The 57,032-nt window shown below is 47.1% G+C and carries 59 protein-coding genes and 1 other RNA gene (2 of these 60 only partly in view); 27 read left to right on the forward strand and 33 right to left on the reverse strand.

Features of this window, described 5'->3' with window-relative positions:
- Together HPC38_RS02595 and gorA are read left to right on the forward strand one after the other, a co-directional pair.
- Positions 1-239, forward strand: the end of a protein-coding gene (locus tag HPC38_RS02595; protein WP_208119730.1) for a 23S rRNA (adenine(2030)-N(6))-methyltransferase RlmJ. It extends 607 nt beyond the left edge of the window; only the last 239 of its 846 coding nucleotides appear in the window; its start codon lies beyond the left edge, outside the window; its stop codon occupies positions 237-239.
- Between the two features lie 110 nt (positions 240-349).
- Positions 350-1,702: a glutathione-disulfide reductase gene (gene gorA / locus HPC38_RS02600; protein ID WP_208119731.1), complete on the forward strand. Its 1,353-nt coding sequence runs from the start codon at positions 350-352 to the stop codon at positions 1,700-1,702.
- A gap of 38 nt (positions 1,703-1,740) precedes the next feature.
- Here the strand turns inward: gorA and hemB are convergent, their stop codons facing one another.
- The 8 genes from hemB to HPC38_RS02640 all read right to left on the reverse strand — a co-directional run bounded on the left by hemB (position 1,741) and on the right by HPC38_RS02640 (position 8,990).
- Entirely contained in the window at positions 1,741-2,757 is a 1,017-nt protein-coding gene (gene hemB, locus HPC38_RS02605) for a porphobilinogen synthase (protein WP_408021837.1), read from the reverse strand.
- Between the two features lie 58 nt (positions 2,758-2,815).
- Entirely contained in the window at positions 2,816-3,547 is a 732-nt protein-coding gene (tatC, locus tag HPC38_RS02610; protein WP_208119732.1) for a twin-arginine translocase subunit TatC, read from the reverse strand.
- Positions 3,548-3,552: 5 nt separating this feature from the next.
- On the reverse strand, positions 3,553-4,092 hold the full coding sequence (gene tatB, locus HPC38_RS02615) for a Sec-independent protein translocase protein TatB (protein ID WP_208119733.1): 540 nt from the start codon (positions 4,090-4,092) through the stop codon (positions 3,553-3,555).
- 3 nt (positions 4,093-4,095) lie between these two features.
- The gene (gene tatA, locus HPC38_RS02620) at positions 4,096-4,329 is read right to left on the reverse strand and encodes a Sec-independent protein translocase subunit TatA (protein WP_208119734.1); all 234 of its coding nucleotides are present in this window, start codon (positions 4,327-4,329) and stop codon (positions 4,096-4,098) included.
- 108 nt (positions 4,330-4,437) lie between these two features.
- Positions 4,438-6,072, reverse strand: coding sequence for a ubiquinone biosynthesis regulatory protein kinase UbiB (gene ubiB / locus HPC38_RS02625; RefSeq protein ID WP_208119735.1), 1,635 nt, complete (start codon positions 6,070-6,072; stop codon positions 4,438-4,440).
- Positions 6,072-6,716: a ubiquinone biosynthesis accessory factor UbiJ gene (locus HPC38_RS02630; protein WP_208119736.1), complete on the reverse strand. Its 645-nt coding sequence runs from the start codon at positions 6,714-6,716 to the stop codon at positions 6,072-6,074. Before HPC38_RS02630 ends, ubiB begins: the two co-directional genes overlap by 1 nt.
- Before the next feature lie 8 nt (positions 6,717-6,724).
- Positions 6,725-7,501, reverse strand: a complete 777-nt coding sequence (ubiE, locus tag HPC38_RS02635) for a bifunctional demethylmenaquinone methyltransferase/2-methoxy-6-polyprenyl-1,4-benzoquinol methylase UbiE (protein ID WP_408021838.1) — start codon at positions 7,499-7,501, stop codon at positions 6,725-6,727.
- Positions 7,502-7,538: 37 nt separating this feature from the next.
- Complete coding sequence (locus HPC38_RS02640; RefSeq protein WP_208119737.1) at positions 7,539-8,990, reverse strand: aminoacyl-histidine dipeptidase; 1,452 nt, start codon at positions 8,988-8,990, stop codon at positions 7,539-7,541.
- A 177-nt stretch (positions 8,991-9,167) separates the two neighbouring features.
- Here HPC38_RS02640 and gpt point away from each other — a divergent pair, with 177 nt between their 5' ends.
- A complete protein-coding gene (gene gpt, locus HPC38_RS02645) occupies positions 9,168-9,626 on the forward strand; it encodes a xanthine phosphoribosyltransferase (RefSeq protein ID WP_208119738.1) in 459 nt (152 codons plus the stop codon).
- 53 nt (positions 9,627-9,679) lie between these two features.
- Here the strand turns inward: gpt and kdgT are convergent, their stop codons facing one another.
- The 3 genes from kdgT to HPC38_RS02660 are packed head-to-tail and all read right to left on the reverse strand — an operon-like array spanning position 9,680 to position 12,543.
- A complete protein-coding gene (gene kdgT / locus HPC38_RS02650) occupies positions 9,680-10,663 on the reverse strand; it encodes a 2-keto-3-deoxygluconate transporter (protein WP_208119739.1) in 984 nt (327 codons plus the stop codon).
- A gap of 21 nt (positions 10,664-10,684) precedes the next feature.
- Complete coding sequence (gene kduI / locus HPC38_RS02655) at positions 10,685-11,527, reverse strand: 5-dehydro-4-deoxy-D-glucuronate isomerase (protein ID WP_208119740.1); 843 nt, start codon at positions 11,525-11,527, stop codon at positions 10,685-10,687.
- 26 nt (positions 11,528-11,553) lie between these two features.
- Positions 11,554-12,543, reverse strand: coding sequence for a LacI family DNA-binding transcriptional regulator (locus HPC38_RS02660; protein WP_208119741.1), 990 nt, complete (start codon positions 12,541-12,543; stop codon positions 11,554-11,556).
- A gap of 169 nt (positions 12,544-12,712) precedes the next feature.
- Here HPC38_RS02660 and rarD point away from each other — a divergent pair, with 169 nt between their 5' ends.
- The gene (gene rarD, locus HPC38_RS02665; RefSeq protein ID WP_268932817.1) at positions 12,713-13,606 is read left to right on the forward strand and encodes an EamA family transporter RarD; all 894 of its coding nucleotides are present in this window, start codon (positions 12,713-12,715) and stop codon (positions 13,604-13,606) included.
- 49 nt (positions 13,607-13,655) lie between these two features.
- On the opposite strand, the gene icd is transcribed toward rarD, so the two are convergent.
- Positions 13,656-14,894: an NADP-dependent isocitrate dehydrogenase gene (icd, locus tag HPC38_RS02670; protein ID WP_208119743.1), complete on the reverse strand. Its 1,239-nt coding sequence runs from the start codon at positions 14,892-14,894 to the stop codon at positions 13,656-13,658.
- A gap of 127 nt (positions 14,895-15,021) precedes the next feature.
- Between icd and HPC38_RS02675 the strand changes: the two genes are divergently transcribed.
- A complete protein-coding gene (locus tag HPC38_RS02675; RefSeq protein WP_208119744.1) occupies positions 15,022-15,702 on the forward strand; it encodes an rRNA large subunit pseudouridine synthase E in 681 nt (226 codons plus the stop codon).
- A gap of 312 nt (positions 15,703-16,014) precedes the next feature.
- Here the strand turns inward: HPC38_RS02675 and cysK are convergent, their stop codons facing one another.
- Positions 16,015-16,956 (reverse strand): cysteine synthase A, encoded by a 942-nt coding sequence (cysK, locus tag HPC38_RS02680; RefSeq protein ID WP_208120055.1) that lies wholly within the window; start codon positions 16,954-16,956, stop codon positions 16,015-16,017.
- A gap of 189 nt (positions 16,957-17,145) precedes the next feature.
- On the opposite strand from cysK, the gene hutW reads away from it, so the two are divergent.
- Positions 17,146-18,960 (forward strand): heme anaerobic degradation radical SAM methyltransferase ChuW/HutW, encoded by a 1,815-nt coding sequence (gene hutW / locus HPC38_RS02685; RefSeq protein WP_208119745.1) that lies wholly within the window; start codon positions 17,146-17,148, stop codon positions 18,958-18,960.
- Position 18,961: 1 nt separating this feature from the next.
- The gene (locus HPC38_RS02690; RefSeq protein ID WP_208119746.1) at positions 18,962-19,576 is read left to right on the forward strand and encodes an NAD(P)-binding oxidoreductase; all 615 of its coding nucleotides are present in this window, start codon (positions 18,962-18,964) and stop codon (positions 19,574-19,576) included.
- Between the two features lie 28 nt (positions 19,577-19,604).
- Here the strand turns inward: HPC38_RS02690 and cysZ are convergent, their stop codons facing one another.
- On the reverse strand, positions 19,605-20,402 hold the full coding sequence (cysZ, locus tag HPC38_RS02695) for a sulfate transporter CysZ (RefSeq protein WP_208119747.1): 798 nt from the start codon (positions 20,400-20,402) through the stop codon (positions 19,605-19,607).
- A gap of 179 nt (positions 20,403-20,581) precedes the next feature.
- Here cysZ and zipA point away from each other — a divergent pair, with 179 nt between their 5' ends.
- Together zipA and ligA are read left to right on the forward strand one after the other, a co-directional pair.
- Positions 20,582-21,565 (forward strand): cell division protein ZipA, encoded by a 984-nt coding sequence (zipA, locus tag HPC38_RS02700; protein ID WP_208119748.1) that lies wholly within the window; start codon positions 20,582-20,584, stop codon positions 21,563-21,565.
- Positions 21,566-21,606: 41 nt separating this feature from the next.
- Entirely contained in the window at positions 21,607-23,616 is a 2,010-nt protein-coding gene (ligA, locus tag HPC38_RS02705) for an NAD-dependent DNA ligase LigA (RefSeq protein WP_208119749.1), read from the forward strand.
- Here the strand turns inward: ligA and HPC38_RS02710 are convergent.
- From HPC38_RS02710 to HPC38_RS02720, 3 genes are all read right to left on the reverse strand, one after another.
- Positions 23,613-24,176: a 5-formyltetrahydrofolate cyclo-ligase gene (locus HPC38_RS02710; protein ID WP_208119750.1), complete on the reverse strand. Its 564-nt coding sequence runs from the start codon at positions 24,174-24,176 to the stop codon at positions 23,613-23,615. The genes ligA and HPC38_RS02710 overlap by 4 nt on opposite strands.
- Positions 24,177-24,188: 12 nt before the next feature.
- A non-coding RNA gene (gene ssrS, locus HPC38_RS02715) (6S RNA) lies at positions 24,189-24,370 on the reverse strand.
- A gap of 99 nt (positions 24,371-24,469) precedes the next feature.
- Positions 24,470-24,760 carry a cell division protein ZapA gene (locus tag HPC38_RS02720; RefSeq protein WP_208119751.1) on the reverse strand — a complete coding sequence of 97 codons (291 nt, stop codon included), beginning with the start codon at positions 24,758-24,760 and terminating at the stop codon, positions 24,470-24,472.
- A 130-nt stretch (positions 24,761-24,890) separates the two neighbouring features.
- Here HPC38_RS02720 and HPC38_RS02725 point away from each other — a divergent pair, with 130 nt between their 5' ends.
- The 9 genes from HPC38_RS02725 (at position 24,891) to rplS (ending at position 32,730) form a co-directional block, all read left to right on the forward strand.
- Positions 24,891-25,436, forward strand: coding sequence for a UPF0149 family protein (locus HPC38_RS02725; protein WP_208119752.1), 546 nt, complete (start codon positions 24,891-24,893; stop codon positions 25,434-25,436).
- A gap of 9 nt (positions 25,437-25,445) precedes the next feature.
- Positions 25,446-26,801 carry a Xaa-Pro aminopeptidase gene (gene pepP, locus HPC38_RS02730; RefSeq protein ID WP_208119753.1) on the forward strand — a complete coding sequence of 452 codons (1,356 nt, stop codon included), beginning with the start codon at positions 25,446-25,448 and terminating at the stop codon, positions 26,799-26,801.
- Positions 26,782-27,981: a 2-octaprenyl-6-methoxyphenyl hydroxylase gene (ubiH, locus tag HPC38_RS02735; RefSeq protein WP_208119754.1), complete on the forward strand. Its 1,200-nt coding sequence runs from the start codon at positions 26,782-26,784 to the stop codon at positions 27,979-27,981. The genes pepP and ubiH overlap by 20 nt, the downstream gene beginning before the upstream one ends.
- A complete protein-coding gene (locus tag HPC38_RS02740) occupies positions 27,978-29,204 on the forward strand; it encodes an FAD-dependent monooxygenase (protein WP_208119755.1) in 1,227 nt (408 codons plus the stop codon). The genes ubiH and HPC38_RS02740 overlap by 4 nt, the downstream gene beginning before the upstream one ends.
- A 74-nt stretch (positions 29,205-29,278) precedes the next feature.
- Positions 29,279-30,643 carry a sodium-dependent transporter gene (locus tag HPC38_RS02745; protein WP_208119756.1) on the forward strand — a complete coding sequence of 455 codons (1,365 nt, stop codon included), beginning with the start codon at positions 29,279-29,281 and terminating at the stop codon, positions 30,641-30,643.
- Between the two features lie 163 nt (positions 30,644-30,806).
- Positions 30,807-31,055 (forward strand): 30S ribosomal protein S16, encoded by a 249-nt coding sequence (gene rpsP / locus HPC38_RS02750; protein WP_208119757.1) that lies wholly within the window; start codon positions 30,807-30,809, stop codon positions 31,053-31,055.
- Between the two features lie 17 nt (positions 31,056-31,072).
- Positions 31,073-31,597: a ribosome maturation factor RimM gene (rimM, locus tag HPC38_RS02755; RefSeq protein WP_208119758.1), complete on the forward strand. Its 525-nt coding sequence runs from the start codon at positions 31,073-31,075 to the stop codon at positions 31,595-31,597.
- Between the two features lie 16 nt (positions 31,598-31,613).
- Positions 31,614-32,348, forward strand: a complete 735-nt coding sequence (gene trmD, locus HPC38_RS02760) for a tRNA (guanosine(37)-N1)-methyltransferase TrmD (RefSeq protein ID WP_208119759.1) — start codon at positions 31,614-31,616, stop codon at positions 32,346-32,348.
- A 34-nt stretch (positions 32,349-32,382) separates the two neighbouring features.
- Entirely contained in the window at positions 32,383-32,730 is a 348-nt protein-coding gene (rplS, locus tag HPC38_RS02765) for a 50S ribosomal protein L19 (protein ID WP_208118781.1), read from the forward strand.
- A gap of 71 nt (positions 32,731-32,801) precedes the next feature.
- Here rplS and HPC38_RS02770 read toward each other — a convergent pair whose 3' ends face one another.
- The 3 genes from HPC38_RS02770 to HPC38_RS02780 form a co-directional block, all read right to left on the reverse strand.
- Complete coding sequence (locus HPC38_RS02770) at positions 32,802-33,137, reverse strand: hypothetical protein (RefSeq protein ID WP_208119760.1); 336 nt, start codon at positions 33,135-33,137, stop codon at positions 32,802-32,804.
- Positions 33,134-33,670 (reverse strand): hypothetical protein, encoded by a 537-nt coding sequence (locus tag HPC38_RS02775; protein ID WP_208119761.1) that lies wholly within the window; start codon positions 33,668-33,670, stop codon positions 33,134-33,136. The genes HPC38_RS02770 and HPC38_RS02775 overlap by 4 nt, the downstream gene beginning before the upstream one ends.
- Positions 33,671-33,741: 71 nt before the next feature.
- Entirely contained in the window at positions 33,742-34,299 is a 558-nt protein-coding gene (locus tag HPC38_RS02780; protein ID WP_208119762.1) for a DUF4339 domain-containing protein, read from the reverse strand.
- A gap of 164 nt (positions 34,300-34,463) precedes the next feature.
- Here HPC38_RS02780 and HPC38_RS02785 point away from each other — a divergent pair, with 164 nt between their 5' ends.
- A complete protein-coding gene (locus HPC38_RS02785) occupies positions 34,464-34,952 on the forward strand; it encodes a SprT family zinc-dependent metalloprotease (protein WP_208120056.1) in 489 nt (162 codons plus the stop codon).
- Here HPC38_RS02785 and xerC read toward each other — a convergent pair whose 3' ends face one another.
- The 3 genes from xerC to dapF are packed head-to-tail and all read right to left on the reverse strand — an operon-like array spanning position 34,953 to position 37,371.
- Positions 34,953-35,849: a tyrosine recombinase XerC gene (gene xerC / locus HPC38_RS02790; protein WP_208119763.1), complete on the reverse strand. Its 897-nt coding sequence runs from the start codon at positions 35,847-35,849 to the stop codon at positions 34,953-34,955.
- Positions 35,846-36,538 (reverse strand): DUF484 family protein, encoded by a 693-nt coding sequence (locus tag HPC38_RS02795; RefSeq protein WP_208119764.1) that lies wholly within the window; start codon positions 36,536-36,538, stop codon positions 35,846-35,848. The genes xerC and HPC38_RS02795 overlap by 4 nt, the downstream gene beginning before the upstream one ends.
- Before the next feature lie 8 nt (positions 36,539-36,546).
- The gene (dapF, locus tag HPC38_RS02800) at positions 36,547-37,371 is read right to left on the reverse strand and encodes a diaminopimelate epimerase (RefSeq protein WP_208119765.1); all 825 of its coding nucleotides are present in this window, start codon (positions 37,369-37,371) and stop codon (positions 36,547-36,549) included.
- A gap of 131 nt (positions 37,372-37,502) precedes the next feature.
- Between dapF and HPC38_RS02805 the strand changes: the two genes are divergently transcribed.
- A complete protein-coding gene (locus tag HPC38_RS02805; RefSeq protein WP_208120057.1) occupies positions 37,503-38,081 on the forward strand; it encodes a thymidine kinase in 579 nt (192 codons plus the stop codon).
- 160 nt (positions 38,082-38,241) lie between these two features.
- On the opposite strand, the gene pfkA is transcribed toward HPC38_RS02805, so the two are convergent.
- The 5 genes from pfkA to ung form a co-directional block, all read right to left on the reverse strand.
- Positions 38,242-39,207: a 6-phosphofructokinase gene (pfkA, locus tag HPC38_RS02810; protein WP_208119766.1), complete on the reverse strand. Its 966-nt coding sequence runs from the start codon at positions 39,205-39,207 to the stop codon at positions 38,242-38,244.
- A gap of 171 nt (positions 39,208-39,378) precedes the next feature.
- Positions 39,379-40,269: a cation diffusion facilitator family transporter gene (locus tag HPC38_RS02815; RefSeq protein ID WP_208119767.1), complete on the reverse strand. Its 891-nt coding sequence runs from the start codon at positions 40,267-40,269 to the stop codon at positions 39,379-39,381.
- Position 40,270: 1 nt separating this feature from the next.
- Positions 40,271-40,834, reverse strand: a complete 564-nt coding sequence (locus HPC38_RS02820) for a hypothetical protein (RefSeq protein ID WP_208119768.1) — start codon at positions 40,832-40,834, stop codon at positions 40,271-40,273.
- 2 nt (positions 40,835-40,836) lie between these two features.
- Positions 40,837-41,613 (reverse strand): peroxide stress protein YaaA, encoded by a 777-nt coding sequence (gene yaaA / locus HPC38_RS02825; RefSeq protein ID WP_208119769.1) that lies wholly within the window; start codon positions 41,611-41,613, stop codon positions 40,837-40,839.
- Positions 41,614-41,664: 51 nt separating this feature from the next.
- Complete coding sequence (ung, locus tag HPC38_RS02830; protein ID WP_208119770.1) at positions 41,665-42,342, reverse strand: uracil-DNA glycosylase; 678 nt, start codon at positions 42,340-42,342, stop codon at positions 41,665-41,667.
- 290 nt (positions 42,343-42,632) lie between these two features.
- Between ung and grcA the strand changes: the two genes are divergently transcribed.
- From grcA to tadA, 5 genes are all read left to right on the forward strand, one after another.
- Positions 42,633-43,016: an autonomous glycyl radical cofactor GrcA gene (gene grcA, locus HPC38_RS02835; protein ID WP_208119771.1), complete on the forward strand. Its 384-nt coding sequence runs from the start codon at positions 42,633-42,635 to the stop codon at positions 43,014-43,016.
- 245 nt (positions 43,017-43,261) lie between these two features.
- Complete coding sequence (gene pnp / locus HPC38_RS02840) at positions 43,262-45,400, forward strand: polyribonucleotide nucleotidyltransferase (protein ID WP_208119772.1); 2,139 nt, start codon at positions 43,262-43,264, stop codon at positions 45,398-45,400.
- Positions 45,401-45,413: 13 nt separating this feature from the next.
- Positions 45,414-46,355 (forward strand): lipoprotein NlpI, encoded by a 942-nt coding sequence (gene nlpI / locus HPC38_RS02845; protein ID WP_208119773.1) that lies wholly within the window; start codon positions 45,414-45,416, stop codon positions 46,353-46,355.
- 71 nt (positions 46,356-46,426) lie between these two features.
- On the forward strand, positions 46,427-48,217 hold the full coding sequence (locus tag HPC38_RS02850) for a DEAD/DEAH box helicase (RefSeq protein ID WP_208119774.1): 1,791 nt from the start codon (positions 46,427-46,429) through the stop codon (positions 48,215-48,217).
- Between the two features lie 5 nt (positions 48,218-48,222).
- Positions 48,223-48,714 carry a tRNA adenosine(34) deaminase TadA gene (gene tadA, locus HPC38_RS02855; RefSeq protein WP_208119775.1) on the forward strand — a complete coding sequence of 164 codons (492 nt, stop codon included), beginning with the start codon at positions 48,223-48,225 and terminating at the stop codon, positions 48,712-48,714.
- Positions 48,715-48,724: 10 nt separating this feature from the next.
- Here the strand turns inward: tadA and HPC38_RS02860 are convergent, their stop codons facing one another.
- Complete coding sequence (locus HPC38_RS02860) at positions 48,725-49,936, reverse strand: Bcr/CflA family multidrug efflux MFS transporter (protein WP_235977601.1); 1,212 nt, start codon at positions 49,934-49,936, stop codon at positions 48,725-48,727.
- A gap of 20 nt (positions 49,937-49,956) precedes the next feature.
- Positions 49,957-50,655: a 16S rRNA pseudouridine(516) synthase RsuA gene (gene rsuA / locus HPC38_RS02865; RefSeq protein WP_208119776.1), complete on the reverse strand. Its 699-nt coding sequence runs from the start codon at positions 50,653-50,655 to the stop codon at positions 49,957-49,959.
- A 184-nt stretch (positions 50,656-50,839) separates the two neighbouring features.
- Between rsuA and HPC38_RS02870 the strand changes: the two genes are divergently transcribed.
- Both HPC38_RS02870 and sodA read left to right on the forward strand, forming a co-directional pair.
- Positions 50,840-53,110: an NADP-dependent malic enzyme gene (locus HPC38_RS02870; protein ID WP_208119777.1), complete on the forward strand. Its 2,271-nt coding sequence runs from the start codon at positions 50,840-50,842 to the stop codon at positions 53,108-53,110.
- Between the two features lie 132 nt (positions 53,111-53,242).
- Positions 53,243-53,863, forward strand: coding sequence for a superoxide dismutase [Mn] (sodA, locus tag HPC38_RS02875; RefSeq protein WP_208119778.1), 621 nt, complete (start codon positions 53,243-53,245; stop codon positions 53,861-53,863).
- 67 nt (positions 53,864-53,930) lie between these two features.
- On the opposite strand, the gene rfbA is transcribed toward sodA, so the two are convergent.
- The 3 genes in view from rfbA to HPC38_RS02890 are tightly spaced (at most 12 nt apart) and all read right to left on the reverse strand, a layout consistent with a single transcriptional unit that may run on beyond the window.
- Entirely contained in the window at positions 53,931-54,800 is an 870-nt protein-coding gene (gene rfbA, locus HPC38_RS02880; protein ID WP_208119779.1) for a glucose-1-phosphate thymidylyltransferase RfbA, read from the reverse strand.
- 8 nt (positions 54,801-54,808) lie between these two features.
- The gene (gene rffG, locus HPC38_RS02885) at positions 54,809-55,873 is read right to left on the reverse strand and encodes a dTDP-glucose 4,6-dehydratase (RefSeq protein ID WP_208119780.1); all 1,065 of its coding nucleotides are present in this window, start codon (positions 55,871-55,873) and stop codon (positions 54,809-54,811) included.
- Positions 55,874-55,885: 12 nt separating this feature from the next.
- Positions 55,886-57,032, reverse strand: the 3' portion of a protein-coding gene (locus tag HPC38_RS02890; RefSeq protein WP_208119781.1) for a sugar transferase. 140 nt of this gene lie beyond the right edge of the window; only the last 1,147 of its 1,287 coding nucleotides appear in the window; the start codon falls outside the window, past its right edge — the gene reads right to left on this strand; its stop codon occupies positions 55,886-55,888.

Genomic DNA, 57,032 nt, shown 5'->3' on the forward strand with positions numbered 1-57,032 from the left:
ATATCAAGCGCATGGTGCGCGCCCTTGCACAAACAGGGATTAAAAAAATCTTGCAAATTGAACTGGCTGTGCGCCCTGACTCCACCCAGCGCGGCATGACTGCCAGCGGCATGATTGTGGTCAATCCACCTTGGACGCTAGAGGCGCAAATGCGAGAAGCGCTGCCATTTTTAGCACAAACGTTGGTGAACGAAGGCACGGGCAGCTGGCAACTTGAATGGATCGTGGGGGAAAACTAAAAGTGCGGTCAGCAAAGTTTGTAACAATTAAAGCAATCATTAATTTCGAATGGTATTTGCGCCCAAATTTAGGCACAATAGACGAAATTTAAGCAAAGAAAGGATCTGTTATGACAAAACATTATGATTATATTGCTATCGGCGGTGGCAGCGGTGGCATCGCCTCGATCAATCGCGCGGCAAGCTACGGCAAAAAATGCGCCATTATTGAAGCCAAAGAACTCGGCGGCACCTGTGTGAACGTGGGCTGTGTGCCGAAAAAAGTGATGTGGTACGGCGCACAAATCGCCGAAGCAGTCAATCTTTATGCCCAAGACTACGGATTTGATTTGGTCAATAACGGCTTTAGTTTCAAAAAATTAGTCGAAAGCCGCCAAGCGTATATCGGCCGCATTCATCAATCCTATGAGCGCGTGCTCGGCAACAACGAGGTTGATGTGATCAAAGGCTTTGCCAAATTTGTCGATGACCGCACTTTGGAAGTCAATGGCGAAAAAATTACCGCCGATCATATTTTGATCGCAACTGGTGGGCGCCCATCCATGCCAAAAGTGGAAGGCGCGGAGCTGGGCATTGACTCTGACGGCGTGTTTGCGCTGCGCGAGTTGCCAAAACGCGTTGCTGTTGTTGGCGCAGGTTACATCGCAGTCGAATTGGCTGGCGTGTTGCACAATTTAGGCGTGGACACCCATTTATTTGTGCGCAAACACGCGCCATTGCGCAGTTTTGACCCGTTAATCGTTGACACCTTGGTGGAAGTGATCGAAGCCGAAGGCCCAACCCTACACAAAAATTCCACCCCCAAAGCGTTGCGTAAAAATGACGATGGCAGTTTGACGTTGGAATTAGAAGGCGGTGAAAAACACACCGTGGATTGCGTGGTGTGGGCAATCGGCCGTGAGCCAGCAACGGATAATCTCAACCTTGAGGCGGCTGGCGTGAAAACCAATGCGCGTGGCTACATTGAAGTGGATAAATTCCAAAACACCAATGTGAAAGGCATTTACGCGGTGGGCGACAACACAGGCGCCATTGAGCTAACGCCTGTTGCTGTGGCAGCGGGTCGTCGGTTGTCGGAGCGTTTATTTAACAATAAGCCAAACGAGCATTTGGACTACAACCTTGTGCCAACCGTGGTATTCAGCCACCCGCCAATCGGCACCGTGGGTTTAACCGAGCCACAAGCCAAAGCACAGTATGGCGAAGACAATGTGAAAGTTTATACCTCATCATTCACGGCGATGTACACTGCGGTAACCCAACACCGTCAACCGTGCCGCATGAAATTAGTGTGCGCAGGCCCTGATGAAAAAATCGTCGGCTTGCACGGCATTGGCTTTGGCGTTGATGAAATGATTCAAGGCTTTGCTGTGGCAATCAAAATGGGCGCAACCAAAGCTGACTTCGACAACACGGTTGCTATTCACCCAACAGGTTCGGAAGAATTTGTCACCATGCGTTAATGCGTTAAAAAATAAAAGTGCGGTCTAACCGCACTTTTTTATTTCTCTGCCTGTAGCCACTGAGCCACCCTTTTAGCGTAATAGGTTAAAATCCCATCGGCGCCAGCACGCTTAAAGCACAGTAATGATTCCAAAATGCTCTCTTTTTCGCTTAGCCAGCCGTTGTCAATCGCTGCTTGCAGCATGGCATATTCACCTGAAACTTGATAAGCGAATGTCGGCACGCCAAATTGTTGCTTAACGCGATAAACCAAATCTAAATAAGGCAACCCAGGTTTAACCATCACCATATCAGCCCCTTCTTGCAAATCAAGCGCCACTTCACGCAACCCTTCATCGCTATTGGCAGGGTCAAGCTGATACGTTTTTTTATTACCGCCTTTTAAGTTACCACTAGAACCAACCGCATCACGAAACGGCCCATAAAAACACGACGCATATTTAGCTGAATAGGCCATAATTTGTGTATTCACAAAACCATTTGCCTCAAGTGCGGTGCGAATTTCACCAATACGTCCGTCCATCATGTCGCTCGGTGCCACAATATCTGCTCCCGCCTTAGCGTGCGAAAGGGCTTGTTTAACCAAAATTTCGGTGGTGATGTCATTGACCACATAGCCGTCGTCGTCAATAATGCCATCTTGCCCGTGAGTGGTGTAAGGATCGAGCGCCACATCGGTCAACACGCCCAACGTTGGGCAGCTCTCTTTCAACGCTTTCACCGCGCGTTGCACCAGCCCTTGTGGATTATAAGCCTCTTGCGCCATCAGCGATTTTTTATCTTGCTCAATTACAGGAAACAGCGAAATCACAGGTACACCCAGCGCGACTAGCTCTTGCGCCTCAATCAGCAGCTGGTCAAGTGTTAAGCGCTCGACACCTGGCATCGACGGCACCGCTTGGCGCGCGTTCTCCCCTTCCATAATAAACACAGGGTAAATTAAATCATTCACGCTAAGTTGGTTTTCAGCAACTAAACGACGGCTAAAATCATGCCGACGCAAACGGCGCATTCTCCCTTGCGGAAAGGGCGCAAAAGGCATTTGAATATTCATAATCGTTCCTTAAACAATCAAGACGCCTTTTTGGCGCCTTGTTAACATCAAAGTGCGGTTAGTCTTCTTCGCGCGGTTGATAAAAACGCGAACAGTAAACCCCAACTTCAAAGAGTAAAAACATCGGCAACGCCAGCAAGGTTTGCGAGAAAATGTCTGGCGGTGTCAGCAACATGCCAATCACAAAAGCTGCCACTAAAATATATGGGCGTTTTTTGCGTAAATCTTCGGCGGTGGTGATGCCCGTCCAGCATAGCAAAATAATTGCAACTGGCACTTCAAAGCAAATGCCAAAGGCGAGGAAAATAGTCAGCACAAAATCAAGATAGCTGCTGATGTCGGTGGCAATAGTCACGCCTTCGGGGGCGGTGTGGGTCATAAAACCAAACACCAACGGGAACACCACATAATAGGCAAACGCCACCCCCACATAAAATAATAGCGTGCTGGAAAATAACAGCGGATAAACTAGCCGCTTTTCATGCTGATAAAGTGCGGGTGCTACAAACGCCCAGATTTGATATAAAATAAATGGCACCGAGATGAACACGGACACAATCGCGGTGAGTTTCAGTGGCGTGAAAAACGGCGCGGCAACGCCTGTTGCGATCATGCTTGCCCCTTGTGGCATTTGATTTATCAGTGGCAATGCCACAAGGCGATAAATATCATTAGAAAAAAATACCAAGCAGGCAAACACCAGCAACACGCACACGATCGCGCGCAGCAGGCGGTTGCGTAATTCAACCAAGTGGCTAATAAGAGGTTGAGCGTCTTCAACAGATGACATAACAGCTACTCTTTCGCTGGGGTGGTAGGTTTCGGTTCAGGCGGTGGCGCATTGAGCTCATCGGACTCGGCAGGAATATCCATACCATGATAATGCCATGGAACGTTACCCTCACCTTGACTATCCTCTTCAATCTGTGCCTGCTCACTGTCAGCCTCAACGGCTTCGGCGTGGTCGTCGTGCGCTACTCGCTCGGATTCTTCCACACTTTTCACGCGGTCATTAATAGCGTTATTAATCGAATTTTGTTCCTTTTGCAACTGTTGTTGCATGGTATGCGCAGAGGCTTTCAAGTCTTCGATATTTTGAGCCAAATCTGGCGACAGTTCGCTTAAATTCAATTGCTCGGCTTTTTTGATGCTTTCTTGCAGTTCATGCAATTTTAACTCTTGACTGAGTTCATTTTGCACATTCGCCGCTAAGCCGCGCACCGTGCGAATCCAGCTCACCACCGTACGGATCGCCACAGGCAAACGTTGCGGGCCAAGCACAACCAAGCCCACAACAAAAATCAATAAAAGCTCAGAAAAGCCAATATCAAACACAATTTATGCCTGTTCGTTGTCTTTTTGTTTGACGCTTTCAGCACTATTTTGTGTTGGGTTGCTTTCAATGCTTGATTTGAATTGCGCATCTTGTTTGTCGTCGTCTTTCATTGCTTTTTTAAAACCCTTGACCGACTCACCCAAATCAGAGCCTAAATTTTTCAGTTTTTTCGTGCCAAATAACAAAACAATAATCAACACGATAATGGCAAGTTGCCAAATACTAATACCACCCATAAAAACCTCTTGTTTAGTTAAACGTGCCCTTAAGCACTATTCGTAAATAAGCCTGCTAGGTTTATAACCTATCACGCCACAGTAGTCAATTGACAATCAACGCAAACGCTATTTTTTGTATAATCCATAGCCCCAGATCAAAAATGATAACACGATCAAAACCGCACTTAGGCTTTGAGGCAAGTATGAAAATTGCCACAAGGTGGCGACAAACACCACCGCCCCTGCGCCGAAATAAAAAGTGCGGTTTTTCTGCGTGCGACGGTTATCTGCCAAATTTTGATTGAGCAATGCCAGCTGCTTTCCGATGGCTTTTTGTTGCAACAAGGCATTGTAAAGCGCTTCAGGAAATTCAGCAAAATGCTCGCGGAAATAGGGCATTTTGTCTTTCAGATTACGATAAACTGACTTAAAGCCCACTTGATCATCGATCCAATCTTGCAAAAAAGGCTTAGCCGTTTGCCACAAATCCAGCTGTGGATAAATCTGCCGTCCTAATCCCTCAATATACAGCAATGTTTTTTGCAACAACACCAATTGTGGCTGCACTTCCATGTTAAAACGGCGGGCGGTGTTAAATAAATTAAGCAACACATGCCCAAATGAAATCTCACTTAGCGGCTTGGCAAAAATCGGATCACAAACCGTGCGAATCGCTTGCTCAAACTCTTGCACATTCGTATCTTCTGGCACCCAGCCAGAATCCACGTGCAGCTCCGCCACGCGGTGATAATCACGGTTGAAAAACGCCAAAAAGTTCTCCGCCAAATAGCGTTTATCTTCACGGTTAAGCGAGCCAACAATGCCGCAGTCGATCCCAATATATTGCGGATCGTCTAAGTGTTCTGGATTGACAAAAATATTGCCTGGGTGCATATCGGCATGGAAAAAGCTATCGCGGAACACCTGCGTGAAAAACACCTGCACGCCACGTTCTGCCAATAATTTCATATTGGTACCGCGCGCGTGCAACGTATCAATATCAGACACAGGAATGCCGTAAATACGCTCCATCACAATCACATTTTTGTGACAATAATCGCTGTACATTTTGGGCACATACAGCATCGGGCTGTCTTCAAAATTGCGCCTAAGTTGGATCGCATTAGCCATCTCTCGGCGTAAATCCAACTCATCGAAGAGTGTTTTTTCATATTCCTGCACCACTTCCACTGGGCGCAACCGCCTACCTTCACTGGACAGTCGCGGGATCCACGCCGCCAAGCGATACATCAACTTCACATCTGAGCGAATCGATTGCTCAATATTCGGACGGATCACTTTCAACACCACTTCTTCGCCCGCAAAAGGTGTGTTGTCATTAAAACGGGCGGTGTGAACCTGCGCAATGGAGGCAGAAGCCAGTGCGGTTTCATCAAACTCGCAAAACCACGTCTCCAGTGGCGCACCGAGTGCGCGTTCAATTTCTTGGCGTGCTAAAGCGCCTGAAAACGGCTCAACTTGATCTTGCAATAGTGCTAACTCGTTAGCGATGTCAGGTGGGAAAAGATCGCGCCGCGTGGAAAGCATTTGTCCTAATTTGATCCACACAGGGCCAAGGGTTTGCAACGCTAGACGCAAACGCATGCCATAAGGCGCGTTCGGGTGGCGATTCTTGATCCAAAATAGGCTTTTGCGCGCCCAACGCAATGGGCGCGTGTAACGGTTTTCAGGTAAATGTTCATCTAGCCCATAGCGCAAAAGCACATGAATAATATGATAAAAACGGGACTTGCCCCACATCAGCGTAGCTCCTTGAGTTGTTCGCTTAGCTGCGCAATTTTGCCCGCCAATCGCTGCTCGTCTTGCGCAAGTGCGCGTACCTCGGCGGCGAAACTGCTCATCGCAGTGGCTGGCATCGCCACTTGCCACTCTTCACTTAAGCGCTCACCCCAATGTTGTTGAGCAACCGCACTTTGTTGTTTGAAAAACTCCAATGTTTGAGAAACCAAGCGCATGCCTTTGTGCGCCAATACATCACCTACATAAGGAGAAACCAGTTCAGCAGGATCTCGCTCTAGAGCGTTAAAAAGTGCGGTGAAATCTTGCAGCACTTGCAAATCCCCGTGTAGTACAATACGTTTGTCGTTGATCAGCTCACTAAGTTGTGCTTTTTTCGGTGGCGGAAAGAGCACCGAGGGGCGGGTAATGATATGGCAATTCACCTCGCCATCATAGCAATTGAGTACATCAATTCGAGTTTGACTGAACACAAAATAGTGTTGAATGTGTGGCGATTCAAGCTCAACACATAACACCTTATCATACAGCCGTTGTAAGTACTGCTGCACATTGACACTTCGCTTAATTAATTGATTTAACAGTGTTTCTAACACAGCGCTGCCCAATTGGGGTAACATCAGCTGCTCAATGGGAGAAAATGCCACCTGCCCTCCTAAAACTTAAAGCCACGATGCACTGCCACGATGCCAGCGGTCAAATTGAAATATTCCACCTGTTCAAAGCCAGCTTGCACCATCATCCCTTTTAAGGTGTTTTGATCGGGGTGCATGCGAATGGATTCCGCCAAGTAACGGTAACTTTCGCCATCTTTCACCACCACTTCGCCGATTTTTGGCAAGATGTTGAAAGAGTAGAAATTATACAATTTACTTAACGGATCGAGCACGGGTTTTGAAAACTCTAACACCAAAAGCCGCCCACCAGGCTTAAGCACGCGGAACATCGACTCAAGTGCCTTTTGCTTATCGGTCACATTGCGCAGCCCAAAGCTGATGATAATGCAATCAAAGGTGTTGTCTGCAAACGGCAAACATTCTGCATTAGCTTGCACATAATCGACATTGCCCACCACGCCAAGATTGCGCAACTTCTCACGCCCCACTTTGAGCATGGAATCATTAATATCCGCCAGCACCACTTGCCCTTGAGTACCCACCATGCGAGAAAATTTTGCGGTGAAATCGCCTGTTCCACCAGCTAAATCAAGCACCTTTTGCCCTTTTCTCACTCCTGAGCAATCAATCGTAAAGCGCTTCCACACACGATGAATGCCAAAAGAAAGCAAATCATTCATCAGGTCATATTTATCGGCCACCGAGTGAAACACATTCGCCACCAAGGCTTGCTTTTCCTCTTTTGCAACGGTTTTAAAGCCAAAATGGGTAGTACTTTCACTCTCTTGGGGCAAATTTACTTGTTCGTTCATCATGTTTATCCAATCAAAGTGCGGTCAACCGCACTTTAGTTTATTTACTTGGAATATTCGCCAACAGTGACTGCAATAGTGTCCAGTAGGTTTGCACAGCTGGGATATAGACTTTCTCATCAGGTGAGTGAGCATTGCGAATCGTTGGTCCAATAGACACCATATCAATATTAGGATACGGCTTTTTCATCAGCCCACATTCAAGGCCCGCATGAATCACCTTCACCTTCGGCTCATGACCTAAAATGCGCGTATAGTGCTCAATGGTCACTGGCAGAATCGGTGAATGTTCATCAGGCTCCCAGCCTGGGTAATTATGGCTAAATGCCACATCTGCATTGGCCAGCGTGGTAATCGACTCCAGTGTTGAACACACAGCCTGCTTACCGCTTTCATTGAGTGAGCGAATCAAAATCACAATGTGCAGTTGTGATTTTTCCACTTTCAGCACCCCCACGCTCAAAGACGTTTCCACCACATCATCAATCACATCGCTGTTGCGTATCACGCCATTTGGCAAGGCATTCAGAAGATTAATCACGGTATCTGTTTGTGCTTGACTAAACGCACTCGCTGGGCGTTCAATATCTTGCAAAAAGAGCGACAAATTCGGCTCAGAATGCGCAAGTTCATGTTTAAGCAGTTGCTCAAACTCTCTCACGCGTTGGCTGAGCACTCGCTCATCGCCATCAAACACCAGTACCGCACTAGCCTCGCGAGGAATCGCATTACGCACCGAACCACCATTAATATCGGCGAGCTGAAAATCAAAGTGCGGTTGCAATTCAGCCAACGTGCGAGCCAGTTGTTTAATCGCATTAGCGCGCCCTGTGTGAATATCGCCCCCCGAGTGCCCACCACGCAAACCTTTCAACACCAGCAATTTCGCCTGTTTACAGGGATTATCAACCGCACTTAGATCATAACGAATATCTGCATCTATGCCACCTGCGCAACCGACATAAATCTCACCTTCTTCTTCTGTGTCAGTGTTAATTAAAATTTCACTTTCCAGCCAATTCGGTTGCAATCCATGGGCACCTTCCATGCCAGACTCTTCTGTCATTGTCAGCAGCACTTCTAAATCAGGATGAGAAATATCATCGCTGGCAAGCACCGCTAATGTAGAAGCCAAGCCAATACCATTATCCGCGCCTAACGTCGTTCCCTGAGCCGTAACCCAATCCCCTTCTACCACAGGTTTAATACTGTCTTTTTCAAAATCATGATCCGTGCCATTATTTTTTTGTGGCACCATGTCAAGGTGGGCTTGCAGCGCCACTTTTTTGCGGTTTTCCATGCCTTTGGTCGCGCTTTTGCGCATCAAAATATTCCCCACGCTATCACGCTCAACCCAAATATTTTGCGATTTTGCCCAGTTCACAATAAACTCGGCTAATTTTTCCTCATGAAAAGAGGGGTGAGGGATATCACAAACTTGTTGAAACCACTGCCACAAGCGGCTAGGTTGAAGATCTGTCATTTTTTGCATTATATGCTCCTTTAGCAAAATTTGGCGTTAGCAAGCAAAAAAATGTGTTTAAATCACACAAACGTTGAGTTAATCATAGCACAAAATTTAATTTCAGGTTATCCTAACGCATTTTTAAAATCTAGAGTGATTAAACAATCATCGCCAATTTTTTACAGCTAACATAAAGGGTCGATTATGAGTGAAAAATATGTTGTAACCTGGGATATGTTCCAAATGCACGCACGCAAACTTGCTGAACGCCTGCTGCCTGCCTCCCAATGGAAAGGCATTATTGCGGTAAGCCGCGGTGGCTTATTTCCTGCTGCCGTATTGGCTCGTGAATTGGGACTGCGTCACATTGAAACCGCCTGCATTGCGAGCTATGAACACGATCAGCAAAGCGAAATCAAGGTGCTACACGCCGCGCAAGGAGATGGCGACGGCTTTATCGTGGTGGACGATCTCGTTGATACTGGCAACACTGCCCGCGCCCTGCGCGAAATGTATCCCAAAGCGCGCTTCGTGACCGTTTTCGCCAAACCCGCAGGCGCCGATCTCGTCGACGACTACGTTATTGATATTCCACAAAATACCTGGATCGAACAACCTTGGGATATGGGCATCACCTTCGTCCCACCACTGGCTAGAAAATAGGAAGTATAAAAAAACCGCACGTTAAAGTGCGGTTTTTATTATCAACAAATTAGTTATACCTTCAAATTGTGGTTTATTTCGGCGCTTTCTTGTTCGCCAAAGCGTTTGCACCAGAAGGCGGTGATGATTGGTACAACAATTGATGTTACCACAACGGATGTTGCTACAAGTGCGGTTGCAGCGGGTGCAACTGGGGCAAAAGCAGGCACCATACCAGCGATGATCACAGGGTTGGCAACCGCAGCACCCGCGGTGCTTGATGCCGCAAGCCCTGCGCCGCCGTTACCGCCAGCGATAAATTTGTCAGCCAAAATCAGTGGGATACCTGTGACCACAATGACGCCTAAGCCTAAGAACACACCAAGCAAGCCTGTGTCGAGCACAACAGCGAGATTGATGGTGTTACCTAGTGCATAGCCAAAAAATGGAATCATTAACATAGTGCCTTGACTAAAGAAGGCTTTACACTCTTTGTCGAGGTTACCCAATACAAAGCCGATGATAAATGGCAACACAGCACCCACGAATAAATGCGGTTCAAATTGTGCTACACCTGTTGTGCCTAAAATCATCATGGTAACCAATGGGCCAGATTCAATTGACATCAATACAAATGCGCCAGCTTCTTCTTTTGAGCCGTATTGCGCCATAAGGGAGGCATAAAGGCCGCCATTGGTCATATCCATCGCCGTTACGATAGCCAGTGTGGAAAGCCCAGCAAAAAAGCCCGTTTCGATCATGCCACCAGGAATCAGTTTCACACACAACATACCGACCACCCACGCAACTGCAATTTTGGTGACTAACAGTGTACCTGATTTACGAATAACGGTACCCGTGGCGCGCAAGTCGATGCTTGCCCCCATACAGAAGAACCACACAGATAAAATCGGCACTGTGCCATGAATTAATCCGTTAGTGAAAGAGCCAAAATATTTGCCCGCATCTGGTGCAAAAGTATTAGTCAATGCGCCTAATAAAAGTGGAATCAACATTAGCCCGCCTGGGAAACGTTGCACTGCTTGCATAATTTTCATGATAGTGTCCTCAAAAAATAATTAACGTAATTCGGTGATCTTGAGATTATCCATGTCATCAAAGGCTTTATTTTCTCCACCCATCGCCCAAATAAAGCTGTAATTAGCCGTGCCAGCACCACAGTGAATGCTCCAAGATGGACTAATGATCGCCTCTTCGTTTTGCATCACAATATGGCGTGTTTCGGTTGGCTGCCCCATGATGTGGAACACGGCATTGTCTTTTGGCACTTCAAAATAGAAATAAATTTCCATGCGGCGTTCATGAGTATGACATGGCATTGAGTTCCACACGCTGCCAGGTTTAAGTTGAGTCAATCCCATCGAAAGTTGGCAGGTTTCCAGCACATCTGGGTGAATAAATTGATTAATCACACGGTCATTAGCGGTTTCCATTGCTCCCATTGGGCGCTTGTTGGCGTTAGCCATTGGGATAAAGGTGGTTTTACACGGTTTATGCGCAGGAGCAGAAACCATATAGAATTTCGCAGGTTTATCGGCATTTTTGCTACTAAAAGTAACATTTTTTGTGCCCATAGTGATGTATAAACAATCGGTGTACGCCATTTCAAAAGTTTGATCATCGGCTTTAATCACACCTTCTCCGCCTACATTAAAAATCCCAATTTCACGGCGCTCTAAAAAGTAGTGTGTACCGAAAGTGTGCCAGATATCTAAACCTTTTTCTAACGAAACCTCTTCTTTCACAGGCATACATCCCACGGTCACCATGCGATCCACATGACTATATACTGTGGTTAATTCGTCTGCACGGAAAAGGTTCTGCACCAAAAATTCATTTCGCACTTCTTCAGTGGTGTAACGTTTGAAATCATTTGGGTTAACACTGTAACGAGTATCCATATTATTCTCCTATGGTTAAAGCGAGCTCAAAGTGAGCCGCGTTTGATCAATTTGCACTCAAGATACCGCTCAACGCGGCCATCTCGGCCGTGAATTTTTTCAAGTAAACACTGGGCACTGAGCTGCCCCATTGCAAAAGTCGGCTGCTCAAGCACTGTCATACCTAGCCCCGCCAACTCCATCCATGGCCAATTATCCACACCACACAGCCCAACATCTTGTGGTGCGCGTAAATTGTGCTGTTTCATAAACGCACCTATATGCTGCAACACCATGCCGTTAGCTGCCAAAAAGGCCATTCTCTCGCCCTTATGTGCCTCCACAAAGCCTAAGCACTGGGCATGCAACGATGCTTTATGACTAAACTCCAACACAACCGCACTTTTCCCATACCTAGCGTGATAGCCTACAAAAGCGTCACGCACAATGCGCCGCGTTTGGTTAGTGCCAATGGCTAGTGTTACTAGCGCAATGCGGGTGTAGCCTTTGCTTTGCGCCAAATCCAACATATCATTAAGCCCCTGCTTGAGATTAGAGCTAACAATGTCACACTCGGCTGCATGAAGCGGGCGATCAGCAAGCACGATTGGGGTTAAAGTGCGGTTGACCTGTGCGAGGTAATCCACATTTTCGCCCGTGGCGTTAACAATCAACCCTTCAACAGATTTGGCAATCATGGAGTCAATATAACGCCGCTCTTTTTCTGGGCTGTCAGCTGTGCTAGCCAAAATGGCCGTATAGCCATGACGCTCGCACTCATCGGCAATCCCGCTATATAAAATCGATGAGAAAGGGCTTTGAATATCAGACACCAACACACCAATCAAATGGCTTTTTTGCAGCCGTAAATTGCGCGCCATTTGATTGGGCTTGAAGCCTGCACGCGTTATCGCATCCGCAATCTTTTGCCTCGTTTGAGCCGACATACTGTCGTATTTGCCATTGAGATAACGTGAAATCGTGGTTTTGGAAAAGCCAGTTTGCATGGCAATATCCGCAATCGTGATTTTTCTCATCGCTCCTCCTGTGAAATCGATTTACGAAATCGATTAACCTGAACAAATACTAACCGCTTAAAATATGAAACACAATTCTCTTTATAACAAAAATTTGATTTAAAACAAAAAATGGCGATTTTTGTTTTATCCTTTATAATTATGATTTTTAACAATGAATTAAAATGGCATGACAGAGAATCAAAAAGGCGTTTTTACCGCGCTAATGTCAAATATACTCTTCGGCGCACTGTATCTTTATGGCTATGCCATGGCACCGCTGTCTGGCACAGAAACGTTCGCTTGGCGGATGGTCAGCATGGCGGGGGCTTTGTGGCTTTTTTTATTCGCAACTCATGGTTGGTATCAGCTGTTTCGCTTTGCTTATAGTGTCGGTAAGGCTTGGAAAACATGGGCACTGATTTTGCTACCAACTCCCATTATCGCCAGCCAATTTTGGTTATTTATGTGGGCGCCCGTCAATGGCTATGGTGTTGATGTGGCGATGGGCTATTTCCTCTTCCCGATTGCAATGGTGCTCAGTGGGCGCGTATTTCTACAAGAAAATGTGACTCGATTGCAATGGATAGGAGTGTTATTAGCCGCACTCGGCGTGGCGCATGAACTGTGGCAAACTCACGCCTTTTCATGGGTAACGATGTGGATCTTTTTCACCTACCCTATCTACTACATTTTGCGCCGAAAAATGGGCGTGCCAACTTTGATTGGTTTACTGATCGATTTAACGCTGATTCTGCCTTTTGCGTTAGTCTATTTGCAGCAACAGCCTGTAGGCTTTTCCGTGTTGGCTGGGTTGAATAAATATTGGCTGCTTATCCCACTGCTGGGCTTGATGAGTGCTGCAGCCATGCAGCTCAATTTATATGCAAGTTGCACCTTGCCCGTGACCCTGTTTGGTATGTTTAGCTACCTTGAGCCAACTTTACTGTTTATTTTGGCGGTTACCGTATTGGATTCCCCACTGACACTGCAATCGTTAATCACCTACGGATTCATTTGGGCAGGGCTGGGCTTAACTATCATTGATGGCTGGCTAAAAGTGAAACGCGCTAAAATGGCATAAAAAACCGCACTTTTAATGTCAAAGTGCGGTCATCTCATGAGATGATGTCTTACATATTGCTGATAATGTCATCTGCAAATTCAGACGTGGAGCGTAAGGTTGCGCCTTCCATCGCGTTAGCAAAATCCGCTGTCACGGTTTTATTGGCAATGGTCTTAGATACTGCCTTGACAATCAAATCCGCCGCTTCTTGCCAGCCTAGATGACGCAACATCATCTCGCCACTTAAAATCAGCGACCCTGGGTTGCCAATATTTTTGCCTGCGATGTTCGGCGCTGTACCATGGGTTGCCTCAAAAATTGCACATTCGCTGCCAATATTCGCCCCTGGTGCAATCCCAATGCCGCCCACTTGCGCTGCTAACGCATCAGAGATGTAATCACCGTTAAGGTTCAATGTTGCAATCACGTCATACTCGGTTGGGTGTAATAAAATTTCTTGCAAAAAGGCATCGGCAATGCTGTCTTTAATCACAATCTCGCGCCCTGTTTTTGGGTTTTTCAGTGTCATCCATGGGCCGTTGTCAATCAGGGTTGCGCCCATTTCTTTCGCCACTTGGTAGCCCCACTCTTTAAACGCACCTTCGGTGAATTTCATGATATTTCCTTTATGCACCAGCGTGAGGGATTTGCGATCATTGTCGATAACATATTGCAATGCTGCTTTCACCAAGCGCTGTGTGCCCGCTTTCGACACAGGTTTAACGCCAATGCCACAGCTTTCAGTGAAGCGGATTTTTTTGACACCCATTTGCTGCTGCAAAAAGTCGATCACTTTTTTCGCTTCATCGGAGTCTGCCACCCATTCAATGCCTGCGTAGATATCTTCAGAATTTTCACGGAAAATCACCATATCCACCAATTCAGGGTGTTTCACTGGGCTTGGCGTGCCTTCATAATAGCGGATCGGGCGTTGGCAATTATACAAATCCAAACCTTGACGCATCGCAACATTCAATGAGCGTATGCCACCGCCAACGGGGGTCATTAACGGGCCTTTAATCGCCACATGATATTTGCGAATCGCGTCAAGGGTTTCATCAGGCAGCCACACATCGCCCCCAAAACGCGCATTCGCTTTGCCGCCGGCGTAAATTTCTAGCCACTGAATTTGACGCTCGCCAGCGTAGGCTTTTTGCACCGCAGCATCCAGCACTTTTTGCATCGCTGGAGTGACGTCCACACCAATGCCATCGCCTTCAATAAATGGAATAATCGGATTATTCGGCACGCGCAAGCTGCCGTCTTGTTGCAGTTCAATGGCCTGACCTTGTAGACTGTTTGACATAAAAACTCCTTGGGCTTGGTTATAAGAATTGACAAGCAAAAACTCGCCTTTGTTAAACAGGCATAGTATAGTTTTTCAAATAAAAATTCTCTTTGCGAGATCACATTTTAACGAATTTTTAACCTTTATGACAAAAAATATGCTAAGAGTGCGTGGCAAACCGCACTTTTCCCCTAAAAGTGCGGTCAATAAAAAGCCAACGCCGACGCTTGCGCAAACACAGGTGATTTTATTCAACAAGCCTTACAATGTGCTGTGTCAATTTAGCCCTGATGCACGTTATGCCTGCTTGAAAGACTTTATCCCCGTCCCGCACGTCTATGCCGCAGGGCGGCTCGATCGCGACAGTGAAGGGCTGCTGTTGCTCACCAACAATGGCAAACTCCAACATCGCCTCGCCGAACCCAAGTTTAAAATGCCGAAAACCTATTGGGTGCAGGTGGAAGGGGAAATCACTGAAACCGCACTTTGTGCATTGCGCCAAGGCGTTGTGCTCAACGACGGCAAAACGCTGCCCGCGCAAGCGCGCCTGATCCCACAACCTGCAGAGCTATGGGAGCGCACGCCCCCTATCCGTGAGCGCAAAAATAGCCCAACCAGCTGGCTTGCCCTGACCATCACAGAAGGGCGCAACCGCCAAGTACGACGCATGACAGCCCATGTTGGCTTTCCCACCTTGCGATTAATTCGTGCCGAGATTGCAGGATTATCATTGGGCAATTTGGCTAGTGGTGAATACCGCGCTCTCACGACGCAAGAAAAAACCGCACTTTTTGCAACCCTCAAGCTCAGCGATGGCAGACAGTAAAAGTGCAGTCATGAATTTTTAATTGTATTTCAAATAGATACAAATAAACTAAACAATTTAAATAATTATTAAAATTAATTTAATAAAAAACGTGATCTATATCACATTTTTGGTTATAATGATTGCAACGAAACAAGAGAGGTACATTATGGCTAAGAAAGCAAAAACCATTTTTGCACAAATCGCATCATTAGCAGTGGCTTTTACCCTGACTTTAGGTGTGACTGCAATTAGCGTAACGCAATACATTAACTGATTTTAATGTCAAATAAAACCCGCCAACTGGCGGGTTTTTTATTTTCTGTACCAAGGTTAAATCCCTTCAAAAAGTGCGGTACTCAAATAGCGCTCTGAGGCCGATGGCAACACGGCGACAATCACTTTGTCGGCAAATTCTGGCAATTTCGCCAATCGATCTGCCGCCGCCACCGCCGCGCCTGATGAAATGCCTGCCAAAATGCCTTCTTTCGCCATCAATTGGCGTGCTGTTGTAAGTGCGGTTTCACTGTCTACTTGCTCTACACGGTCAATCAGTGCCAAATCCAAGTTTTTCGGAATAAAGCCCGCACCAATGCCTTGAATTTTATGTGGGCCTGGTTTCACCTCTTCACCATTTAATGTTTGCGTGATCACCGGCGACTCTGCTGGCTCTACCGCTACGGATAAAATCGCTTTGCCAAAATCTTGTTTGATGGCGCGGCTAATGCCTGTAATGGTGCCACCTGTTCCGACCCCTGCAACCAATACGTCAATTTTACCCTCGCTGTCTTTCCAAATTTCAGGGCCTGTAGTTTGCTGGTGAATCGCAGGGTTAGCGGGGTTTTCAAATTGTTTCAGCTGCACAAAACGTGAGTCAGAATTGGCAATTTCTTGGGCTTTTTCAATCGCGCCTTTCATGCCTTTGGCTGCCTCTGTCAACACTAAATTCACACCAAGCCCTTTAAGCAAGCGTTTGCGCTCTTCACTCATGCTCTCAGGCATGGTTAAGGTAATCGGATACCCCCGCGCGGCGGCCACATACGCCAGCGCAATACCAGTATTGCCGCTGGTGGCATCCACAATTTCTTTACCCGAGGTTAAAATGCCGTCCTTTTCTGCCTGCCACACCATATTCGCGCCAATGCGGCATTTTACGCTGAAGCTCGGGTTGCGTGATTCAATTTTTACCAGCAGGTTGCCATTGCGACCAAAATGTTTCAAGCGCACCAGCGGTGTGCCACCAATTGTTTGCGAGTTGTCTTCAAAAATCATGATGTTCTCCTTAGTTTGTTCAGTGAGAATACACTGCATACCCGTTTTGCTCAACTGTTTGTGGTTATATCTTATAACTCACAGTTATTAATCAAATAAAATTGAAAATCATTATTATTTGATTTTAATCAAACCGCACTTTGTCCCTTTTTGGTATAACCTGAACCCACGTTTGACGAAATAATGATAATCATGATCAACACATTACATTGGCGCGCACAACAAGCCGCGCCGCACGCATTTCCTGAGCGCCAAGCACTGATGCCCATTTGGGGTGGTGAAGCGGTGGCGCACGCGCAATGGCAAACCCTATGGCAACAAGCCATCGTACACGCCATTGATGGCGATGTGCTGGCGTATATTCACATTCCGTTTTGCGCTAGCCACTGTATATTTTGTGGTTTTTATCGCAACCGCTGGCAAGATGACCAAAGTGCGGTTTATACCGATCGCGTTATCGCACAGCTTCAATTTGAAGCGGCACAACGCCACGATCACGGTCAAATTCGCGCTGTGTATTTTGGTGGTGGCACGCCAAGTGCGCTGCATACGCACGATTTAGTTCGCCTCATTCGAGCCTGTTATGATTATCTGCCCTTAAGTGATGACTGTGAATTTACCATTGAAGGGCGCATCAGTCATTTTGAGGTAGAGAAAGCGCAAGCCTGCATAGACGCTGGCGCCAATCGCATTTCTATCGGGGTGCAAACCTTTCATTCACCGCTGCGCAAACGCCTTGGGCGCAAACACAGTGGCGAGCAAGCCGTTGATTACTTGCACGCCTTAAGTGAATTGAACGCGGTGGTGGTTGCCGACTTAATTTTTGGGCTGCCAAGCCAAAATGATGAAATTTGGGCGCGTGATATTGCCATTGCCGCACAATTGCCCATTGCGGGGCTGGATATTTATGCGTTTAACAATTATGCCCATTTGCCAATTAACCGTTTAATCGAGCATGGCACCCTGCCGCCGCCTGCCAGCTTTGCCCAGCAAAGTGTGCACTACGCCTACGCCGTTGAAACATTGCAAGAACACGGCTGGCAGCAAGTGAGCAACAACCATTTTGCTTACCCCAACCGTGGCGAGCGCAATCGCTACAACACTTTAGTGAAATCCAACTTGCCGTGCTTGGCATTTGGCGCGGGCGCGGGGGGCAATGTTGGGCAATATCGCTATCAGGTGCAAAGTGATTTAACCGCCTATTTAAATAGCCCCGTTGAGCGCGCGCCTTTATCCTATCTCAGCCGTCATGGCGTACACAAAAACTTGTTAGGCAAAGTGCAACACAGTTTAGAACTGGGTTATTTAGATGCGCGCCTTTTTGCCGACAATCCGCCTGCGCAAGCGTTGCTCGCAACGTGGCAACAACAAGGGCTATTAACACGCGATGGCGATCAGATTACGCTTAACACCAGCGGGCGATATTGGTCGCCTACTCTGATTCGTAAATTAATGCTAACTCTGCCTGAGCGCAGTAAGGATAATGCCGTGAAGCAACCGTTAAGTGAAACACAAAAAACCGCACTTTGTGACAATCTCAAAGCCAATCCAGGGCAAATTTTAGAAATGCTGGCGGCCATGAACCAATGCAGCCTTGAAGCGGTGATCGCCTGCTTGCCTGCTGAAATGGTGCTGAAAACCGACGGCGAGCGTTTTGTGGAAATCATGCAAGCCATCGCCAGCTGGGATGAGGAGGTGACATTTATTGTACACACTCCCGATGCTATTGCAGAGGTGACAGATAAGCTGCCTATGGGTAAAATCGCCCGTGGCTTTTATAATTTTGATCAGCGTGCTCAAGGCGCGCTACATGGGCATTTACGCTATGAAAATTGTGCTGCGATTTATCTGCTTGACCGCCCTTTTATGGGCAAACGCACCGTTGCGCTGACCTTTATCAACCGTCAAGGCGAGGCCATGTTTAAAATTTTTGCAGGGCGTGATGAGGCAGGCGAGATTAAAGCCCACCAAATTGAGGCAATGCGAACATTAATGCAAGGAGCGTAGCATGATTGTGGTTTTCGGCGCTAACGGGAAACTCGGTCGCGAAATTTGTACACAGTTTGCAGCGCAGCCTCTCACTGCGGTGGTGCGCAAACGCCCCGTCGATAATTTTTTCACACAATACGCTATTCCCACCGTCTACGCGGATGTGTTAGACAGTGACCAGTGCGAGCAGGTGATCTCCACCCTTAAACCTACGCTGGTGATCTCAACTGTAGGTGGAAAAAACGCCAGCGGCGTGCGCAGCGATGGCATAGGCAATATCAACATTATACGCGCGCTCGAAAAACACGCACCAACGGCGAAAATGGTGTTGATCACCAGTGTTGGATGTGGCGATCAGTGGGCAATGATGAGTGCCCCCTTCCAACGGGCGTTAGGGGAAGCGATCAAAGCGAAAACCGACGCGGAAGTGTATCTACAAAAAAGCGCACTCCATTGGCTGATTGTGCGCCCCAGTGGCTTAACTGACGGCGAAGAAGAACCTGTTGCGCTGCTTAGGCAATTGCCTGAAAAACACAGCGTTTATGTTAGCCGCAAAAGTGTCGCCCGTGGTGTGGCTACGTTGCTCTCACAAGGCAAAAATAACGCCGTATATTCTATTGTCAATGCGTCTTAAAAACGCCACAGTGTGGCGTTTTCACGGATTATAGCTGAAGATGCGTGCGAGGCTTAGTGACCGCACTTTGTGTGTCGTGCGCATTTAAAAGCGCACTGCGGTAATGATCCACCCAAAGTGCGGTTGCGCCACACACGGCGACGGGAATGATAATAAAATTCAAAAATGGTACAAAAGTACACAGAGACACCAGCCCACCAAAAGTGAGATTGAGTGCGCGTTTTTCACTGAGTTGATAGCGCATTTTCATAAAGGCAATTTTGTGATTATCAAAGGGATAATCACAGTATTGAATCGCCGCCATCCACGCGCCATAGAGAAAAAACAGCGGTGGCACAACGGTTTGCCCGAACCCTGGCACAAAACTTAACGCAAACAGTCCTAAAAATTTCGGAAAAGAATAGACAAATTTTTGCCACTCGCGCTTGACAATGCGTGGCGTGTCTTTCACCAAATCGAGCATGCCTGCATCACTGAGTTTTTCGCCCGTGAGCATCATTTCGACCTTTTCCGCCAAAATACCATTGAATGGTGCCGCGATAAAGCCTGCCAGTAGGTTAAAAATAAAAAAGTAAATGACTAAAAGGGTGACTACCGCTAGGGCATAAATCAGATAACTTAACCAATCCAGCCAAGCGGGCACAAAGCTCACCGCCCAATCAGCAAACTGCCCCACCTGCCCCATCATGACCCAAAAAATGGCAACAAGCAGCACAATATTGATCACAATTGGCATCACCACAAAACGGCGCAAGCCTTTTTGAGTAATCAAACGCCAACCTTGCAAAAAGTAGTCGAGTCCTTGTTTGTATTCTAATGTCAACATCGCATTCTCTCTTATGGAAGATGGGCTAACTATAAGGCAGCGCCCGCGAGAATGCAAATTTTGCCAAGTGCGTAGTCCGCACGCAAAAAATGTGATAAGCTAACATCCATATGTGCTGCCACGCATGATAATGCTGCAGCACCGCAAATCCTTGATAGGCGTACATAAATAGGTGCAAAATGGATTTACATATTATTTTAATCGTTTTTATCGTACTGATTGTTGCTGTGTTACTGATTCATGGGCTGTGGTCAAGTCGGCGTGAAAAATCGCAACTGTTCAAATCCGCCAAAACCTTCACCTATGACTCACGCGTGCAAAACAACGATATTTTAGATATTGATAGTGCCCCTGCTGATCATCAACAACCAGCGCCAAGTACTGAAACGCCCGCGCAAAGTGCGGTCAGCGAAGCGCCGATGAGCGTAGCACAAGAGGTGGAAAAAATCCGTATCACCTTGCCCGATCAGCCACAAACCGCCAGCCAAACAGCAACTGAACCGAAAGCAAGCCTATCACGCTCAAGTTTGCTGTATAAAAGTGTGGCAGAAATTGAGCAACAAGCTGATAGTGAATATGGCATCACCATTACCGCCCCAGAAGATCGCGCAGCATTGGCGGAGCGCGCAGCGAAATTGCCTAAAATTGATGATTTGCAAACGCAAGAAGCCCCTATCACGCTGCAAGAGCCAACGAAACCGAAAGCCCCTGAAAGTGCGCCTAAACCCCAAAGCGCACCGAATAATGCCGAGAAAAAAACCGCTCCGAGCGACACCATTATTTTTTATGTAGTGCCGAAAGCAAGCGCATTTAAAGGCTTGGAAATTGTGCAATCGCTCGAAAGCCTTGGCTTTAGTTTTGGTGAAGGGCAATTATTTCATCGCCATTTTCAACTGCAAGACACTACAAGCCCGATTTTATTTAGCGCCGCGAATATGTATAAACCAGGCATTTTTGATATGGCAAACATCGCGGATTTCACCTCGCAAGGGTTGATTGTGTTTATGACGCTGCCAACCCACGGCAATGATCTCGCCAATTTCCGCTTGTTGTTGCACAGTGTGAAAACGCTCTCCGACGACCTCAATGGGGAGGTGCTCGACGTGCATCGCACCCCATTCAATGAACAATCCAAAGCGGCCTACCTCGCCATGTTGCAATAACTTAGACCGCACTTTAAAGTGCGGTTTTTTATGGAAGATTTATGAGCATTGAAGACCAACTGGCCACCTTGCGCCAAACCTTACGCCAGTATGAATATGAATACCATGTGCTAGACGCACCCAGCGTGCCCGATAGCGAATATGACAAATTAATGAACCAGCTCAAAGTGCTGGAAGCCAAGCACCCTACGCTTATCACCGCTGACTCGCCAACCCAGCGCGTGGGCGCAAAGCCACTGGCAGGGTTTCAACAAATTCGCCACGAACTGCCTATGCTCTCGTTGGATAATGCCTTTTCCGATGACGAGTTTTTCGCCTTTGTCAACCGCGTGCAAGAGCGACTTGGCTCAGACCGCACTTTGACCTTTTGCTGCGAGCCTAAACTTGACGGCCTTGCGGTGAGCATTTTGTATGAAAACGGCAAACTGGTGCAAGCCGCCACCCGTGGTGATGGCACCACTGGTGAAGATATTACCGCCAACATCCGAACTATTCGCAGCATTCCGCTTCAACTGCTCGGCACACAGATTCCGCCACGTTTAGAAGTGCGTGGCGAGGTTTTTATGCCCCACAAAGGTTTTGAACAACTCAACGAGCACGCATTACAACACGGTCAAAAGCCTTTTGCTAACCCTCGCAACGCCGCTGCGGGGTCTTTGCGCCAGCTTGATCCGAAAATCACTCGCCAGCGCCACTTACATTTCAATGCTTATGGCATCGGTGTCTTTGACGGCGTTATGCTACCTGACACTCACTACGCGCGCCTGCAATGGCTAAAACATTTGGGCATTCCTGTTAATACCGAAATTCGCCTATGCACTGGCACACAAGCAGTGCTTGATTTTTATCACGCCATCGGCGAAAAACGCGAACACTTAGGCTATGACATTGACGGCACAGTGTTGAAAATCAACGAAATTGCCCTGCAAGAACAACTCGGCTTTGTTGCCCGCGCGCCACGCTGGGCCATTGCCTATAAATTCCCCGCACAAGAGCAATTAACCACCCTAAACGATGTGGAATTTCAAGTCGGCCGCACGGGCGCTATTACCCCTGTTGCAAAACTTGAGCCTGTGTTTGTGGCGGGTGTCACCGTCAGCAATGCAACCTTGCACAATGGCGATGAGATTGCTCGCCTTGGACTCGCGATTGGCGATACGGTGATTGTGCGCCGTGCAGGTGATGTCATCCCACAAATTACGGGCATTGTGCCTGAAAATCGACCTTCAAACGCACGCGCTATTATTTTCCCAAGCCACTGCCCTGTGTGTGGCTCTGCCATTGTGCGCATTGACGGTGAAGCGGTGGCACGTTGTACTGGTGGGTTGATTTGTGACGCCCAGCGCAAAGAGGCCTTAAAACATTTTGTTTCACGCAAAGCGATGGACATTGACGGCGTTGGCGTAAAATTAATCGAACAATTAATGACAAAAGAACTTATCCACACGCCAGCGGATCTATTTAAATTAGATAAAACCACATTAATGCGCCTTGAGCGCATGGGGGAAAAATCCGCGCAAAATGCGCTTGATAGCCTTGAGAAAGCAAAATCGACCACTCTGCCACGCTTTATTTTTGCACTCGGCATTCGGGATGTGGGCGAAGCAACCGCACTGAATCTTGCCAATCACTTTAAAACCCTTGATGCCATTCGCACAGCCGACGAAGAGCAGCTAAAAGCGGTGCCTGATATTGGTGATGTGGTCGCCAAACGCATTGTGTTATTCTGGCAAGAAGAACACAATGTTGCGGTGGTGGAAGATTTGCTTGCCCAAGGCATTCACTGGCCCGCCATGGCCGAGAAAACCGTGAGCGATAATCCATTCAATGGCAAAAGTGCGGTTTTAACGGGCACCCTTAGCCAAATGACGCGCGATCAAGCCAAAGCCTTACTGCAAAGTCTGGGCGCGAAAGTCAGCGGCAGCATTTCAGCCAAAACGGACTACCTAATCGCAGGGGAAAAAGCGGGTTCTAAATTAACTAAAGCAGAAAACTTAGGCGTAACCATTTTAACCGAAGCCGAATTTCTTGCGTTAATTGATGAGAATTAAACCACAATAATCTGAGCTAGTGGCACATCCCACGCCTCAACGGGAAGAGCATCCACCTGCTGGCAGCGGTGTGCGATGCCCACAGGTAAAAAGCCTTTAGTCTGCCAATTATGCAAAGTGCGGTCATAAAAACCCCCGCCCATGCCAAGCCGATTGCCTTGGCGGTCGAAAGCGACCAATGGCGTGAATAACACGTCTAATTCATCTAACTGAACTAATGCCTGCTCATCAAAGGCGGGTTCTAAAATCCCAAAACGATTGGTAACCAACCGACTTTTGTGAGTGAGCTTCAAAAACTGTAGATGCCCTTTTCGCTGCTCATCAAGGCGCGGCAAGCAGACAGTGATATTGCATTTGAGCAGTGCATTAATCAAAAGTGCGGTCGGCACCTCACCATCAAAATCGAGGTAAAGCGCCACCGTGTGCGCGTTGTGCTGTTGGATAAACGCAAGGGCACGCTCACACAAAGCCTGCTCAGCTTGAATTTGCTCAAGAATGGATAAAGAAAGACGGCGCTGTCGCATATCACGACGCAGTTGTTGACGTTGTTGTTTTTTCATGCACACAATCTAAGAAAACCCGAGATGCCGTTGTGAATGTTCGGTCCTTGAACCCATCGGTTCAAGGGAATCGGTCGTACCGCTTTTAGGCTTCTCAGCAAGCTGAGCATGCTCACCAGCGATGAGAGACAGACTCTAAGGTTTGTAAGTATCGGCTCAGGGACTTAATCCACTGACGTACACCCCAGGTGTTGTTCACTATACTAACGAAGTTAGCCTAAATGTCTAGTCTTATGCAAGTGTTATTGACCGAATTGATTAATTTCACATCAAAAAGTGACGAGATAGTGATCTCAATCAATTTTTGCCAGTGCTTGGTTTAAGTTCTCATCAAATTGCTCAAGTTTGGAGAAAATCACTTGTTGCTCGGCATTTTTTTGTTTTTCTTGATCAAGCTCAAAGCTTAAATTCAATGCCACGATCGACAGCACGCGATCAAGCTGCAAAATACCCGTGCGCTCTTTAAACTCAGAGACTCTCGCCTCCAAACATTGTGCAGCTTCACGCAGTGCTGCCTGTTTGTCTTGCGGGCAGTTGAGACGTAAAACTTGACCAAAAAGATGCAACTCAATATTTTCCGACATAGAGGCTCCGTCGCTTGCAAATAACTCAATTGCTTTTTATTATGCCACAGAGTTGCAGATTTTAGGCAATTTTTTTTGGCCCTTTGCTCTGACAATGGTACACTAAGGCTTTAACAGAAAAGGGGAAATTATGCTCACCGATAAAGACTATCTCAGCCTTGAGCAACAATTAAACCGTCATAAACTTGACGTCAATCCAGCCGAATTACATGGTTTTTTAACGGGTTTGGCTTGTGGCAATATGCAAAATCGTATGGAACCTTTACTGCTGCAAATGTATGGTAATGGTAAGACAATGCCTTCTTTTGTGATGGATGCTGTCAAGCGTATGCAAACAGAAATCCACGCACAATTGGCGTTGCAATCACCTGAGGCATTTAGACTCTATCTTGATTCTCGCAGTCCATTTGCATACGCACATTCGGCATTTCGTTGGGCAGCCACCTTTATTCTTGGATTAGGCTTTGCACAACATGATTTAGAAAAGCACGGCGCAGATGTACAATCTGCTTTAAAAGATCTGCTACAAATTGCTGCAACAGAAATTGTTCCCGAAGAAGACGACCCACAAGAAGTGCAAGAAATCATGGATAACACCGTGAAATATATGCAAGAACTGGTGGTGTTTTTCTATAACTTTTACCACCCTGACAATACAAATCGGGTGGTGCACTAAGGCTTAATTATGGACTTAAGTTATAAATCAGCCATTGATGTGACTGAGTTTCATCAGCGCCGAGAAACCCTCGGCGCGCAACTACAAAACAACAGCGCACTGCTACTCTTTAGCAATCAAGAGCAACGTCGCAACAGTTCTAACACCTATCCTTTCCGACAAGACAGTTATTTTTGGTATCTCACGGGCTTCAACGAGCCTGATAGTGCTTTATTAATCCAAAATAAAGCCAGTAGTATTATCAGCACGCTCTTTTTGCGCCCGTCAGATCCCTTGCTGGAAACATGGAATGGGCGCCGTCTCGGCGTAGAAAATGCGCCCGCTAAGCTTCAGCTAGACGCTGCATTTTCTATTGACGATATTGCCACTGAGCTGCCTAAACTGCTTTCAGGTGCAACCGCACTTTATCATGCGCCCGATTTGCAACCTTGGGGCGATCAGATTGAACAAACCGCACTTTGCTATCTGCGCGAGCATACTCGTCAAGGCTTTAACGTACCGAATACGTTAATTGACTGGCGTCCACTGCTTGATGAAATGCGTTTGTTTAAATCGCCAGCAGAAATTGCACTCATACAGCAGGCTGGGCAAATCAGTGCGCTAGGGCACATACGAGCCATGAAAACTGCGCGTGCTAATCGCTTTGAATATGAACTTGAAAGTGAACTGCTGCACGAATTTAACCGCTTTGGCGCACGTTTTCCGTCTTACAATAGCATCGTTGCCAGCGGTGAAAATGCGTGTATTTTGCACTATACCGAAAACGAAAGCCTATTGCGTGATGGCGATTTAGTCATGATTGATGCAGGCGCCGAATTTGCCATGTATGCTGGCGACATCAGCCGAACATTCCCCGTAAATGGTCGTTTCACGCCTGAACAGCGTGCCATTTACGACATCGTGCTGCGCGCGGAAAAGCGTGCGATCGAACTTTATGTGCCAGGCAATAGCATTAAACAAGCCAATCTCGAGGTGCTGCGCATTATGCTCTCAGGCTTAGTAGAACTGGGCATTTTGCAAGGTGATGTTGAGCAATTAATCAAAGAAAAAGCCTACTTGCCGTTTTATATGCACGGGCTTGGGCATTGGCTGGGGCTAGACGTGCATGATGTAGGCGATTATGGCTGTGAGCGTGACCGCACTTTTGAACCCAATATGGTGCTCACCGTCGAGCCAGGGCTGTATTTGAGTGAAAAACTGGATATTCCTGAGCGCTATAAAGGCATTGGGGTACGCATTGAAGATAATATTTTAATCACCGAAACAGGCAATAAAATTTTAACGGCCGCTGTGCCAAAAGAGCCAGAAGATATTGAGCGCCTGATGCAATCTAGTGAGCCATCCCATGCGCCAACAACACTATGATGTGATCATCATCGGTGGCGCAATGAGTGGCGCCACCCTCGCATTAATGCTGGCACAGGCAAATTTACGTGTAGCAGTGGTGGAACAACATCTACCTAAAACCCATCATGATGGCGGCTTTGATGCTCGTTGCATTGCGCTTTCGCACGGCTCAATGCAGCTGCTAAACACGGTGCGGGGCAAACAAGGTTCTCTGCTGAGTGCATTGCGCGATGCGCTTACAACGATTGAGCAGATTCATATTTCTGATCGCGGCCACAGTGGCATTGTCAACATCGACGCGACCAAACTCAATTTGCATGCGCTGGGTGCTGTGGTGGCATTAGCGCATATGGGAAAGGTATTAATGGCGTTTATCGCACAACAGCCACACATTGACTACCTCGCCCCAGCAAGCGTTGCACAAATTGACTACCTCAGCGATCATGTGCGCGTGTCCCTCACAACAGGGGAAACCCTGCACGCCACGCTGCTGGTCGCCGCTGACGGCACCCAATCGCACACCGCGCGCGCTGCAGGCATCGGGCTTGAAACGTTGACTGACTACGGTCAAAGTGCGGTTATCGCCAATGTCAAAACTGAACGCCCACATCAGCACACCGCCTTTGAGCGTTTCACCGCCCATGGCCCTGTGGCGCTGTTACCTATGACTGACAACGTGATGTCGTTAGTATGGTGTGAACACACACCGCGTGCGCAGCAATTATTAACGGCTGACGAACCGCACTTTTTATCCGAGCTGCAACGCGCCTTTGGCTGGCGGCTGGGCAAATTCGAGCAGGTTAGCCACCGCTTTTGTTACCCTTTAAAACTACAAAAAGCGTACATGCTGCACGCACATCGCTTAGTGCTGGTGGGCAATGCGGCACAAACACTGCACCCCATTGCGGGGCAAGGCTTTAACTTAGGACTGCGCGACATCGCCACACTGGCACAAATGCTCACACAAGCGCACGCACAAGAGCACGACATCGGCACCAGCGCATTATTGAGTGAATATGCGCGCGCACGCGAAGCCGACAAAACACGCATCATGGGCTTAACCGACAGTTTGGTGAGCATTTTTGCCAATCCACTGCTGCCGTTCGCACTCGGGCGCAATTTGGGGCTAGGCTGGTTGGCATGCCACCGCACTTTACGTCAACACGTTATCAAACCAACATTAGGGTGGGCGTTATGAATAATGTCGATATTATCATTGTAGGCGGTGGCATGGTGGGGTTAGCCTTAGCGGCGTGTCTTGAGCAAAGTGCGGTCAACATTGCTATCATTGAGCCGCATCCGCCCAAAACACCGTGTGATGATGTGAGTTGTCGTGTCAGCGCCTTGAACCTCGCTAGCCAAAAAATGCTGCACCACCTTGGGCTGTGGCATGCCATTCGTGATCATCGCAGTTGTAGCTATCAACGCATGGCGGTATGGGAGAAAGACAGCTTTGCCAAAATTCAGTTCGACTGCCACGATTTTGGGCTAGACCAACTTGGGCATATTGTTGAAAACGATCTCATTCGCCACCATTTGTGGCAAAAAGTTCAGCAGCAACACAATGTCACCTTTTTCTCGCATCCGCTGAAAAATTTGCATATCAGCGATCAAGGCGCGGTAGCAAGTTTTGATAATGGCGAAATTTTACTGGCTAAATTGGTGGTCGGTGCCGACGGCGCAAATTCGTGGGTGCGCAAACAGTGCGATATGCCGCTGAATTTCCGTGACTATCAACATCATGCCTTAGTTTGCAATATTCGCACTGAACAACCTCACGCACATTGTGCGCGGCAACTGTTCAGCCATGATAGCATCCTTGCGCTGCTGCCGCTGCACGAACCGCACTTATGTTCTATCGTGTGGTCGCAGCCGCCTGATGTGGCAGCCGAACACTTGGCATTAAGCGAGGCTGAATTCAACAAAGCCTTAACGGTGGCAAGTGATGCCTGTCTGGGGCTATGTGATGTGGTCAGTGAACGGCGCACCATTGCGCTCACTGCACGCTTTGCCCGCAGTTTTGTGGCCAACCGCGTGGCGCTCATCGGCGATGCAGCGCACACCATTCACCCATTAGCTGGGCTTGGCGTGAATCTTGGCTTTATGGACGCAGTGGCGCTCGCACAGGAAATTGACGTGAATTTAAAGGCGCAGCGTGATATTGGTCAACACGCCCATCTGCGCCATTTTGAACGCTGGCGTAAAGCGGAGGCTGCCCAACTGCTGCTGGCAATGCAAGGCTTTAAATCGTTATTCAATCAAACCAATCCCGTGTTGCAACTGCTTCGCGGCGTAGGCATGAATGCAACCGATCGCCTGCCGATGGTCAAACAACAATTAATGCAGCACGCCTTAGGGCTGGTGGGGGATTTGCCCGACATGATTCGCCAGATGCCAGTGGATGCGCTGCTTTTTGACTAACCGCACTTCGGTTTTATTTTGGGTTTTACTTTTGTTTTAACGCCCTGCAATCAGGGCGCGTTTGAGATAACACAATGACAACACAACAACAACGACAAACGTGGTCAAGCAAATTGACGTATATTTTAACCGTGGCGGGAGCTACGGTGGGTTTTGGGGCAACGTGGCGCTTTCCTTATTTAGTCGGGCAAAATGGCGGTGGTGCCTATGTTTTTTTATTTTGTATTGCTATGATTGTGATCGGCATCCCCATGATCTTAGTGGAAAATGTGATTGGGCGACGCATTCGTGTTAATGCCATTGATGCCTTTTCTGGCACGACCAATGGGAAACGCATACCGCACTTTTGGCGGATTGTCGGCTTTATGGGCATGGCGGGCGCTTTTTGTATCATGGCGTATTACATGGTGCTTGGGGGCTGGGTGATTAACTACATCGTTAGCCTGATTGACGGACAGCTCGATCTCTCCGCCCCCGTGAGCGCGGCGCAAACCAGCGCCTTTTTTGAACAAAGTATCACTCAAAGCCCGTGGGCAATTACGCTTTATACCTTTTTGTTTGTGCTTATCAACTATATTATTTTAGTCAAAGGCGTGATTGACGGGATCGAAAAATCGGTGAAATACCTCATGCCACTGCTGTTTATCTTTTTGCTTTGTATGGTAGTGCGCAACATCACGCTGCCTGGTGCGTGGGAGGGCATCCGTTTTTACCTTGAACCCGATTTTTCCAAAATTACACCAAAATTGTTTGTCTTTGTGCTCGGGCAAGTCTTTTTCGCCTTAAGCCTTGGCTTTGGGGTGATCATCACGCTGTCAAGCTATCTCGATAAAGGCGAAAACTTGGTGCAAACGGCGGTCATCACTGGGATTGTGAACACATTGATTGCCGTGCTGGCGGGCTTTATGATTTTCCCTTCCCTGTTTACGTTTGGGGTTGCGCCCAACTCTGGCCCGACACTGGTGTTTCAAAGTTTGCCAATCGTGTTTTCCAATATGTGGGCAAGCACTTTTTTCGCCGTGATTTTCTTCTCTTTGTTGCTCATTGCGGCGCTCACCACCTCATTGACGATTTATGAAGTCATGATCACCGCCTTGCAGGAAAAAACCAAAATCAACCGCCGCTTAGCCATTTTATTTGTGCTTGGCGGGGTATTTATTGCAGGCAATATCCCATCTATTTTAAGCTACGGCCCGTGGGAGAATGTGCGCATTTTGGGCAACAACATCTTCGATGCCTTTGATTACCTCAGCGGCAATATCCTGTTTATGCTCACCGCCCTAGGCTGTGCGCTGTTTGTCGGCTTTGTGATTGGCAACGAGGCCAAAGCCGAGCTGCGCCTGCCCGCCAATTCTCGCTTTGCCAGGATATGGTTTCAATACGTCAAATTCATTGTTCCACTGGTCATTTTACTGATTTTTATCAGTAATCTACTCTAAAAATAAAAGTGCGGTTTGACCGCACTTTGCCCCTTTAAAACTTGCAATTTTGCCTAAAAAGAGTAAAATCTGACAGCTTTTCGTATCTTTCTCAGTGCGAAATGCGTGTTGCCCTTACCTTCGAAATAAGGGTTTTTATTTTACTATCAACTTAGAGGACGCTATGGTAACCATTCGTTTATCTCGTGGCGGAGCAAAAAAACGCCCATTTTATCAAGTAGTTGTAGCGGATAGCCGCTGCCCACGTGACGGCCGTTTTATCGAGCGTGTTGGATTTTTCAATCCATTAGCAGCGGGTAAAGCAGAACGTTTGCGTATCGATCTTGAGCGCATCAATGCGTGGCAAGAAAAAGGTGCGACCGTGTCAGAACGTGTTGCAACCTTGATTAAAGAAGCTCAAAAAGCAGCTTAATCGAATAGAGCGTGGCAATGAATAAGCAAAACATCACCACCGTAGGCAAGCTTGGTTCAACTTACGGTATCCGTGGATGGCTGCGCCTTTATTCGTCCACCGAACATATTGAAAGCATTTTTGACTACCAACCTTGGCATTTGTTAATCCAAGGCACATGGCAACCTACAGAGCTGGAAAGCTGGCGCTATCATAAAAACGATCTGATTGTGAAACTCAAAGGCATTGACGATCGTGAAGCGGCACAACGTTTGACTAATGCGCAAATTGGTGTTGACGCAGATAACTTTCCTCCATTGGAAGAAGGTTACTACTGGCACGATTTGATCGGCTGTCAAATGATCAACCTGCAAGGCTATCAGCTTGGCACCGTGACTGCAATGATGGAAACTGGTTCCAACGATGTTTTTGTAGTAAAAGCCAATGTAAATGATGCTTTCGACAAACAAGAGCGGTTAATCCCGTATCTTGAACAAACAGTAGTTAAAAGAGTCGATCTCACCACCAAAACGATTGAGGTGGATTGGGACGCTGGTTTCTAACCTCAGGCTGTGAGCGATGTGGATTGGAATTATTACGTTATTTCCAGAGATGTTTCACGCAATCACAGATTATGGCGTAACAGGCCGAGCAGTTAAACACAATTTGCTTGAGGTGCATTGTTGGAATCCGCGGGATTTTACCTTTGACAAACATTCCACCGTGGACGATCGCCCCTACGGCGGTGGCCCTGGAATGTTGATGATGGTACAACCCCTGCGTGATGCCATTCATGCAGCCAAACAAGTCGCTGGTGAGGGTGTGAAAGTGATTTACCTCTCACCACAAGGGCGCAAACTCGACCAACGTGGCGTTGAGCAGCTGTCCCAAAATCAGAAAATGATTTTGGTGTGCGGGCGCTACGAAGGCATTGATGAACGCGTGATTGACGCGGAAATCGATGAAGAGTGGTCGATTGGGGACTATGTCCTCACAGGTGGCGAACTGCCTGCGATGACATTAATTGATGCCGTTGCCCGATTCGTGCCTGGTGTGCTAGGCAAACAAGCCTCGCGAGAAGAAGATTCTTTCGCACAAGGCTTGCTCGATTGCCCACACTACACCCGCCCTGAAGTGCTAGACGGTGTAGCCGTGCCCGAAGTGTTATTGTCGGGAAACCATGCGGAAATTCGCAAATGGCGATTAAAACAGTCATTGCACCGCACGTTAACCCGTCGCCCTGAGCTATTAGAAAGCCTAGCTCTGACTGACGAACAAAGCGTGCTGCTCGAGCAAATCAAGCAGCAAAAGTAAGATTCAGTTACATCTAGGAATAAAGGTATTTATTATGAGTAACATTATTAAACAACTTGAAGAAGAACAATTGAAAAAAGACGTGCCGAGCTTCCGTCCAGGTGACACTTTGGAAGTGAAGGTATGGGTAGTTGAAGGTAGTAAAAGACGTTTGCAAGCGTTCGAAGGCGTGGTTATCGCAGTTCGCAACCGCGGCTTGCATTCAGCATTTACCCTGCGCAAAATCTCTAACGGTGTAGGCGTTGAGCGTACATTCCAAACGCACTCCCCTGTTATTGACAGCATCAGCGTGAAACGTAAAGGTGCGGTTCGTCAAGCCAAACTTTACTACTTACGTGAACGTAGCGGTAAATCAGCCCGTATTAAAGAGCGCTTGAACTAATAACCGCACTTTATACAATAAAAAAGGCCTGGGGAAACCAAGCCTTTTTTATGATTTTAATATAAATTTCATTAGAAAATTTTATCATACTTCACTAATACTGAGCCGACAGAATTAACTCGAAATGTGATATCATACTTACCATTCAATTCTTCATTACTAAGCTCCAAATAAGCTGAGCAAGTAAGTAAATTTCTTGCATGCTCAACCTCACGAACTTGAGACACATCAATGACTTCACCTAATGAAAAACCAATGCCAACAATAGGTATTTCACTAAAAATCAGTTCGGCTGAACACTTTGTTGGCACAGAATACAACGTCAATGATCGACTTTCCTCAGCTAAAGACGCGCCTGAAAAAATCACATTACCTATTAAAATAAAAACGATTTTTCTCAACTTCATTCTCTCATCCTTTTACACTCTTTAAAACCTGATGCATTCTCCTGTGCGCTTCTAAGGCTAGGTTTGAAGATTGCTGATAATTTATTGTCTAAGTAAACCTCAAAATAACTTGCATTCTTAATAGCATCCGAGAATCGATACCAATCATTAAGTTCTCTGATGAACAGTTCTGAGCCGCTTTTATCGTCTGATGACGTCATCAGACTAGGAATAAAGTATTGTTGACCATCAATCACAATAATCATCATTTTATCTACTGACACCTCATTTTCTTCATGACTAGCTCCATCTATCTTGTTTTTGATAAAACCAAGCACGCCCCTGTTTTTTTGATATAAACTGACGGACGACAAATGTTGATCTTCAGAAAAGCCTAAATCACACGTTACAACAAATCTATCGCCTACATCGTTAGTCAGGGTATATTCATAAACTCCCATATTTCCACCAAAAATCCAATAATTAGGTAAAACATCATCAGAAAATGACGGTAAAGACACAAAAAAGGAGAGTAAAATACACAATCTTTTCATTAAAGTCACCATTATTAAACTATCAAAGAAAGAAGGAATGAAAAACATTCCTTCAAATTTAAACTATTGTACTATGCTGCCGAAATAATTAATGACAATACAAAACATACTATCCAAACAATAAAATATGCCAAATTATGTTTTAGTGCATTCGCCCTTTGGTACAAGTAAACTGGTACTAACCATACCCAGAAACTAAATTTAGTTGTATCCACTCCAGCCTTCTCTAATTTTTTCTCATCAAAGATGCCTAGACCAATATTTAAAACCAGAGTAATCCACCAATATTTCATGTCATAAAAACCTTGCAATACGCAATAATCATTTCCTCGACATGTAAATCCTAATGCAAGAGCACGAATTACATCCGATAGAATAGGTGCAAATGCAAGTATCCAGACAATAGCATTGCTTACACTTTTACCTGTCAATGGTGGGGGTGCTAAATCAAATATATAGTCCTTTAATTCGGACGCTTCTATTTTTATCCAATCAGGATAACCTTTTTTCCACACCATGACCCCATAGCTAATTTGGTTATGCTGAATAAAATTCACCATTTCATCTTGGCTAAAAGGCCCCTTTCTTTCACCCTTAATTTCGTAGAACCACATTACTTCACTATCCATAAATATCTCCAAAATAATTTAAAAACCACTTGACATCGATTTTAAAAAATCGCTTAATTTTACAGCACAGCACAGCACAAGCACTTTGCAACTCTTTTTTCTATTCCTTCTTCGCTTATTATCGTGCCACTTTACAACTCAGTGCAAAACCGTATCATAGCGCCATGAATATGCGAATTTTATCCATTCAAATCCAACGGCGGTTGCGAGCGTGTTTAAATCTTGCGCAGGCACATTTCCACCGCACTTTTCCTATGCCGAGTGTGCTCTATAATGTCCGTGGGCTTAAGGCGGGCGTGGCTTATCTGCAACAAAATGAGATCCGCCTTAACCGCACTTTATTAGAGCAAAACCCTGAGGAATTTATCCGCGAAACAGTGCCACACGAGTTGGCACATTTGATTGTTTATCAACACTATGGTCGGCGAGCTAAACCCCACGGGCAGGAGTGGCGGTTTGTGATGGAAGAAGTGTTTAAACTACCAGCGAACGTGTGCCACGAGTATGACACTACATCGGTGCGTGGCAAAACAGTCGAGTATCAATGTGATTGCCAAATTCACCAGCTAGGTATACGCAAACATCATCGTATACAATCACAAAGTGCGGTCTATCGCTGTCGTAAGTGTAAAAGTGTGTTGCGCGAAATGTGATTATTTTTTGCGCTTCGCTCGTGGGTGGGCGCTATCATAGACTTTGGCGAGATGTTGAAAATCCAAATGGGTATAAATTTGTGTTGTGGAAAGGTTGGCATGCCCCAAAAGCTCTTGCACGGCACGCAAGTCTGCGCTGGATTCTAGCATATGGGTGGCGAAAGAATGGCGTAATTTATGTGGGTTCAAATGCGCTTTAATCCCTTGTCGTTTGCCCCACAGTTCCATGCGCTGCTGAATCGCACGATGGCTGATGCGCTTGCCACGCTGACTGACAAATAATGCGTCGTCCTCAGGGTTAAACAGCGCACGCACAGCCAGCCAGTTTTTGATGGCATGCGCAGCATAGCGCCCATAGGGCAAAATGCGCTCTTTATTGCCTTTTCCAATCACCCGCAGTTCACGTGCACGCCCTGAGACATCTTGCACATTAAGTTGCTGTAATTCATTTAAACGCAGCCCCGCGCTATACATTAGCTCCATCATAGCAAGATCGCGCAGATCGATAGGTTCTTGGCTATCACTTTGCAACAACTGGCTGACTTGTTCTGCATCCATATTTTTTGGCAAATGCTTAGGCTGTTTCGGTGCTGAAACACTGGCAGCAGGGTTGGAATGCAGCACGCCTTGCGCCACCAAATATTTCATAAATCCGCGCAGGCTAGAAAGGCGCAGTGCTAGACTTTTGGCATTCAAGCCTTGCTGATGGCTTTTCGCCAGCACAAATCGCACCACTGCGCTATCCACCTGTTGCCAATCTTGGATGTCATAGTCCACCAGCAGGGCAATGATCTGTTCGAGCTGGCGGGTATAATTTTCCAGCGTGTGAGCGCTCAAGCCGCGCTCGATGCGAAGAAAATCCAAATACCCTTTTAACGGTACATACAAAGGCGTCATGAGATACGCTCAATCAGCCAATAATTCAGTTGACGCTCAATCACATTCGCCAATTGCTGCAAAAAGGTAGTATCTTGCGCAGGGTGAAAATGGCGCTCATCTCGGGCGGAAAACACCAGCACCGCAGTATAAGGCTTTTTCGATTTGCGCTTGCCCAATAAGCAAAACGCCACTGAACCGAGTGGAAAATCCTCTGGTAAGAACATTAAGGTTTTTTCACGGTGGGTCAACTTGCCGAGGTAATGTCGCTTTAAACCAAAGCGTTCTAGGCGGATAATTTCAAATGCGCTGCGATCGAGCCAATTTTCATTGGGAATATGCTCACTGCTCTCCCAACTGTCGCGAAAAATCAGCACCGTACCTTTAAGCAGCCCAAGTGCGGTTGTCCACTCTTGCAGTGTCGCCATGCCTTGGCTAAACGTTTTGCTTTTACTTAACCGCTCTTGCAGTGGCAGCAAACTGAAAAACATACGTTCATTGTGCTCGGCAATGGTACGAATGGTCGTGAGTTCATGCGCTTGCACAGCAAGCTGCTCACGTTGGCGTTGTAATGTTGCCTCCACCAATGAGAGCACACCTTTTTCGTAATGGTGAATTTCGAGGCTATCAAGCAGCGCCTGATGGCGTTGAAAAAATTGAGGGTGGGCTTTTAAATAGGCCACCACCGCACTTTCACTTATGTCATCCATATTTTAACTCACAATCGAATATAACCATCATACACATGCACAGCGTCGCCCCGCATATAAAGCGGCTGACCTTCGCCACGCCAGTCAATCCATAATTTACCGCCTGGCAGCTGTACCTCCACGCTTTCATCAAGTGCGCCTTGCATAATGCCCACTGCCACTGCCGCACAAGCACCACTGCCACAGGCTTGCGTTTCGCCTGCGCCACGTTCAAATACACGCAATTTGACCGCACTTCGGCTAATAATTTGCATAAAGCCAATATTGGCACGCTCAGGAAAACGCTCATGACATTCCAACAAGGCACCTAAGCGCGTCACAGGTGCAGTATCAACATTATCCACGGTTAATACACAATGGGGATTACCCATCGACACAACCCCGCAAAGTGCGGTTTCAAATTCCGTGCGCAAAATATAATTTTTCTCAAATTTATTGGCGATAAAAGGCACTTTGGCTGGCTCCCAAATCGGTTGCCCCATATTAACGCGAATTTGCTGATCATCACCAATAGTCAGCGTCATTTTGCCTTTTTGTGTACTAACTTTAATCTCTTTTTTATGGGTTAACCCCTTAAGCTGCACAAAACGCGCAAAACAACGAGCGCCATTGCCACACTGCGCCACTTCGCTGCCATCAGCATTGAAAATACGGTAGTGAAAATCCACATCAGGATCGTAGGGTGGCTCCACCAACAGCAGCTGATCAAACCCCACCCCACGGTGACGGTCGGCCAGCTGGCGAATAATGGCTTGCGTCAAATAGACATTTTGCGTCACGCCATCAAGCACCATAAAATCATTGCCCAAGCCGTGCATTTTTGAAAACTGCATTTTCTATCCTTTATTAAAATCTTATAGTGGCATTATAGAGTTAAGCGCCGCGCTTGTCTAAACAATCCAATAATTGGCGAACACTTTGCGCTGTGGTAGCATAAGACAAATTGCAATTACACTCTCTGATTATGGCTAAGCTCTATTTTTATTACTCATCCATGAACGCTGGCAAATCCACCACTTTGCTGCAATCTTCATACAACTACCGTGAGCGCAATATGCACACGCTGATCTACACCGCCGCGATTGATGACCGCTTTGGCCAAGCCAAGGTGACCTCGCGCATTGGCATCAGCGAGCAGGCACACACATTTAAGGCGGATACCAATCTCTTCGCTCACATCAGTAAACAACATCACCACCAGCCGTTGAATTGCATTTTGGTAGACGAAGCACAATTTTTGACAAAACAACAAGTTTATCAGCTCAGCGATGTAGTGGATAAGCTCAATATTCCCGTGCTCTGCTACGGACTGCGCACCGATTTTCAAGGTGAACTTTTTGAAGGCAGCCAATATCTGTTGGCGTGGGCAGATCAATTAGAAGAGCTGAAAACCATCTGCTTTTGTGGGCGCAAAGCCAATTTTGTGCTGCGAATAAATGCGCAAGGCGAGGTGGTCAAAGCGGGCGCACAGATTGAGATCGGCGGCAATGATCGCTACCTTTCCGTATGCCGGCGCCATTTTAAAGAGGCGATGGAACGCTAAAAAACCGCACTTTTATGCAAAGTGCGGTTTGATAGATAAAAAATCGTGGTACATGGCGGATACCACGGCACGCCATAACGTATGACGTGGCTCACTAAGGAAAAAGTTGAGCGACGCGCCACACAACACTAAAGGCGCACAGTGTCGAAAAAACGTCAAATTAATACAATTTACGCGAGGTTTCAAACCAGTCGGCTTTAAACGGCCGACGCATATTTTTAATTGCATCAATGATGTCGTGGTGCACCAGTTTTTCGTTTTGAATGCCCACACAGCGACCACCAAAGCCTTGTTTAAGCAATTCAACCGCATAAACGCCCATGCGTGAGGCCAAAATGCGGTCAAACGCACACGGTGAGCCACCGCGTTGAATGTGCCCTAAAATGGTGGCGCGCGCTTCGAGCTTCACGCGCTCTTCGATTTCTTCCGCCAATTCGGTCACATCACAAATGTGCTCGGTGATGGCGATAATTGCGTGGCGTTTGCCGCGCTCAAAGCCGTATTCCACTTTTTTTATCAACGCTTCACGCTCAAATGGGCGCTCAGGCACCACAATGAACTCACACCCCCCAGCAATCGCGGCGGCCAAGGTCAAATCGCCACAGTAGCGCCCCATGATTTCAATGATGGAAACTCGTTGGTGTGAACTTGAAGTGTCACGCAGGCGGTCAATAGCGTCAAGTACAATCTCAAGTGCGGTTTGAAAACCGATAGTATAATCCGTGCCCGCCACGTCATTATCGATAGTGCCTGGAATACCAATGCACGGGAAATTGTGCTCTTCGGTGAGCAATTTTGCGCCCATATAAGAACCATCCCCACCGATCACCACTAACGCATCAATGCCATGAGCACGTAAAATCTCAACACACTGGGCGCGCACTTCAGGTTTTTTGAAATCAGGAAAACGAGCTGAGCCTAAAAATGTACCCCCACGCCCGATAACATCAGACACGGAATAACGTTCAAGTTTTTTGATTTTGTTTTGCGACAAGCCTAGATAGCCATCGTAAATGCCATAAACTTCCATGCCTTCATACAGTGCTGCACGCACCACACCACGGATCGCGGCATTCATACCTGGGGCGTCACCACCACTGGTTAATACTGCAATTTTCTTTACCATTGTCATACCCTATAATTTTAGAAAAATTGAAAAATATTTTGTGTGCAAGATTACACTATTCTCGCTTTACGCTCTAGTAAAAATGCTATTTTCATCACATTTTTTGATTTAGCCCAATTTGCTTTCTTATCGTTGTCTCAAAAGCACTTAAACTGCACTTTTTACTTTCATTCATACTTGCATTTCCTGTTGCACAAAGCTGGTGGGTTCTTGGTGAATAATGATGTCCGACATCGGAAATGTTGCCAGCAGGCGCTGCTCCAGTGCATCGGTGATTTGATGCGCGCGCCACAAAGGCAAATTATCATCCAGTTCCAAATGCAGTTGGATAAATCGAACAGCACCTGATCGGCGGGTGCGCAGATCGTGAATACCAATAATATCCCGCTGCTCACGCGCGATTGTCCAAATTTGAGCCACTTCTTCATCGGGCAAGGCGCGGTCAAGCAGCAATTGCACCGCATCAAACAACACTTTGCCCGCGCTGATAAAGATATACAATGCGATCAATAAGGCAAATAAGCCATCGGCATAAGTCAAGCCATAACCACTTAATACCAAAGAAAGCAGCACTGCCACATTCATTAATAAGTCGGTTTGATAATGCAGTTTATCGGCTTTAATTGCGGGGCTTTGGGTTTGTGTAATCACATAACGTTGGTAATACACCAATGCCAATGTAAAACCAATGGAGATAATTGTAACCACCGTACCGAGCCACACTGAAACAACGGGTTGAGGATTTATCAGACGCTCTATGCCTTGCAGCAACAAAAAGATCGCAGAACCCGAGATAAATGCACCTTGCATCAAGCTGGCTAGAGATTCGGCTTTACCGTGCCCAAAGGAGTGATTGTCATCAGCGGGCATGAGTGAAAAGCGTAAAATCAGCATACTGGTGAACGAAGCAATAAGATCCAGTAGCGAGTCAGCAATAGAGGCCAGCATACTCACCGAACCTGTTATCCACCACGCCACACCTTTGATTACAATTAATAAAAGTGCGGTCGCCACCGCCAACATCGAGGCGCGACGCACGAGTATGCCATAACGCTCCGACATCTTAACGGCACGCCCACGTTAATGGCTGGCGTTGCAATTGGTCCATTGCCATACGCGCCTGCGGGATAATCTCCCGTTCAAGCTGACTGGCTGATGTTGGCGCCACGGCATAGCTGTATTGCAGTTCCAGATAACCGCACTTTGCAATATTTTTGCCTTTGGTCAGTTCCACCCCATAGTTACGATACTGCGCGCTCGGGCGGTAGATCACAGTGGAATAGAGGTGATGATCAGCAATGTGCAAATCCGCCCAAGTATGGCTGCGTTGGTAACTGTGCTGACGCAGTGCAAGGCGCTGTTGCAAGCTCATCGTACGGCGATTTTGATCGAAAAAAAGACTCACTTTTTCTTTCAACACACCGTTGGCTGTTGTCGTGTAGCGGTATTTTTGCATTTCGATTAAATCCACTGTTTTGCCACGCACAAAGGTTTTCCCCATGACATGTACTGCGGAAGGCGGCACAAAGCGTTGACTGTTAGGGTTCTGCCCAATGGGAGCTTTAGGGGGCACGGTGGTGGTACACGCAGTTAATAAAAGTGCGGTTAAAAGCAGTAAATAGCGCATAATTACTCCTGTTCACGACGACTGAAAATCCACTCATCACGGCTCGATTGTGCCTCGTCAAAACCATAGCCACCCAAATCAAAGCCTTTCAGCGCTTCAGGGGTTGTGATGCGGTTTTGAATCAAGTAACGACACATCATCCCACGCGCTTTTTTGGCATAAAAACTGATGACTTTGTATTTGCCGTTTTTGTAGTCTAAAAATACAGGTTTGATAATTCGCGCATTGAGTTTTTCAGGGCGTACCACTTTATAATATTCATCAGAGGCAAGGTTAATCAGCACATCATCGCCTTGCTTTTCCAGCGCTTTTTCAAGCTCTTGGGTGACGATATCACCCCAAAATTCGTATAAATTGGCACCACGATCGTTTTTCAATTTTGTCCCCATTTCAAGACGGTATGGCTGCATTAAATCCAGTGGCTTAAGCACGCCGTAGAGGCCTGAGAGCATACGCAGGTGCTTTTGGGCAAAACGGATTTCATCGTGTGTGAGGCTTTGCGCATCAAGGCCGGTGTACACATCGCCCTTGAAGGCAAACAGCGCGGCACGGGCGTTTTTTTCGTTGTGATCTTTTTGCCATTCACTAAAGCGCGCGGCGTTGAGGCCAGCGAGTTTGTCGCTGATTTTCATCAGTGAGCCAATCTCCGCAGGCGTTAGTGAGCGACATACTTTCATGAGTTGAGCGCTGTCATCTAACAACGCAGGTTGGGTAAAGTGCAATGACGGCACCTCGGATTGGTAGTCCAGCGTTTTGGCTGGCGAAATAATAGCTAACATAACAGCTCCTTTATGATTGTAGCGGAGTATATCAAAAGTGCGGTCGATGCACTATTCATTGACCTCAAGTGGTAATTGCCAATCAATCGGGGCAATGCCATGCTCACTTAAATAGCGATTGGCTTTGGAAAAATGCCCACAGCCTAAAAAGCCACGATGTGCTGATAGTGGCGACGGGTGCGGTGCACTGAGCACGCAGTGGCGCGCACGATCGATGAATTTACCTTTCTTTTGCGCATGAGACCCCCAAAGCATAAACACTAAATGTTCGCGCTCTTGTTCCAGCTTAGCGATAACATGATCAGTGAATGTTTCCCAACCGTAATCGGCATGCGAATTCGCCTTGCCCTGCTCCACTGTCAGCACGGTGTTGAGCAACAAAACGCCTTGTGTTGTCCACGCTTTCAAATAGCCGTGCGACGGCGTGGTGAAGCCCTCAATGTCGGCACTGAGTTCTTTATAAATATTCACCAGCGACGGTGGCGTGCGCACCTGTGGGCGCACTGAAAACGCCAACCCATGCGCTTGTCCTGGCCCATGATAAGGATCTTGCCCTAAAATTACCGCTTTTACCGCACCAAATTCAGTCAGGCGAAAAGCATTAAAAATGGCCTCATGTGGTGGATAAATCACCTTGCCTTGCGCAATTTCCGCATTGACTTTTTGCATAATGGTCTGAAAATACGGCTGGCGTTTTTCATCTGCCAGCACATCTGCCCAACGTTTCATAATTTACCTCTTTTTTTCGCCATTATAACCAAAAGTGCGGTCAAAATCCTGCTTCAAACAAGCTGAAATTGACCTTGTTTGTTTATACAATGTTAAAATTAATTAACGAATAAGTTAATCATAGAATTTGACTTGCTTAATATTTTTGATACACATCAATTTTACCTTGTGCAGCTGAAAATAATAACTTGATCTAGGCAAATTTAATTTAAATTTATTTGAAAAATTCAAACGATTTGATAAAATCTTAGCCAGTTAACCAAGTCCCAACAATTAAATTGGAGTTTATTATGATTAAAGGTATTCAAATTACTCAAGCAGCTAACGATGATCTGCTGAATTCTTTCTGGTTATTAGACAGTGATAAAGGTGAAGCCCGTTGCCTGTGTGCAAAAGGTGGTTTTGAAGAAGACCAAGTGGTTGCTGTTAGCGAACTTGGCAAAATCGAATATCGTGAATTGCCAGTTAACGTTGCCCCAACTGTAAAAGTAGAAGGTGGCCAACACTTGAACGTGAACGTACTTCGTCGTGAAACATTAGAAGACGCAGTAAAACACCCTGAAAAATATCCACAATTGACCATCCGTGTTTCTGGCTATGCTGTGCGTTTCAACTCATTGACACCAGAACAACAACGTGATGTTATTACTCGTACTTTCACAGAAAGCCTATAATTTTAAACTGCTCTAACTGAGCTTTTTAAACCTAACCGCACTTTAGAGCAAAGTGCGGTTTTTCATCTTTTAACCGCACTTTTATAAAATCATTCGCAATTATATCGCCAAGCTGTATAATAGGACTACTTTTGCCTTCGAAATGCGTGCGGCTATCAAAAGCCATTTTGCTAAGATGCCTTTTGCTAGTCGCAATGAGCAAGGCGAAAGTCTATGATTAACACTTTCAACATAAGGATCTTATTGTGACCCCTATCGTAAAACAATTTCAATATGGTAAACACACCGTAACATTAGAAACTGGCGCCATGGCGCGCCAAGCCACAGCCGCTGTGATGGCGAGCATGGACGACACCAGCGTTTTTGTCACCGTGGTGGCGAAAAAAGAGGTGCGTGAAGGGCAAGATTTCTTCCCTCTCACAGTTAACTATCAAGAACGCACCTATGCCGCAGGGCGTATTCCTGGTGGCTTTTTCAAACGTGAAGGCCGCCCATCTGAAGGCGAAACCTTAATTGCGCGTTTAATTGACCGCCCAATTCGCCCACTCTTCCCTGAAGGCTTTTTCAACGAAATTCAAATCATCGCCACCGTTGTGTCTGTTAATCCACAAGTGAGCCCTGATATCGTAGCAATGATCGGCGCTAGCGCCGCACTGACACTTTCTGGCGTGCCATTTAACGGTCCAATTGGTGCAGCGCGTGTGGGCTTTATTAACGATCAATTCGTACTTAATCCAACCCAAGAAGAACTTAAACAAAGCCGTTTAGATTTGGTGGTTGCGGGTACAGACAAAGCCGTATTAATGGTGGAATCAGAAGCAGACATTTTAAGTGAAGAGCAAATGTTGGCGGCAGTTGTCTTTGGGCATGAACAACAACAAGTGGTTGTGGAAAACATCAAAGCCTTTGCACAAGAAGCGGGCAAACCACGTTGGGAGTGGGCTGCGCCTGCACAAAACGAAAGCTTAGTTTCACGCATTAAAGAACTGGCTGAAAGTCGCTTGGGTGAAGCCTATCGCATCACTGAAAAACAAGCACGCTATGAAGCCGTTGACCAAATCAAAGCCGACACAGTGGCGGCAATTATGGACGGCAACGAAGACGACAGCATTAACGAAAACAAAATCACTGACATCATCCACGAATTGGAAAGCCAAATTGTACGCAGCCGCATTCTAGCCGGCGAGCCACGCATTGACGGTCGTAGCGTGGATACGGTACGCGCACTCGACATTTGCACTGGCGTATTGCCACGCACCCACGGTTCTGCCGTGTTCACCCGTGGTGAAACCCAAGCGTTAGCGGTGGCAACATTAGGCACCGAGCGTGATGCGCAAATCATTGACGACATCACTGGCGAACGCACTGATCACTTCTTGTTCCATTATAACTTCCCGCCGTATTCTGTGGGCGAAACTGGCATGATCGGCTCACCAAAACGCCGTGAAATTGGACATGGTCGCCTTGCTAAACGCGGTGTCGCGGCAGTTATGCCAAGCATCAACGAATTTCCATACACTGTGCGTGTGGTATCTGAAATTACCGAATCTAATGGCTCATCATCAATGGCCTCCGTGTGTGGTGCTTCCCTTGCGTTGATGGATGCAGGTGTGCCAATTAAATCCGCTGTGGCGGGGATCGCCATGGGCTTGGTGAAATCCGATGACAAATTTGTGGTGCTTTCCGATATTCTCGGTGATGAAGACCACTTAGGCGACATGGACTTTAAAGTGGCTGGCACCAAAGAAGGGGTTACCGCACTTCAGATGGACATTAAAATTGAAGGCATCACCGCTGAAATTATGCAAATTGCGTTGAATCAAGCCAAAGGTGCACGTTTACACATTTTAGACACTATGCAACAAGCCATCAGTGCACCGCGCAAAGAAATCTCTGATTTTGCACCACGCATACACACCTTAAAAATCGATCCTAAGAAAATTAAAGACGTGATCGGTAAAGGTGGCGCTACGATCCGTGCCTTAACAGAAGAAACTGGCACTTCAATCGACATCGCCGACGATGGCACAGTGAAAATTGCCGCCACCGACAACAATGCCGCAAAAGATGTGATGAGTCGTATTGAAGAAATCGTCGCTGATGTTGAAGTGGGCGGTATCTATAACGGTAAAGTCACTCGCATTGCGGATTTTGGTGCATTTGTTGCAATTGTTGGCAACAAAGAAGGCTTAGTGCATATTTCACAAATTGCCGAAGAGCGCGTGGAAAAAGTGACAGATTACTTAAGCGTTGGTCAAGAAGTGCCAGTAAAAGTGGTTGAAATCGACCGTCAAGGCCGTATTCGTTTGACCATGCGTGACCTCGACGGCAGTAAAAAAGCACAAGACCAACAGGCTCAAGAAGATGAAGTAGTGCAAGAATAACCGCACTTTGACGATGAAAAGCACAACGCTGTATGCAACATTTCACTTAGGCAAGCAGGCTATTGCCCTTGCCTTTGTGTTGTTGTTGCTTGGCTGTGTCAATTCATCACAGAGGTCAACTTTCAGCCTGGCACACACACCGCTGGCGGAACAAAATCCAATACAGCATTTTGACCAAGAGGTGATGGTCGCTCGTCTTGGACAAATGTTGAATCTCACGCCGAAATTGAGTAAACGTGAACGCGCTGATATGCACTTTGAGCGCGGTGTGCTTTACGACAGTTTAGGCTTATGGGCGCTGGCGCGTTATGATTTTGCGCAAGCGTTAGTGCTCGTGCCCAAGATGCCTGCGGTGTATAACTATTTGGGGCTGTATTTGTTGCTTGATGGCGACTTTGACAGCGCGGTGGATGCTTTCAACTCGGTGTTACACCTTGACCCAAGCTATGACTATGCCTATCTTAACCGAGGCTTAACTTTTTATTATGCGGGACGATATGCGCTTGCACAGCGCGATTTTCTTGCATTTTATAATGCGGATCCAAGTGATCCATACCGCACTTTATGGTTGTATTTGAATGAATTAAAATACAACCCGAATAATGCAACGGCTAATTTAGCAGTGCGTGCACCTAAATTATCCGATGCTTTTTGGGGTACACATATTGTGCACTATTATTTAGGTACAATAAGCTATGAGCAGCTGCTGACCAACATGGCAAAGTTTGCTCAGCCTTATTCTCCGCAATATGCTGAAATGCTGACGGAAACCTATTTTTATCTCGCAAAACAACAACTCAATTTGGGAAAAGTGCCGCAAGCTCGAGCTTTATTTAAGCTCGCTATTGCAAACCAAGTGTTTAACTTCGTTGAGTACCGTTTTGCATTATTTGAACTCTCTCGTTTAAATGACGAAGCAAATTCAAATAAAAACGTTGTCACCGATATACACTAGTTTTACACTTGATTATCACGACATAAGATTAATTTTGCGCAATTAATGCGCTTTTCACTATTGAGTAACAAATGACAGAACAAACAACAATTACATTTAATGATTTAGGATTACCAGAAACGCTGTTGCGTGCTGTAACAGATATGGGATTTACTGCTCCTTCACCCATTCAACAAGCCTGTATCCCACTTTTATTAAACGGGAACGACGTACTTGGTATGGCACAAACAGGGAGCGGGAAAACAGCTGCTTTTGCATTACCCCTTCTAGCACAGCTAGATCCAAATCAACAAAGCCCTCAAATTTTGGTCATGGCACCAACTCGTGAGCTGGCAATTCAAGTGGCTGACGCCTGTGAACAATTTTGCAAATATCTTAATGGTATTCGCAATGTTACGCTTTATGGGGGGCAACGTTACGATATTCAACTACGTGCTCTTCGCCAAGGTGCGCAAGTGGTAGTGGGCACCCCTGGGCGAATTCTAGATCACCTGCGCCGTGGCACACTGGATTTGAGTGGCCTGCGTTTTATGGTGCTCGATGAAGCCGACGAAATGCTACGCATGGGCTTTATTGACGATGTAGAAGAAGTGATGAGCAAGTTGCCTGAACAGCATCAAACCGCACTTTTCTCTGCCACTATGCCAGCGCCGATTCGCCGTATCACGCACCGTTTCATGCACGATCCTAAAGAAATAAAAATTCAATCAAGCCCACAAACCTTGCCAGACATCACACAGGTGTGCTGGTATGTGCATGGCGTACGTAAAAACGAGGCTTTACTGCGATTTTTGGAAGTGGAAACTTTTGATGCGGCGATTATCTTTACACGCACCAAAACTGCCACCCTCGACATCGCTGCCCTGCTTGAACGCCACGGTTACAGTTGTGCAGCACTCAATGGCGACATGACTCAACAGCTACGCGAACAAGCCCTTGATCGCCTGCGCAACGGCTCGCTGAATATTTTAATTGCCACTGATGTAGCGGCGCGCGGTTTAGATGTGGATCGCATTAGCCTTGTGGTCAACTACGATATTCCGCTGGATGCAGAATCTTACGTTCACCGTATTGGCCGCACGGGGCGTGCAGGGCGCGCAGGACGGGCTCTGCTATTTGTAGAACCACGCGAGCGCAGTTTGTTGCGCAACATTGAACAGCTAACTAAAAAACGCATCGATGAGGTCGAGCTGCCAAACCACCTGCAGCTTGAGCAATGCCGGCGTGAAAAGTTCAAACAAACTATTTTAACCCAGCTTGATCACGCCAACCTTGAACAATACCGCACTTTACTGCTGGACATGTTCCCCGAGATTGAACCCGTTGATCTCGCCAGTGCCATGATGATGCAACTTCAAGGCAAGCAAAAATTAATTTTACCACCCGATGCACCAATGGAAAAACGCCGTGAACGCCGTGAAAACCCACGTTCTGCTGAGCGTGGCGGGCGACGTGAGCGCGATGATCGTGGTGGCCGACGTGAGCGCGGCAACGATATCCCGATGGATCGCTACCGCATTGAAGTTGGCCGCGGTGACGGTGTAGAGGTGAAGCATATCGTTGGCGCCATTGCCAATGAAGGCGACATCGACAGCCGCTATATCGGGCATATCAAGCTCTACGACAGCCACTCCACCGTGGAATTGCCACAAAATATGCCACAGGATCTTTTACGCTTGTTTAATAAAACCCGCGTACTCAATAAACCGATGCAAATGTCATTTGTTGAAGCGGTGAAAGGCGATGGGCGCGATGAACGCCCTCGTGGTAAAGGCGGCAAATTTGGCGGCAAAGGGCGCGCCGACAACCGTGGTGATAAGCCACAATTCCAGAAAAAACGCCGTGAACGCCGTGACAGATAAGAGTGATGTTGGACGATAACGCATGGATGACTCACGCCCTGCGCTTGGCCGATGTGGCCGAGCAGCACGGCGAGGTACCTGTGGGCGCGGTGCTAGTCAGCCGCGAGGGTGACGTGCTCGGAGAGGGATTCAACAGTGTGATTCGTCTCAACGACCCCAGCGCCCATGCAGAAATCCAAGCCATTCGCCAAGCTGCCGAGCGTGTAGGCAATTATCGCCTGCTCGGCAGCACACTGTATGTCACGCTTGAACCTTGTACCATGTGCGCAGGAGCGATTGTGCATAGCCGTATCAAACGTTTAGTCTTCGGTGCATATGACCCCAAAACAGGCGCAGTTGGCTCTCGCTTTCATTATTTTAATGATTTTGTGATGAACCACACGGTGGAAGTCAGCGCTGGCGTACAGGCAGAAAAGTGCGGTGCGAAGCTCTCGGCCTTTTTCCAACGCCGCCGCGCCGAAATCAAAGCGCAAAAACAGCAAAGTGCGGTTGAATAACCACCGCACTTTACATTTTCGTTTTATAACTTAAAAAGAAATGGCTCAGCGCTGCGCACAAAACACAGCAGAAGATGGCGATCATCATCGGCCGCCCACTGGTAACGGGCACAAGCGCAATCAATATCCCCGCAATCGACCCCATGCCGAAACGAATGGTGCCTGCAAGGGAATTTGCGGTGCCTGCCACATGCGGGAAGCGATCAAGAATAGCGGCCATTGCATTGGAGCTAATCATGGAAATCATACCAATATAACAGGCGATGCCAATGGCCATTGACCAAAATCCAAGATCAAAAAGTGCGGTTACAAACAGCCAACAGCCTGCGATAAACTGCAAGGTGAGCCCAAAGCGCAGCATATTCTCCGCACCAAAGCGGCCCACCACGCGGGAGTTGATCATGGTAAATGTGATGAGCACCAGCATATTCAAAATAAAAAAGTAACCAAAATGCTCAGGTGCCACGCCGTAGATGTCGATATACACAATCGAACCAGAGGTCAAAAAACAGAACATGCCCGCAAAAGAAAAGCCCGTACACAACACATAACCCACGACTGCGCGTACACGCACCAGTGAAGCAAAGTTACGCAACACAATGCGCAAACTCAACGGCACTCGCTTCTCTTTTGGATGTGACTCAGGAATCTTCCACGCTACCAGTACGCAGCTCAGCAAACCCGCGACCATCAATACATAAAAAATGGCATGCCAATGGAAAAATTTCGCGATATAGCCGCCTAAAAAGGGTGCAAGCAAGGGGGCAATCATGGAAATCAGCATCACCAGCGACATCATCTTAGCAAATTCATTTTTAGAAAACAGATCCCGCAGTAATGCTCCCAACACCACCGCGGGTGCCGCCCCGAAAAAGCCTTGAATAAAGCGAAGCGCTAAGAAATTGTGAATTTCACTGATATGCGTGAGCCAAAGTGCGGTCAGGGCAAAGACAAATGTGCCGATAATAATGGCAGGCTTGCGCCCAATGCTGTCTGCCAACGGCCCCCAAATTAGCTGGCCAGTGGCAAAGCCAATGGTAAAGAGTGCTAGCGTGTTTTGCACTTTTTCAGCATTGACGTGGAGATCGCGCGCGATATCTAAAAACGCGGGCAGGTACATATCCACCGCCAGCGGGGTGAGCATGGCCATTGTGCCTAAAATAATGATAAATATCGGGCTTTTGCCCATATCAGCCAACGACTGAGGTGTCATTTGATTCATTGAGTATCCTTATCTTGTTATTATTCTTGAAAACGTTGTAATTCCTCAGGAGTGAGTGAGCGAAATTCGCCCTCTGCCAACTGCTCATCTAACACTAGCGTACCAATGCGCCAGCGATGCAAGCCGATCACTTTGTTACCCAGTGCGGCAAACATCCGTTTCACTTGATGATAACGCCCTTCGCTAATCGTTAAGTTAAGCGTGTAATCATCGATGATTTCACAATGTGCAGGCTTAGTTAGCGTTTTCTCACCACGCAGCAAAATGCCCTTCGCGAGGCGCTGCTCATAGTCAGGCTCAATCGGATCGGCAAGGCTGACCAAATAGGTTTTAGCACAATCATGTTTGGGTGATGTGATGCGGTGCGACCATTGACCATCATCGGTCAACAAGACCAAGCCTGTTGTATCCATATCCAAGCGCCCTGCGCAATGCAAGGTGGTTCGCAAGGGGTGATCAAAAAATTGATAAACGGTTGGATAATCTGCTCCATCGTGGGAACAGACATAACCTGAAGGTTTGTTCAGCATAATATACTGCCCTTGTTGCACCCAATGCAACTGTTTTTTTTCATACGTGATGCAATCTTGCTCGCCAATTTGCGCCGCACCCGATTTACACATCTCGCCATTAACTTCCACCGAGCCTGCACGCAACACTTTCGTCACTTGCGAGCGACTCAACCCTGTCTGCTTGGATAAAAATTTATCTAACCGCACTTTTACTGTCCTTTTTTGCTCAAAAACCCATTGTAACCTGTTATGAACGAACATAAAGCGCAAATTTTTTGTGTGCTGCTTCACAGAGTTCTATCTCCGTCCTTAAAAGTGCGGTGCAAAGGGGTATAATTGAGTCATTCGCTATGCAATCGGCTGGCATCCAGCCACATTAAAGGAGCTTATAATGGATAAACAACTTCGCCAAGCGGCACTTGATTTTCACGAATTCCCTGTTCCAGGCAAAATTGAAGTTACTCCAACTAAATCACTGGCTACCCAACGCGATTTGGCACTGGCTTACTCTCCTGGTGTAGCCATTCCCTGTTTAGAAATTAAAGACGATCCCTTGGCGGCGTACAAATACACCGCACGTGGCAATTTAGTAGCTGTAATTTCTAACGGTACCGCTGTCTTAGGATTGGGCAATATTGGCGCACTAGCTGGCAAACCTGTGATGGAAGGCAAAGGCGTGTTGTTTAAAAAATTCGCAGGCGTTGATGTGTTCGATATTGAAATTGACGAACGCGATCCTGATAAACTTATCGACATCATCTCCTCCCTTGAGCCAACCTTTGGCGGGATTAACCTTGAAGACATTAAAGCACCAGAGTGTTTTTATATTGAGAAAAAACTGCGCGAGAAAATGAATATTCCTGTCTTCCACGATGATCAACACGGCACCGCCATTATCTGTGCTGCCGCCGTGCTCAACGGCTTGCGCGTAGTCAATAAAGAATTTGCGGATGTGAAACTCGTCGTCTCAGGCGCGGGCGCCTCAGCCATTGCATGCTTAAACTTACTCCTTGCATTAGGCATGAAAAAAGAACACATTACCGTGTGTGACTCCAAAGGCGTGATCTACAAACAGCGCCAAGACTATGATCGCATGGACGAAACCAAAAAATTCTACGCCATTGACGACAATGGCAACCGCACTTTGGCCGACGCCATTCCAAATGCCGACATTTTCTTGGGCTGCTCGGCGGCTGGCGCGCTCACTCAAGAGATGGTCAAAACCATGGCGAAAAGCCCAATTATTCTCGCGCTCGCCAACCCTGACCCTGAAATTTTGCCGCCTGAAGCCAAAGCTGTGCGCCCTGATGCGATTGTCTGCACAGGCCGCTCTGACTTCCCAAATCAAGTGAATAATGTCTTGTGTTTCCCATTTATCTTCCGTGGGGCGTTGGATGTGGGCGCAACCGCCATTAATGAAGAGATGAAACTTGCCGCCGTGAAAGCCATTGCTGAGCTTGCGCACGCAGAGCAAAACGAAGTGGTTAGCAGCGCCTATGGCGACCAAGATCTTGCCTTTGGGCCTGAATACCTCATTCCAAAACCATTCGACCCACGCCTGATTATTAAAATTGCCCCTGCGGTGGCCAAAGCCGCTATGGACTCTGGCGTGGCGCAACGCCCAATTGATGATTTCAACCTATACATTGAACGCTTAACCCAATTTGTTTACAAAACCAATCTATTTATGAAACCGATTTTTGCGCAAGCACGCTTGGCGAAAAAACGGATTCTCTTCGCCGACGGTGAAGAGCCTCGTGTGTTGCACGCCGTGCAAGAAATTGCCACCCTTGGCATCGCAACACCAGTATTGATTGGTCGCCCAAGTGTCATTGAGCAACGCATTCAAAAATTGGGGTTACACCTCAGCGCAGGTGAAGACTTTGAGCTGGTCAATATCGAACAAGACGACCGCTATCAACAATGCTGGCAAAAATATTACGAACTCAACAAACGTAACGGAGTGACTCCTGCGCTGGCGAAATACGAAATCCGCAGCAACCCAACTGCCATTGCTGCAACCTTGCTTGCACTCGGACAGGCGGATGGGCTGATTTGTGGTTTAGTCGGTTCCTACAACAACCATCTTAAAACGCTGGTCAATATCGTCGGCTTGCAAGACGGCGTGCATGTGCCCGCCACCGTTAACAGCCTGGTGATGCCAATGGGGAATGTGTTTATCACGGACACCTTCGTGAACCAAAACCCAACAGCCGAAGAGCTGGCCGACATCACCTTGATGGCGGCAGAAGAAGTGGCGCGCTTTGGCATCAAGCCGCAAGTGGCGCTGATTTCTAACTCCAACTACGGCTCTAACAACAACCCAAGTGCGGTGAAAATGCGCGAGGTGTTGCAACTGGTGAAGGACCGCGATCCAGAGCTGGTGATTGATGGCGAAATGCACGGCGACATTGCCCTCAACGAAAAACTGCGCCAAGAAATTATGCCAGATAGCCCACTACAAGGGCCAGCTAATTTGCTGGTAATGCCAAACATGGAAGCTGCCCGCATCAGCTACAACCTCTTGCGCGCCGCTACTACGGCAATTACCGTCGGCCCAATGCTGATGGGCTTGAAAGCGCCAGCGCATATTTTGACCGCCACCTCCTCCGTGCGGCGGATCATCAACATGGTGGCGCTCACCGCAGTAAAAGCAAAATAACCGCACTTTTGCTATCCCAAAGCGTGCTTTGTGCACGCTTTTTTAATAACTTGTTAAAATAATGATCTTGATCAAAAAATTTGCTACAATAACCCACATTATCTAGCAACCAAAACCAAGAAGGAAATGATTATGGCTTATACTCTACCAGAACTGGGCTACGCATTTGACGCCCTTGAACCGCACTTTGACAAAGAAACCATGGAAATTCACTACTCCAAACACCACCAAGCGTATGTCAACAACGCTAACGCGGTGTTGGAAACATTGCCTGAGTGGGCCGACAAATGCCCAATCGAGCTGGTTTCAAACTTAGACAAAATCCCTGCCGACAAACGCACTGCCCTGCGCAACAACGCCGGCGGCCACGTTAACCACTCTATGTTCTGGAAAGGCTTGAAACTCAACACCACTTTGCAAGGCAAATTAAAAGATGCTATCGAACGCGACTTCGGCTCTGTGGACGCTTTCAAAGCAGAATTTGAAAAAGCCGCCGCAACCCGTTTTGGTTCAGGCTGGGCATGGCTTGTGTTAAAAGATGGCAAATTGGCCGTAGTGTCCACTGCTAACCAAGACAATCCCTACATGGGCAAAGAGATTGCTGGCTGCGAAGGCTACCCAATTTTAGGCCTCGATGTGTGGGAACACGCCTACTACTTAAAATACCAAAACCGTCGCCCAGACTATATCAAAGCCTTCTGGAACGTAGTCAACTGGGACGAAGCCGCCAAACGTTTTGAAGAAAACGCATAATCGCACCACTTAAACGACAAAAGCCACTGAAAAGTGGCTTTTTTGTTGGTTAAAATGCAAAGTGCGGTTAGTGCTGCCCTAGTACACGCAACAAATACTGCCCATATTCATTTTTGCTCAAGGCGGTAGCGAGTTGGTGGACTTTTTCAGTGCTTAGCCAACCGTTGCGCCAAGCGATTTCTTCAAGGCAGGCGACTTGTAGGCCTTGCACGTTTTGAATGGTGTGTACAAACGAGGCGGCCTCGTTGAGGCTTTCATGCGTGCCCGTATCCAGCCAGGCAAAGCCACGACCCAGTAGTTGCACGTTCAGCGCGCCAGCATCAAGATACATCTGGTTAATCGAGGTGATTTCCAGCTCTCCGCGCGCAGAGGGTTCCACTTTTTTGGCAAAATCCACCACGCGGTTGTCATAAAAATAAAGCCCTGTGACCGCCCAGTTGGACTTTGGTTTTTCGGGTTTTTCCTCAATTGACCGCACTTTATAGTTTGCATCAAAATCCACCACGCCAAAACGCTCAGGATCTTTCACTTGATAGGCAAACACAGTTGCGCCTGCTTTGCGGTTCACCGCTTTTTGCAGCAGTGGTGTAAATGATTGTCCGAAAAAGATATTATCCCCCAGCACCAAGCAGCAGCTATCACCCGCAAGAAATTCTTCGCCAATGATAAACGCCTGCGCCAGCCCCTCAGGCTTAGGCTGCACGGCATAGCTGAGCTGAATGCCAAAATCACTGCCGTCACCCAACAGGCGCTTGAAGCTGTCATTATCTTCAGGGGTGGTGATGATCAAAATCTCGCGGATGCCTGAAAGCATCAGCACTGAGAGAGGGTAATAAATCATCGGTTTGTCGTAAACTGGCAGCAGCTGCTTCGACACGCCGCGAGTAATCGGGTAAAGGCGAGTGCCAGAGCCACCAGCCAAAATGATGCCTTTCATATTAGCTCCTAGTTTGCTGTACCAAGGCGCTCACGGCTGTAAGAACCGTCTTGCACGCGTTGCCACCACGTTGGGTTGTCGAGATACCACCGCACCGTTTTGCGAATGCCGCTTTCAAAGGTTTCTTGCGGCTGCCAGCCGAGCTCGCGCGCAATTTTGCTGGCATCAATGGCATAACGCAAATCGTGCCCTGGGCGATCTTTCACAAAGGTGATTAAATCACGGTATTGCGCCACGCCTTGTGGCTTGTTTGGCGCAAGTTCTTCGAGCAGTTGGCAGATGGTTTGCACCACTGTGAGGTTAGTTTTTTCGTTATGCCCGCCGATATTGTAGGTTTCACCTATCTTACCCTGCGTGACTACGGTATAAAGCGCACGAGCGTGATCTTCCACAAACAGCCAATCACGAATTTGTTGACCATCGCCATAAACGGGCAACGACTTGCCCTCCAGCGCATTTAAAATCATCAGTGGAATCAATTTCTCAGGAAAGTGATAAGGCCCATAATTATTTGAACAATTGGTTACCAGCGTTGGCAGGCCAAAAGTGCGGTGCCACGCACGCACGAGGTGATCACTCGAGGCTTTCGAAGCAGAATACGGGCTGCTAGGTGCATAAGGCGTGGTTTCAGTGAAAAGTGCGGTTGTACTATCCAAATCGCCATAAACCTCATCGGTAGAGATATGATGAAAACGAAACCGCACTTTGCGCTCGTCACTCAGCCCCTGCCAATAGGCACGGCTAGCCTCTAAAAGCGTATAAGTGCCGACAATGTTGGTTTCAATAAATGCCGCTGGGCCATCGATAGAGCGGTCCACATGGCTTTCAGCCGCTAGGTGCATCACACAATCGGGCTGATGCTCAGCGAACACTCGATCTAACGCTTGGCGATCGCAAATGTCCACTTGTTCAAACGCATAACGCGCATTGCTCGCCACCGCTGCCAACGATTCAAGGTTGCCCGCGTAGGTCAACTTATCGACATTCACCACCGCATCTTGGGTGTGTTCAATCACATGCCGCACTACCGCCGAGCCAATAAACCCCGCACCACCTGTTATGAGAATTTTCATAAAATACCTTTATTAACGTGCACCAAAACCCGTCAACATGGTTTTAAGTGTTTTAAATACTATCAGCAAATCCAGCCAAAAGGAAAAATGTTTAATATAATAAAAATCGTGCTCAATTTTAACCTTAGTATCGTTAACGTCTGCGGCATAGCCGTGAACCACCTGCGCCCAGCCAGAAATGCCAGGCTTGACAATATGGCGATAACTGTAAAACGGAATACTTTTTTCAAACTCATCAACAAACACTTTTTGCTCAGGCCGAGGGCCGATAAGGCTCATGTCACCTTTGAGCACGTTGAAAAATTGCGGCAGCTCATCAATGCGCGTTTTGCGGATAAACTTGCCAATGCGGGTTACACGCATATCGTTTGAGGAGGCAAACTGCGCACCAGATTTTTCGGAGTCTTTACACATGCTGCGAAATTTGTAAATCTTAAACTCCTTGCCTCCTTGACCAACGCGCTTTTGAATAAAAAGCGCACCGCCTTCACTCTCAGCCTTAATCAAAAGTGCGGTCACTAGCATAATCGGCAACGTGATAGGCAGTGTGATCACCACAAGCGCGATATCAATCAGGCGTTTAATAGTGGAATAAATTGGTGATGGCAGCAATGAGCCAAGCTCATTTTCATACATATGGCGGATTTTCACACGCCCCGTTAGGGACTCTTCCAATTGGCGGAAATTGTAAACAGGTATACCATTAAGTGAGCATTGCGCTAAAAATTTCTGCCAAGGCGCATCAAGCTCAGGGCTGTGCAAATCAACCGTGATGGCATCAATACGTTGGAGCAAATCAGGGGTGTTCAACTTAATCCAGCGGACATTGGCTCTGATGTGCGCGATATCCATACGACCATAGGGCACATAGGCAATTTTGGGCTGAATCCACCGCTTACCAATGAAATACCCCGCAAACGCAAACAGCAAACTCAAGCTGACACTAAAAAGTAGTAGCTTAATAGAATAATCCAACCGCAGTACAGAAAGAATCAGCAACATCACGGCATAACACGAAGCCACGGTTGAGAAGATAAAGCTGCTGGATTTATCTCCTGGAAAGCGCATTAAAATGCGTAAACTCAAGCCGATAAACACAATCGCCAAAAAGTTGGCCAGCAAACTTGTACTCTGCACCACAGACGGGTGAACAAAACAG

It is taken from the genome of Spirabiliibacterium pneumoniae (genome assembly GCF_014884995.1).
In the GTDB taxonomy this organism is placed as follows: domain Bacteria; phylum Pseudomonadota; class Gammaproteobacteria; order Enterobacterales; family Pasteurellaceae; genus Spirabiliibacterium; species Spirabiliibacterium pneumoniae.

What these genes read in the sequence shown, in the direction of transcription:
- gorA (WP_208119731.1), top strand. Translation starts at nt 350, where the DNA reads ATGACAAAACATTATGATTATATTGCTATCGGCGGTGGCAGCGGTGGC.
- hemB (WP_408021837.1), bottom strand. Translation starts at nt 2,757, where the DNA reads ATGAATATTCAAATGCCTTTTGCGCCCTTTCCGCAAGGGAGAATGCGC.
- tatC (WP_208119732.1), bottom strand. Translation starts at nt 3,547, where the DNA reads ATGTCATCTGTTGAAGACGCTCAACCTCTTATTAGCCACTTGGTTGAA.
- tatA (WP_208119734.1), bottom strand. Translation starts at nt 4,329, where the DNA reads ATGGGTGGTATTAGTATTTGGCAACTTGCCATTATCGTGTTGATTATT.
- ubiB (WP_208119735.1), bottom strand. Translation starts at nt 6,072, where the DNA reads ATGTGGGGCAAGTCCCGTTTTTATCATATTATTCATGTGCTTTTGCGC.
- ubiE (WP_408021838.1), bottom strand. Translation starts at nt 7,501, where the DNA reads ATGATGAACGAACAAGTAAATTTGCCCCAAGAGAGTGAAAGTACTACC.
- HPC38_RS02640 (WP_208119737.1), bottom strand. Translation starts at nt 8,990, where the DNA reads ATGCAAAAAATGACAGATCTTCAACCTAGCCGCTTGTGGCAGTGGTTT.
- gpt (WP_208119738.1), top strand. Translation starts at nt 9,168, where the DNA reads ATGAGTGAAAAATATGTTGTAACCTGGGATATGTTCCAAATGCACGCA.
- kdgT (WP_208119739.1), bottom strand. Translation starts at nt 10,663, where the DNA reads ATGAAAATTATGCAAGCAGTGCAACGTTTCCCAGGCGGGCTAATGTTG.
- kduI (WP_208119740.1), bottom strand. Translation starts at nt 11,527, where the DNA reads ATGGATACTCGTTACAGTGTTAACCCAAATGATTTCAAACGTTACACC.
- HPC38_RS02660 (WP_208119741.1), bottom strand. Translation starts at nt 12,543, where the DNA reads ATGAGAAAAATCACGATTGCGGATATTGCCATGCAAACTGGCTTTTCC.
- rarD (WP_268932817.1), top strand. Translation starts at nt 12,713, where the DNA reads ATGACAGAGAATCAAAAAGGCGTTTTTACCGCGCTAATGTCAAATATA.
- icd (WP_208119743.1), bottom strand. Translation starts at nt 14,894, where the DNA reads ATGTCAAACAGTCTACAAGGTCAGGCCATTGAACTGCAACAAGACGGC.
- HPC38_RS02675 (WP_208119744.1), top strand. Translation starts at nt 15,022, where the DNA reads ATGACAAAAAATATGCTAAGAGTGCGTGGCAAACCGCACTTTTCCCCT.
- hutW (WP_208119745.1), top strand. Translation starts at nt 17,146, where the DNA reads ATGATCAACACATTACATTGGCGCGCACAACAAGCCGCGCCGCACGCA.
- HPC38_RS02690 (WP_208119746.1), top strand. Translation starts at nt 18,962, where the DNA reads ATGATTGTGGTTTTCGGCGCTAACGGGAAACTCGGTCGCGAAATTTGT.
- cysZ (WP_208119747.1), bottom strand. Translation starts at nt 20,402, where the DNA reads ATGTTGACATTAGAATACAAACAAGGACTCGACTACTTTTTGCAAGGT.
- zipA (WP_208119748.1), top strand. Translation starts at nt 20,582, where the DNA reads ATGGATTTACATATTATTTTAATCGTTTTTATCGTACTGATTGTTGCT.
- ligA (WP_208119749.1), top strand. Translation starts at nt 21,607, where the DNA reads ATGAGCATTGAAGACCAACTGGCCACCTTGCGCCAAACCTTACGCCAG.
- HPC38_RS02710 (WP_208119750.1), bottom strand. Translation starts at nt 24,176, where the DNA reads ATGAAAAAACAACAACGTCAACAACTGCGTCGTGATATGCGACAGCGC.
- HPC38_RS02720 (WP_208119751.1), bottom strand. Translation starts at nt 24,760, where the DNA reads ATGTCGGAAAATATTGAGTTGCATCTTTTTGGTCAAGTTTTACGTCTC.
- HPC38_RS02725 (WP_208119752.1), top strand. Translation starts at nt 24,891, where the DNA reads ATGCTCACCGATAAAGACTATCTCAGCCTTGAGCAACAATTAAACCGT.
- pepP (WP_208119753.1), top strand. Translation starts at nt 25,446, where the DNA reads ATGGACTTAAGTTATAAATCAGCCATTGATGTGACTGAGTTTCATCAG.
- ubiH (WP_208119754.1), top strand. Translation starts at nt 26,782, where the DNA reads ATGCGCCAACAACACTATGATGTGATCATCATCGGTGGCGCAATGAGT.
- HPC38_RS02740 (WP_208119755.1), top strand. Translation starts at nt 27,978, where the DNA reads ATGAATAATGTCGATATTATCATTGTAGGCGGTGGCATGGTGGGGTTA.
- HPC38_RS02745 (WP_208119756.1), top strand. Translation starts at nt 29,279, where the DNA reads ATGACAACACAACAACAACGACAAACGTGGTCAAGCAAATTGACGTAT.
- rpsP (WP_208119757.1), top strand. Translation starts at nt 30,807, where the DNA reads ATGGTAACCATTCGTTTATCTCGTGGCGGAGCAAAAAAACGCCCATTT.
- rimM (WP_208119758.1), top strand. Translation starts at nt 31,073, where the DNA reads ATGAATAAGCAAAACATCACCACCGTAGGCAAGCTTGGTTCAACTTAC.
- trmD (WP_208119759.1), top strand. Translation starts at nt 31,614, where the DNA reads ATGTGGATTGGAATTATTACGTTATTTCCAGAGATGTTTCACGCAATC.
- rplS (WP_208118781.1), top strand. Translation starts at nt 32,383, where the DNA reads ATGAGTAACATTATTAAACAACTTGAAGAAGAACAATTGAAAAAAGAC.
- HPC38_RS02770 (WP_208119760.1), bottom strand. Translation starts at nt 33,137, where the DNA reads ATGAAGTTGAGAAAAATCGTTTTTATTTTAATAGGTAATGTGATTTTT.
- HPC38_RS02775 (WP_208119761.1), bottom strand. Translation starts at nt 33,670, where the DNA reads ATGAAAAGATTGTGTATTTTACTCTCCTTTTTTGTGTCTTTACCGTCA.
- HPC38_RS02780 (WP_208119762.1), bottom strand. Translation starts at nt 34,299, where the DNA reads ATGGATAGTGAAGTAATGTGGTTCTACGAAATTAAGGGTGAAAGAAAG.
- HPC38_RS02785 (WP_208120056.1), top strand. Translation starts at nt 34,464, where the DNA reads ATGAATATGCGAATTTTATCCATTCAAATCCAACGGCGGTTGCGAGCG.
- xerC (WP_208119763.1), bottom strand. Translation starts at nt 35,849, where the DNA reads ATGACGCCTTTGTATGTACCGTTAAAAGGGTATTTGGATTTTCTTCGC.
- HPC38_RS02795 (WP_208119764.1), bottom strand. Translation starts at nt 36,538, where the DNA reads ATGGATGACATAAGTGAAAGTGCGGTGGTGGCCTATTTAAAAGCCCAC.
- dapF (WP_208119765.1), bottom strand. Translation starts at nt 37,371, where the DNA reads ATGCAGTTTTCAAAAATGCACGGCTTGGGCAATGATTTTATGGTGCTT.
- HPC38_RS02805 (WP_208120057.1), top strand. Translation starts at nt 37,503, where the DNA reads ATGGCTAAGCTCTATTTTTATTACTCATCCATGAACGCTGGCAAATCC.
- pfkA (WP_208119766.1), bottom strand. Translation starts at nt 39,207, where the DNA reads ATGGTAAAGAAAATTGCAGTATTAACCAGTGGTGGTGACGCCCCAGGT.
- HPC38_RS02815 (WP_208119767.1), bottom strand. Translation starts at nt 40,269, where the DNA reads ATGTCGGAGCGTTATGGCATACTCGTGCGTCGCGCCTCGATGTTGGCG.
- HPC38_RS02820 (WP_208119768.1), bottom strand. Translation starts at nt 40,834, where the DNA reads ATGCGCTATTTACTGCTTTTAACCGCACTTTTATTAACTGCGTGTACC.
- yaaA (WP_208119769.1), bottom strand. Translation starts at nt 41,613, where the DNA reads ATGTTAGCTATTATTTCGCCAGCCAAAACGCTGGACTACCAATCCGAG.
- ung (WP_208119770.1), bottom strand. Translation starts at nt 42,342, where the DNA reads ATGAAACGTTGGGCAGATGTGCTGGCAGATGAAAAACGCCAGCCGTAT.
- grcA (WP_208119771.1), top strand. Translation starts at nt 42,633, where the DNA reads ATGATTAAAGGTATTCAAATTACTCAAGCAGCTAACGATGATCTGCTG.
- nlpI (WP_208119773.1), top strand. Translation starts at nt 45,414, where the DNA reads ATGAAAAGCACAACGCTGTATGCAACATTTCACTTAGGCAAGCAGGCT.
- HPC38_RS02850 (WP_208119774.1), top strand. Translation starts at nt 46,427, where the DNA reads ATGACAGAACAAACAACAATTACATTTAATGATTTAGGATTACCAGAA.
- tadA (WP_208119775.1), top strand. Translation starts at nt 48,223, where the DNA reads ATGTTGGACGATAACGCATGGATGACTCACGCCCTGCGCTTGGCCGAT.
- HPC38_RS02860 (WP_235977601.1), bottom strand. Translation starts at nt 49,936, where the DNA reads ATGAATCAAATGACACCTCAGTCGTTGGCTGATATGGGCAAAAGCCCG.
- HPC38_RS02870 (WP_208119777.1), top strand. Translation starts at nt 50,840, where the DNA reads ATGGATAAACAACTTCGCCAAGCGGCACTTGATTTTCACGAATTCCCT.
- sodA (WP_208119778.1), top strand. Translation starts at nt 53,243, where the DNA reads ATGGCTTATACTCTACCAGAACTGGGCTACGCATTTGACGCCCTTGAA.
- rfbA (WP_208119779.1), bottom strand. Translation starts at nt 54,800, where the DNA reads ATGAAAGGCATCATTTTGGCTGGTGGCTCTGGCACTCGCCTTTACCCG.
- rffG (WP_208119780.1), bottom strand. Translation starts at nt 55,873, where the DNA reads ATGAAAATTCTCATAACAGGTGGTGCGGGGTTTATTGGCTCGGCGGTA.